Source organism: Candidatus Abyssobacteria bacterium SURF_5 (assembly GCA_003598085.1).
GTDB lineage: Bacteria > Abyssobacteria > SURF-5 > SURF-5 > SURF-5 > SURF-5.
Genome location: QZKU01000128.1, coordinates 115,343 through 173,013, shown reverse-complemented (window position 1 = coordinate 173,013; position 57,671 = coordinate 115,343). Strand labels below are relative to the sequence as shown.

Here is a 57,671-nt window from a genome sequence, read left to right as displayed (position 1 = left end):
AGCATCACCTTTAAATCTTCAGTGAGTACAAGGAGCGGCTCGCGTATCGTCTGAAACAACTCCTCGGCGAATCTGCGCGCATTCTCCCGCTCGGCTTGGTGACGTTTCTGATCCGTCAAGTCTTTAACTAGCCAGAGGATTCGACACATTTGTTTGCCTGCAGGTTCCAGCAGGACTGCGCGAAAGAGACCGGGAAATGAATATTTCTCATCCGCCGCGATCGTCTGTTCCCATTCCAACACTCCCCCTTTCGCGGGCATCTCCTTCAGCCGGTCCAGGAAATAGTTGCGCTCTTCAGCAAGGACCCGGTTCACCAACGGCACACGTATCTGCGGAACATCCTGCAGTCTCAGCGCATCCTTCGCCGCCTCGTTCGCCTCAAGAACGATCCCGGCCTCGTCCGTCACAACATACGGCGACGGAGCAAAGTCGAACAGGTTCTGATATTCCCTGCGCTGGGCCGTTATGATATCCTGCGCTCTGCGGAGTTCCTCGTTTTGCTGGCGCAGTTCCTCCTCGGCCACAGCCAGTTCCTCGAGCGTATGCTTTAGCCTCTCGATCATCTCGGGCAGAACCTCGCGAAGCTGTTGCTCGTCGGAAAAATCAACCTTCGAGAATACTTCGACCTGATCGAGCAGCCGTTCTATCTCGGTTTTCTTTGAGGCCTTGTCCATCTTGCTGAGCACGCCATCTCGGGTCGCCGCCCGCGCGGAACCACTCGAGATGTTCCCTTTGAGCTATCATCCTTTTTTTGGATACTCATCCATCACCAGGATCACACCCGCGGCTTCCCTTTCCCGCCCGATAAGCGGACTGCAATTGACGTGAACAGTGACTTCCTTTCCGCGTCGATTTATCGCCTTGAGCTCGACTTTCTCAGCTTCCTTATTCTCAAGAACAGTCCTGATGCAATCCTTCAGCTTTTCTACCGGCAGACCCATGTCGAGGTTAAGAAAATTATGTGTTTCCGCTTCATCGGCGCGAATACCCCATAATTGCTCAGAGTGCAAGTTCCACATCATTACCTGGAACCGGCGGTCAAGCGCTACGACGCCCATCGGGACGCTGCGGAGGACCGAGTCGCGGAAGGAGGTCATCTGATTCAATTGCTCCGTGCGCTCGCGCAACTCGTCGTTGATTGTCTGCAGTTCTTCGTTCGTCGCCTGCAGCTCTTCGTTCATCGTCTCCATTTCTTCATTGGAGGATTGCAGTTCCTCGTTTGAAGTCTCCAATTCCTCGACCGTCGACTGGAGTTCCTCATTCGTGGTCTCGAGTTCTTCGGAAGACGATTGCACTTCTACCAGCGCCTGCTCAAGTTCGACGTTGATCCGTTCCGCTTCCTTCTGGAGTTGACGATGCGCGGTAACGTCGGTAAAAAAAATACCCACACCCACTATTTTCCGCTGCTGATCAGCCAGCGGATACATGTAGATATCCAGATATTGCACCGCACCCTCAGGCAAGTTGCGCTCCACACCTGTCAAATTGATGACACGGTTTTGATTGAGCACGTCATGAATGAGCGGGCGCAGCTCCGCCGGCCGGTAAGAAACCTCCAACTCAAAAAACGGGCGGCCGACGTCGGATTCCTTGATGTTGAACAGAGAAACGGCCCCGAGGTTGGCCAGGAGCAGCTTTTCATCCGTGTCGACCACCAGTTGCGCGGCCGGCATGAACTGAAACAGGCTCTCATAGAGCTGCTGCCGCGCCGCCGGCTCTTCAACCGGCTCAACCAGATTGCCCGCTGCAATGGCACGGCGATAAGACACCGGCATCGGCAGTTTCCGAAAAATGCGCAGTTTCTGGTTCAGCGGCTCAAAGAAACGGTCGCGCGTAAGCATTGTCTCAGCCATTCCGAGGAAAAGGATCCCATAATCATTGAGCGCAAAGTGGAACCGCCCCAGGATTTTCTCCTGCGTTTCGATGTTGAAATACATCATCGTGTTCCGGCACGCAAGGATGTCGAGCCGTGAGATCGGCGCCGCCTGCACTACATCATGCGCCCCAAAGATGACGTTGCGCCGCAGTTCCTTGTCAAACTGGTATTTTCCGTTCACTAATCTAAAATACTTGTTGTGCAGGCGCTCGGGAACTTCCTCGAGGTCCTGCTTGCTGTATAGCCCGTGGCGCGCGAAAATGATTGCCTCCTGGTCCGCGTCGGTGGCATATATCTTTGCTCTGTGTATAAACCGTTCTTTGCCAAGCACCTCGGCGAGGATCATCGCTAATGTATACGCCTCCTGCCCGGTCGAGCAGCCGACGCTCCATGCGCGCACCTGCGCTTGCTCGCCCTTTTTTTCAAGCAATGCCGGAACTGCCTCATTCGCCAGAAATTCCCAGGCGACGGGATCGCGGAAGAAGCACGTGACATTGATCAGGATCGTGTTGAAAAGCTCGTTGAATTCCTCCGGGTGTACTTCGAGATAATCCTGGTACTCTTCGTAGCTGTATGTTTTCACCGTCGCCATCCGCTTTTGTATCCGCCGCGTGAGGCTGCTCCGCTTGTAGCCGGTGAAGTCAAAATTTCGGCTGAACTTTAAGAAGTTGAGCAACTCCTCAAAGGCATGTTTATCTTCAATAATCGTTTTCTGGGAGGCACTCACAATTCTTCTCCTCGCACCAGAGTCACAAGTGCAGGCCCGATCTCCGACAATGGAAGAATGAAGTCCACTTTGCCGGTTCGAATCGCGCTGGACGGCATGCCGTAAAACTCCGAACTCTGCTCATCCTGGGCAATTGTCGTTCCGCCCATCTTTTTGATTGCCTGAATCCCCATTGCGCCATCGCTGCCCGTACCAGTCAATATTACCGCGATCGCCCTGTCTTTATATGTTGCCGCGACCGATTCAAAGAGTAAATCCGCCGACGGCCGAACGAAATGAACCAGTTCGCTCTGCGATAGCGAAATGGTGCGGTCTCTATTTATCAACAGATGGCGATTCGGAGGCGCAATATATATTTTCCCCGCCTCCAGCGCCTCTCCCTCTTCGGCCTGCTTGACCTGTGCCTTTGTATGGCGGCTGAGGATTTTGGCCATCAGGCTCCGGTGTCGCGGATCAAGATGCTGTACAACAACAACCGGGGCTTCCAGGTTCTCAGGCAGATGTTCGAGAATCTTTTCCAGCGCCCTCAACCCGCCCGCCGACGCTCCAATTGCAATGATATCGTATGCCTGTGTCTTCACTTGCGGCCGGCTTTCCGCGCTCGCATCTCGTCGACCTCGCGTGAGGCGCGCGCATCGAACCTCAGATGCAGATTTGCTTGGGCCGTAATCAGACAGATTTACCACCCTAAAATATTTTATCATTTCTTAAACGGGAGTGGTAGAGCCTCTCTCACTGCCCCCACCGCAGAACAAGGTAACCCTCTTTCCGTCCATGCGCAATAGTATGCGCTGATTCAAGTAAGAGTCAACACCGCTCCTTGCCGCAGGAAAGAGGATGCTTCCTGTCAAAATTGCGAGGCCGGATTCTCCGTACGGGGCAATTTGAGAATTGAACAAGTCGGACCTGTCGGACTCGTCAGACCAGTCGGATGGCAGCCGCCGTCTCGGCTGTCCGTGTTCCGGTAGTGCCGGCTGCGGCACAGGCGTCTCGGCTGTGTTTTTTTAAAAATTGCAATCCTTGGCAGGGGTTGTTCAAGTTCCTCCCCCTTGCTGAATCAGCGCCACTCAGCCCGGTAGCGCCGGGTGCGGCACTGCCGCCCTCTGGCCTGTGTGCTTTTCTTCTTTTGAAAACAAAACCAACTACGAGTGAAGCCGACACCGGCTAGGCAGTGAAAAACCCGCCCAGACAGTCACGGCGCCTAAAAGATAAAAGGGATGGCTTTCCGTATCATACCGCAGACAGCCTTTACGGATCCACTACATCGAAACCTGTCTCAGGGTCACGGCGCCGAACGGCCGAGTTATTCTTGATTTCGAGCAGGATGATTTCCCCCAGCTTCCAAACCTCAATCCCGGGGCGGATGCACCCGGTCCGCGTCTGGCCCTCCCGTCCGAGCGCTGCATGCATGTGCAGACGCGGCCTGCCTTCACCGTCGGGGAATATGGTGCCGACCGCGCATATTTCGTGAACCCCTTCGAGCATGTGAAACAACGGTTCAACGGGCATCCTCTCCCGCTCCCTCGGACCGACCACAATCTTCCCGCCGGTGTCGATTCCGCCCACCATAATGCACAGGCCCCGGCTGACTTTCTCTTCCAGCGCAAATTGCTCAATGGCCGCCGGCATTTTATCGCCGTGCTCGAGCCTCAGCACAAATATCCGCCCAATGGCGCCCTCGCTGTATCGCATTATTCCAGGTCCACTTTCTGATCGGTGGCAGGCACTTGGAGGAGTCCGACCAGTCGGACCTGTCCGACCCGTCTGACCCGTCCGATTCTTTCCGACCATCACTCCCCCGGCGGAAGTACTTCTCTTATAAACTGCTCGAGGTCCTCGAGTGCGGTAGCCAGTTGTTTCCGCATCTGCTTCAGGGTGTCCGAGCCCTCTTTTTCAACCTCGTCAAGTCTTTTTTCAAGTACCTCTTTGCGCTGCTCCAGCTCCTGTATTTGCTCTTCGACTTTCGCTTCTACCTCGGGCTTTTCCTTTTCCGCCCTTCGCTGGAGCTCGTCCAGTTCCCGATTCAACTCATCCAGCCGCACATTCAACGTTTTCTCGTACTCTTCCATCCGCTGGATCATGTACCGCCTTGCAGCCTCATACGCCTCTTGTGTCTTCCGCCTCACCTCTTCGGCCGACACTTCGGGCGGAACGGTTTCTTCTTCTGCATTTTCGGGGGAAACCTCCTCGGCCGATCCGGCCGATGCCGCCGTATCCTGATCCTCAGCGACGACTATACCCGCCGCTCCGGCAATGAAAAGAAATATGAGAATACTCAAAAACAGGTATCGCATCTTCTTCCTCCCACTCAAGGACATGTTTCTCCACTGCTCGCACGAAACCAGTTCTGACAATTCTATTGATGACCCTTAGCTTCCGTCAAGCTATTACTTCGCGCGTGCTTCTCACATGGAAAGAGCGGGAGGCCGCCGGCACAGCCGCCTCCCGCTGCATTGCACCCGAGCTCTACTTATGGAACACCTTCCGCCCGAATTTCTTCAGATCGTCCAAAGTGGCATCCATCCGCGTTTTCACGTTCTTCCAGGTGTCCGCACTGGCGGATCTTACTTCGCTTAATCTCTTATTCGCCTGCTCCCGTTTCACCTTGAGATCATCGAGCAAACGATGCAGTTCCTGCTTCCGTTGCCCCTTCTCGTGCTCGGTCTTCGCCTCGACTTCCTTTATCTCGTGCTCGATGTCCTCGATTTTTTCCTCTAGTTTTTGCTCGTATTCTTTCTTTTCTTCCTTTATTTTCTGTTCTTCATGTTTCTGTTCCATGTATGTCACTCCCTCTCAAAAACCCCAGAAGGACTGTTCACTTTTCCTCTTCTATACTATGCACCCAGGAGCTTACAGTGGCAAAAAAAGAGAATTAAGCCATGGCTTTAGAAGGAGCGAAGCCGGCCGGCTTCGGCATGCACATTCCACAGAGCCAAAGGCATCAAACCATGATCCCTAGAGGAACCTGTAATGTTTCCTCACGTCCTTTGAAATTTTCCAGACGCAGTCCATGCCCTCCGGAAAAGTTACAAAATCGCCCGGCCCGAATTCCGCCGGCTTTCCATCTTTCGGCTCCACCCGCACCCGGCCTTCAAGAATATAGCATTGCTCGGTCTCGTCATAGTGCCAATCGAAGGTCGAGGCTTCTTTCTCCCAAATCGGCCACGTCGACACCCCCATTTTCTCGAGGTCGTCCTTCGAGAGCTTCTTGATTTCAATTTCGTCCATGGCGTGTTCTCCCGTATCGGCGGTCGGACTCGTCCGACTCGTCCGACCTGTCTGACGGGGTCCGACCTGTCCGACAACTTCTAGATTTTAATTCCCAATATCCGCTGCGCGTTCTTCAAAAATATCTTTTCCAGAATCTCATCCTTATAGCCCTCGGCGGCGTATGCATCAAACAGCTTCTGGTGCGGGATCATCGGATAATCCGACCCAAACATCGCTCGGTCCTGCAGGCGGCTGTGCAGTTCCTTCTTGAGCGCCGGCGAAAAATACTTGGGGGACCAGCCGGATAGTTCCATTACCACGTTTGCCTTGTGAATGAGCACCGCAATCATCTCGTCCTGCCACGGCCATGACGGATGACACGCGATGATGAGCAACTCCGGAAAATCGGCCGCCACATCATCAATGTGCGGGATCGGGCGCGTGTACTTGAGATGAATTCCCATGCCGCCGGGCATGCCCGCGCCAAGCCCGGTTGTGCCCGTATGGAACATGACCGGCGCCTTCAGTTCCACGCACTTCTCCCACAACGGATAAAAGCGGCGGTCGTTCGGATAGAAACCCTGCGCCGTCTGCTGGAACTTGACGCCCATCAGCCCGAGCTTCCTGATCGCGCGTTCGGCCTCCTGAATGGCCATCTCGCCTTTCCACGGATCAACGCAGGCGTAGCCGCCGATGAAGGCGTCGGGATAATCGCTTGTGAGCTTTGCAATATAGTCGTTGCTCGTCGCCGGCTGACCGGTATTGGTCTCGGCGTCCCACGCAACGATGATTCCTTTGACGCCTGCATCAATAAAATCCTGCGCCATCTCAGCTTCGGATTTGGAGACCGACAATACCTCCTCGTCCGTCAGCTCACGCTTCTGGTAATACTGGAGAAGAGCCTTCTGGTACTTCAGCATGCTCCTGGCGGCGGCGCGCGTCGATGGATGCGCGTGGACATCTATGGCTTTTATCATGCGGTCCTCCCAAAAAAATGGCCCTTGCTTGCCTTGCCTGCTTCTTTCAGACTGAACAGATCTCTTCCCGCTTACACTCGCGAGAACCCGCCGTCGACGCTGACGATTTGGCCGGTCATCCAGTTGGTCCGGTCGGAGCAAAGGAAGACAATCATGTTTGCGATATCCTCAGTCTCGCCCAGCCGCCGCAGCGGATAGTAGCGCGCCCACTCCTTTGCCATTTCATCAGTCAGGTACGAGGTCATCGGACTGCGAACCACGCCCGGAGCGACGGCGTTGACATTGATCTTGAAGCGCGCCATTTCGACCGCCAGGCATTTCGTGAAGCCGATGACTCCGCCCTTGGCCGCCCCGTAAACGGTCATCCGTTTCTCGCCGACGCGGCCGGCGTCGGAGGCAAGATTGACGATCTTGCCGTATCCGCGCGGGATCATGTGGTCGATTACGGCTCTGCAACAATTCATGGTCCCAATAAGATTGATATTGATTTCGCTCGCCCACTCCTCGGGTTCGGTATCGGCAAACAGTCCGCCGGCGGCCACGCCGGCACTATTAATCAGCATGTCCACCTGCGCGTATGCATTAAGAGTTGCCCTGAGCATCCGGGTGACCTGCCGATACTCGCGGACATCGCAGACCGCAGGCATCGCCTCGCCGCCCTGATCGCGGATCATCTTGACCGTTTCCGCGACCTTCTCCTCGAAGAGGTCCGCACAACAGACTTTCGCTCCTTCCTCAGCCAGAAACAAGGCCGTGTTCCGCCCGATACCCGATCCCGCTCCCGTCACCAGCGCCACCTTATTCTTCAGGTAAAGATCCATGTTATCCTTTCCTTCGTTTGGTTGGCTTTTTTACTGTGTGATTTTTTCAAGTGCGTTTGAGCGAAAACTCGATGCTCACCGCTCTCAGTCGTTCGCCCGGCCCGGGTGTTTTTTGAAAGCTACAGCCACAGGCTGGAAGCCTGTGCTACCGGAGCTTGTTGCTCCGGAGTGCGCGCACGGGAGGATGTGAAAGGTTTGGTCCGGTAAAGTGCGGCCCGAAAACAATTCCCACCAGCATTTCAACCAGCCTCCCACCGGCTTTTCAACGATTCACCGGCATGGCGCGATCCTCTACCACTGTTTCTTCAGCAGGCCACGCTCCATCTCGCGCAGTCGCCGCATCACGTTTATTCCAATCTCGAGATGAGGCTGAGCATATTCCTTGAACACCCGCTTCGAGGATTCCTTCGTCTTGATGCCGCGCCGTGTCCGCGGCAGATCCGAAATAAGCAGTAGTGCGCCGACGTTCAGGTTCCGGCTGAACCCCGCCGAGAACAGTGTCGCGCACTCCATCTCGATCCCGCTGACTTTTTCGCGTTCGAGTGCAGCCCTGAAGTCGTCATCGAATTCCCACATGCGGTAGTTGGTAGTGTGCACCACGCCCGTATGATAAAAACGCTTGGCCGCCTCCACCTCCGTTGTAACCGCCTTCTGTACCGTAAACGATGCAAGGGCGGGTACTCCTGGCGGCATGTAATGATTCGACGTGCCTTCGTCCCTTATCGCGGCCACCGTATTGAAGAAGTCGCCGAGACGGTGTTTCTTCCGCAATCCGCCGCACATGCCGAGCATCAGGATCGCAAGCGGATCGACAAACGCCAGCAGGTCTATCACCAGCGCAGCCATCGGAGACCCCACGCCGAAATTCAAGATCGAGATTTGCTCCTCCGGCCAGTGACAGACCTCCATAAGCGAGCCCCGGCATGTGGCTCTCCCGGACGCCTCATTGAAAAGCGTCATGTAATGGGAAAAATTGGTCAGCAAAATAAACGGCTGAAATTCCGCGACCGGACTGTTCGTGTAACGCTCCAGCGAATCCCGGCCGATTTTCTCCCGCAATGCCTCCGCCGATGAACGTGAATTTTTTCCCATTTCCGCCTGCCTTCCTCTTAAAGCGCTTTCCCCCTATTTGACGGAATAATATCAGCAGCAAAATGCCGCCGTCAACCTGCTGAGGCTCAGAGGAGGATATGAAACGGTTGGTCCAGTAAGGGTGGCCGAAAAAAGTGCCCACCAGCATTTCAGTGAGCCTCCCAGGCCCGGTGGCGCCGGGTGCGGCACTGCCGCCCTCTGGCCTGTGTGTTTTTAAAACCAACTGCCACGGGCTGGAAGCCTGTGCTACCGGGGCTTTGTTGCGCCGGAGTGGGCGCGCGGCAGGATGTGAATAGTTGTCGGACCGGTTGGAGTCCTCCGACTGTCTTACCGGTCGGACTCGTCGGACCTGTCTGACTTGTCCGCCGCCCGACCCGTCCGACTGCCTCACCACTACGCACCCCGTTTGGCTTTTTTCTTTTCATCTGTTAAGATTGCATGCAAAAGGAATCGCGCACCTGCATGAAGGATCCGACCTTTGCCCGGCGCCCAAGAATTGTTCAAGATCAGAAGCCTGAATGAGGACGATCGCGAGTGGCTGATCTCTTTTGTCTCGCAAAGCTGGGGCTCAACCAGAATCATCTCCCGCGGCAGAACTTATGACGTAGTCCTCCTGCCGGGTTACGTGGGGACGATCAATGGTCAGCGGGTCAGCCTCGCAACCTATCATATTAAAAATAAAGAGTGCGAGATGGTGACCCTCGAAAGCGGCGTCGAGGGAATAGGCATAGGATCGGCGTTGATCGAGGCCGTAAAGGGTGCGGCGGTCTCAGCGGGATGCAGGCGCCTCTGGCTCGTTACCTCCAATGATAACACGAACGCCTTGCGCTTCTACCAGAAGCGCGGATTTCATCTGGTCGCGGTCTACCCAAATGCGATTGACCGTGCCCGCAAGCTGAAGCCCGAGATCCCGCTCATCGGCGCGGACGGAATCAGGATCCGCGATGAACTGGAACTGGAAATCGTGTTTCCGGATTCCTGACCAACCTCCAATCAGAAATGAAATCTGTCCCGCAAGATATCTACTCAGTTGTGGCCCGGTTTTACGACCACGTCGAGCTTTATCGCAAGCGCCGCGACATCTCTTTTTTCGTGGAAATGGCTCGCGAATCGGGCGGACCCGTTCTCGAAATCGGCTGCGGCACCGGCCGAATTCTGATTCCCACCGCGCGCGCGGGAATCGAAACAGTCGGGCTTGATATTTCCGCCTCGATGCTCGCGGTCTGCCGCGAGAAACTTGCTCGCGAGTCGAAAGAGGTGCAGGAGCGCGCTTGGCTCGTGCAGGCGGATATGCGATCCTTCGATTTGGGCCAAAGATTCCGCCTGATCACCACGCCGTTCCGCCCGTTTCAGCACCTCCTCAATGTCGCCGACCAGCGTTCCTGTCTCGCAAGTGTTCGCGAGCATCTCGCCGAGGATGGCAAATTGATCCTCGATCTGTTTAATCCTGACGTCAGACGACTGGCTCATCTTATCGACAGTCCTGAGCCGCATCGGGAAGAAGAGCCCGAATTCACCATGCCCGACGGCAGCCGAGTGACGCGCCGCATCACGGTCAGCTCCGGCGGGGCCTTGAATCAAATTCTCGATCTCGAGTTAAACCACGACGTCACCTATCCCGACGGCCGCACCGAAACCCTGAGCCAGCGCTTTTCCACCCGCTACTTCTTCAGGTTTGAAGTCGAGCACCTGCTCGAGCTCTCGGGTTTTCGCATCGAAAATGTTTATGCCGATTATGACAAGAGCCCCCTCGGCTCCACGTATCCCGGCGAACTCATCTTTATAGCGACACGCAAGAAATGAAAGCAGCGCCTCCACCTTCTTTCAAGTGTCCGACTTGTCCGACCGGTCCGACGAGTCCCACCTTCCTCTGGACATGAAATTCTCCGTGGCATATAATGGCGGGGCATTTCTACATCGAGGAGGAACGTCATGATCATTGATGCACATGTCCATTTGAATGATCACCGGTGGAGACCGGCCGCATTCAAGCGAGGCCTCGGACGCATAATCTCCGCAAGCCTCGCGAAATACAGCGGAGAGTTTGCCGACCCCGACGAACTGGTAAAAGGCGCCGACGAACAGTTCACCGATCCGACGGGTGAATTATGCATAGCGGACATGGACGAAGCCGGCGTAAATGTTTCCGTCATCACCACGGTCGATTATGCGATGGGCGACGATGAGCCGTGCTCAGGCGATCCCTATTGCCTGCCAATCTCCGATGTGAATCGCATCTTCGGAGATATCGCCGCAAAACATCCAAAACGCTTCGTCCATCTTGTCGCGGTCGACCCGCGCCGCAAGGATGCCGCGAAAGAGCTCGAGCGCGGGGTGACTGAGCAGGGCGCCCGCGGACTCAAGCTTCATCCCACCACCGGATTCTATCCCGATGACCCCATCTGTCATCCACTCTATGAGAAAGCGCGCGAGCTCGACGTGCCGGTACTCTTTCATACCGGCACCCAGCCGGCGCCCATGAAAGCCAAGTTCGCGCGTCCCGTTTTCGTCGACAGCGCCGCCGCCGACTTCCCGGAAGTCAAAATGGTTATGGCGCACGTCGGCCATTGCTGGTGGGAAGAAGCGCTCGCGCTCGCCGGAACAAAATGGAACCTCTATGTCGACATCTCCGGCTGGCAAAGAGAATTCCTCTACCATCCGGACAGGTTCTATCACATGTTCAGGTGCGCGCTCGATGAGATCGGGCCGTATCGCGTGATGTACGGGACCGATAACCCGTATCTGCAACTCGTCCTAGCCTCAAAGAGATGGCTTGCTGCCGTTCAGGATGCTGTCAATTGCGGGGAGTATTCTTTCAGCAAAGAAGAGATCGAGATAGTCACCGGCGCGGCCGCGCAGAAGCTATACAAGATATAGGCTGTGCCGCCAGGTCATGAGGGGCCCCCGAGGGCGAGTTTTTCCGACATGTCCGACTGGTCCGACTCGTCAGACACGTCGGACTCAGCCACCCGGATTTGGAGCGGCGACTGCAGAACCTGACACAGGGCTCCAGCCTGTGGCTGAAAACATAAATGAGACGGAGGACTTATGATTGTCGATGTGCATGTTCATGTGTATGACGAAGGATGGATACCGCAGGCCTTCATGCGCGGATTGGGAGAGGTCGTTGCGGCCAATGTCGCCAAGAGCACCGGCGAATTCCCCGACCCCGATATCTTGCTGCGCGGCGCGGTCAAACAGTTGAAAGACCCGGAGGGCGATCTGCTGCTCGCTGATATGGATGAGGCTGGTGTCGACGTTTCCGTGATCTTTCCGGTCGACTACGCCCTCGGCGCGCAAGAGCCTTGTTCCGGCGCATCGGAATGCGTTCCGATCGCGACGCAAAACCAGATTTTCAGCCGGATTTCAGCCAAACACGGAAAGCGCCTGGTCCATTTCGTCGGAATCGATCCCAGGCGAAAGGATGCCGCGAAGCAGGTCGAAATCGGAGTCACCGAGCAGGGCGCTCGCGGAGTGAAACTGCATCCAACCGCCGGCTTTTACCCCGACAATCCCATCTGCCACCCGGTGTACCGCAAGGCCCAGGAGCTTGGTGTTCCCGTCCTCTTCCATACCGGGACCCAGCCGGTGCCGATGAAGGCCAAATATGCGCGGCCGGTTTTCATCGATAGTGTCGCCGCTGATTTTCCCGACCTGAAGATCGTCATGGCGCACGTCGGCCTCTGCTGGTGGGAAGAGGCGATTGCGCTCGCGGGAACCAAGTGGAATCTGTACGTCGATTTCTCAGGATGGCAGCGAACATTCACGCTGCATCCGGACAAGTTTTATGGAATGCTGCGCACGGCGCTCGATGAAATAGGGCCGTGGAGAGTAATGTTCGGGACCGACAACCCGTACCTCAAGCTCGTGCTGCCAACCCGGCAATGGATCGATGCCGTCAAGGATGCGCCCAAATCCCATATTTCATTCAGTCAGGAGGAAATCGATATCATTCTGGGGCAGGCGGCGGCAAAATTGCTGAAACTGTAACGCCGTCGCGTCAATGGATGGATTCCGAGGGCGTGTCTTCCTTCTCCGTGCCCGCAGCGGCAAGTGTCGCGCGGATGTCATCGTTCCACATGATGAGCGCATCTTCCTGTTCATCGGTGTAATAGTTCTTTCGTACGGAAATGATTTTGAAGCCGAACCGGGAGTACATCTTCTGTGCGATGACGTTCGACCTGCGCACCTCCAGCGTCGCCTTCGATGCGCCCTTTTGCAGCGCCTCTTCCAGCAGGTGCAGCAGCAACATCTTTCCGAAGCCCTGCCCGCGGTACTCGGGGTGAATCGCGATATTCGAGATGTGCGCCTCGTCGAGAATGTGCCAGAACCCGCCGTATCCTATGATTCGCCCATTCAGCTTCAGCACCTTGAAAACCGACTTCTCGAATTGTATCTCGTGGATAAACGCATATTTTGTCCACGGAGTCCTGAATGAGACCTTTTCGATTTCGAGCACCTCGTCAAGATGCTTGATTGAGAGCGTGTGAAAGCTGAGTTTGCCCACCTTTGCCATCAGGTATTCCTGAGAACGAGCTCGCGATAAGCTCCATGTATTCTCTTATAGATAGCGCCCGGTTTTCCGCCGCCCACTCGCAAGGGGCCTATCCGCGTCACCGCCAGCGCCTCGATCGCGCTGTTGGTGATGAAACATTCCTCGAAGCCGCCAAGTTCGGACGCGGAAATCTTTCTCTGCTCAGCCGGAATCCCCATTTCGGCTGAAAGCTCGAGGACTGCGGCGCGTGTTATCCCTAATAAAATGTCGCTTTCCGGCCCCGGTGTAAAGAGGCGGCCGCCCCCGACAAAAAAGATATTTGCAGTAGTTGCCTCGGTAACGTTCCCGTCTGAGTCAAGCAAAACAGCTTCGTAACAGCCGGCCTCCTCCGCCTCCGAACGAGCAAGGATCGAGTTCAGGAAGTTCATCGATTTGATGCGCGCGTTCAGTGCCGCGGAGGGCATTTTTCGAAACGATGAAATAATGGCGGGTACTCCCTCCGACGCCGCTTCGGTCGAAACCGGCATCGGCGGGCGGATGAAAGCTGCGACAGTCGGGCGTCCCGCATTTGATGTTCCAAGGCCCCCTGAAGCCTTTCCGCGCGTGACACTGATCCTGACGATCGCATCGGCTGTGTTATTTCGTTCGATTAGATCGCTGCAGATTTTGGCGAATTGATCTTGCGAAAGAGGCGGGGTAATTTTTATCAGTTCTGCGGACTCCTCGAGCCGGCGCAGGTGTTGTGCGAGCCTGAAGACGCGGCCACCGTACGCGCGCATCGTCTCGAATACGCCGTCGCCGTACAGGAATCCGCGGTCAAAGACCGAAACCAGCGCCTTGCCTTCAGGCAAGAAGTCTCCGTCAAGATAAACAACCTTCTCCACTTCCGTCTCCGGCATTCAGGATTTCGGCCTCCGCCGTATCTGCTTGCCCGTTCGCAAAGCTTCGATAAGCGCCTGCGCCTTGTTCAGGCTCTCCTGATATTCCCGCTCGGGCTCGGAATCGGCGACTATTCCGCCCCCGACTTGGATGTAGGCGTTGCCGCCCTTGATGACGAATGTGCGAATGATGATGTTCAGGTCCATGTCGCCTGTATAAGAGATCCAACCGAGCGAGCCCGTGTAAGGACCCCGCCTCACCGATTCGAGCTCGTCGATAATCTCCATGCACCGAATTTTTGGGACGCCGGTAATGCTGGCGCCGGGAAAAACGGCGGCCAGAACATCAAAACACGAACGTCCGGGCGCAAGCGTTCCTACGATGTTTGACACGATATGGAACACATGCGAATATCGTTCAATCACCATCAGCTCGTCTGGCCTCACCGTTCCACATGTGCATACGCGCCCGATATCGTTCCGCGCCATGTCTACGATCATGATGTGCTCGGCCCGCTCTTTCGGATGAAGAATAAGCTCCTCGCGCAGGGCTTCGTCTTCGGCCTCGCTTCGCCCGCGCGGCCGCGTTCCCGCGATCGGGCGTGTCTCAACAAAATCTCCGATCACCCGGACGAGCCGTTCCGGCGAACAGCTCACCAACTGGAATTCGCCGAAATCCATGTAAAAAGCAAACGGAGACGGATTGATTCGTGTAAGCCGCCGGTAAAGCTCGATCGTGCCGCCCTCGAACGGGATCTTCAGTCGCTGCGAAAGGTTGGCCTGAAAGATGTCGCCCGCCGCAATATATTCTTTCGCCCGAACGACCATCTCGGAATATTTCTCTATGGTATGTGTCGAGGTCATCTCGCCAAAACCGATCCGAGCGTCTTCCGACGCCGAAGTACTCCCATTGTTAAGCTTTCCCAAAAATTGTGACACCTTCGAGAAAGCCTTCGCTTCCGCCTGCGCGCCGTCACTACAATCGAAAACGGAGGAAATAATCTCCACCGCGCCGGTCATCCGGTCAAACACGACCACCGTGTCCACACATATGAGAAAACAATCAGGCAGATCCAGATCGTCTTCGGCCTCGTCAGGGAGTTCCTCAAAATAATTCTTCATGTCGTATGAGAACAAACCGACCATCCCGCCGAAGAACTGCGGAAGTTGCGGCTGGTGCGGCAAGCGGTAAGGGGCCAGCAGCTCCTTTATAGTGTCAACTGGATTTCCCGGCAGAGTCCTCTCTCCGTTAGCATCACGAATACGGCAGGCGAATCGTTTCGCTCGTATGGTGAAAAGGGGGTCGCACCCGATTATCGAGTAGCGTGCCGTCTTGAATGGCCCCTCAGCACTCTCAAGCAGGAACGGAAATGCGCGGCCGGCCAGGGCTTTAAGCACTTCAAGCGGCTTGAGATAGGGAGCAAGAGGCTGTCGGCAGATACCGACCGGAGAAAGGCCCTCGCGCTCGATAACCGTTGAGTGCGCTTCTCCCTCTTTGCAGATCAAGTTCGCGATTTGCCGATGCATAGGTATATTGCCCAAATTTGGACGGCACAAAAATTGCTGTATCACAAAACATTGGGGTAGAATTAGGAGAATTATACCAGATGCCGCACTATTACTCAAAGAAAATCAAGCGGCAGGAATTTCAGTAGACTTTTTGAATCCGGAAATGGTAAAATTAGCCTAACTACCCACACCACAACCGTCTTCAACACTACCTGAGGGGGCTGGGCGCTTCTCACTATTCTGCATCTGCGGAGGATTTCGACATGATCTTCGATACTATTGCGGGGCTCTTTTCCAATGATATGGGCATTGATCTTGGCACCGCAAATACCCTGGTGTACGTAAAAGGACAGGGCATTGTTCTGCGCGAACCCTCGGTTGTCGCGATTCGACAGGGGGAAAATCGCGCGCTGGCAGTCGGTAGCGAAGCGAAACAGATGATCGGCCGCACACCCGGTGACATCGTTGCTATCAGACCCATGAAGGACGGTGTTATCGCGGATTTTGAAGTCACCGAACAGATGCTTCGCTACTTCATTCAAAAGGTCCATAACCGCAAATCTCTTGTTCGTCCGCGTATGGTCATCGCAGTTCCGTCCGGCATCACCGAGGTCGAGAAAAGGGCCGTCGAGGATTCCGCCGCGCAGGCAGGCGCTCGGAGCGTAGCGCTCATAGAAGAACCGATGGCCGCGGCCATCGGCGCGGGCTTGCCGGTACAGGAGCCCATTGGCAACATGATTGTCGATATCGGCGGCGGCACAACCGAGGTTGCCGTCATTTCGCTGGGAGGAATCGTCTTCAGCAAGACCGCGCGCATAGCCGGCGACGAAATGGATCAGGCAATCATTCAGCACCTGAAGAAAACATACAACCTCATGATCGGCGAGCGAACAGCTGAAGAAATAAAGATTGCGCTCGGCTCCGCTTTCCCGATGGAGGAAGAAAAACATATGACGGTAAAGGGCCGCGACATGGTCGCCGGCCTGCCGAAGCCGATCACCATTACCTCTGAAGAAATTCGGGAAGCTCTTGCAGAACCCATATCCACCATCCTCGAATCCGTAAAGATCACCCTGGAGCGCACACCGCCTGAATTATCAGCGGACATTGTCGACCGGGGAATGGTTCTTGCCGGCGGCGGCTCACTTCTGCGCGGTCTCGATAAACTGATCGCGGAGGAAACGCAATTGCCGGTGAGATTGGCTGACGATCCTTTAACCGCGGTGGCCATGGGTGCGGGAAAATATCTGGACGGTATGTTCAATTTTCCAAAGAGCCGCATCTAGCTCTTATCCACCCAAGAGGTAGCAGTTGTATCTACCCGACTTCTTATGGAAGTATAGACGCCCGCTTCTGTTTTTCGCCCTGCTATCACTCGCGTGCCTTTTCATGATTGACAGCCTCCATAAGAAATGGGTCGCGCGAATCGGCAACGAACTGGTCCTCGATTTCACCTCGCCGGTCCAATCGCTGTCGAAGGGAGCGCATAACGGTGCGCGAAATGTCCTTTCCGTTTTCCCGGATTTTTTTCGGACTCGAGCCCAGAATATCGCCCTGAAGAAACGCGTCGGAGAACTCGAACAGCAGGTGGTCGCCCTGCGGGAGGACCTGCGCCAGGAACGGCGCCTCAGAGACTTGCTCGGGTACGCTGAGAACTTTCAGGAGGAGAAGATATTCGCTCGCGTGGTCGGAAATGACCCGAGCAGTTGGTTTCGCACGATCATAATCGACAAAGGAACCGTCCACGGCGTCCGCCCGTACCTGCCCGTCATCTCCGCATCAGGGCTGGCCGGTCACGTGGTTGAAGTCTTCCGGTTCTCCAGTAAAGTCCTCTTGCTGACAGATCCCAATTCGAAAGTGAGCGTGATTGCGCAGCAAGGACGCGTGCAAGGCGTCGTCCAGGGCGACGGCGCCAGCCAATGCCTTCTCAAATACATCGAGCCCACCGCACACATCAAAACCGGTGACGTCCTCATCACCTCCGGCTACAGCCGCATATATCCCAAAGGACTGTTGGTCGGCAGCGTTACCGATATCAAGAATACGCCGGGAAGCCTTTTTCAGTGGGCCAGATTGATGCCGTATACTGATTTCAAGAAACTCGAGGAAGTGGTGGTCTTGGTGCCGCCGCCCGTTCAGGAGCCGGCGCCCGCGGCGGGTTATCTCCAGCCGCAGGACGCGCCTGTTCCGCGCACCGGCGGCACGTGAGGAAGAGAAAATGATCTTCGGGCTCAAATGGTTTGGAATCGGCATTCTGCTGACGATAGCCGAATCGGTCCTGATGCCGGCAATCGATCTCGCAGGAATCCGCCCCGACCTTCTCATGCTCGCGCTCGTCCTCATCAGCGGCGAAACCAGCTTCTCCAGAACGCTCCTGGTCGCGTTCCTGCTCGGGGTCACCCGCGACATGTTTTCCCTGAGCGCGCCGGGTATGAGCGCTTTTGCTCTCACGCTGACCGCGTTTCTCCTTCTCAAAGCCGAAGAATATGTGCTCGCCGAAACATGGACGGGGCAATGCGCGATAGCGTTCGCGGGAACGCTAATTTATGGGATCATGATCATCCTTCTCAAACCGCTGCTTCATTATGAACTGGGTTCGCCCGTGGCTCTTGTCGCCACCGTGCTCGGCTCTTCCTTGTACACGGCGGCGCTCGCGCCGTGCGTGTATATCGTCGTCAGAAGGCCGCAGGCCCTCCCATATCTGAGGCTCAAACTGAAGCATATAACCGAACATGAAACCATACCTGAGATCAAGACATAGAGAACAAATCCATTTCCACTTGAGGCTTCGTGTTCTCAGTATCATCATTGCGTGCGGATTCTCGCTCCTTTTCCTTCAACTGGTGCACCTGCAGATATTCGCGGGAACAACCTTCAGAAGCTTGTCCGACAGAAACAGAATCCGCCTGCTCCGGCTACAGGCGCCGAGGGGACTCGTATTCGACAGGCACAATAACATTCTTGTCGATAACAGGCCGTCCTTTACTGTTAGCATCATTCCGGGGGAGGCATCCAATCCTGCCGCCACGCTCCAAAAACTGCGCCGATTCCTCGAATTTGACGAGCAAGAAGCTCAGAGAAAACTGGAGGCCGCGAGAAACGCTCCTTTCAGCCAAATCGCCGTTGCCTACGATGTCTCCCTCGAGCAGGCAGCCGCTATCGAGGAATGCTCGCTTGAACTCCCGGGCATCACCATAACCGCGGAACCGTGCAGGCGATTCCCTCTTCTCAAAGGAGCCGCACATGTTCTCGGATATCTTGGTGAAATCGCCCCCCGCGAACACGAGCGGCTCGCGGATAAAGGATATGTCATCGGAGATTACATCGGCAAGGCCGGCTTGGAGTTGGTGGCTGAGGAGTGGCTTCATGGAGAAAGCGGCGGAATGCAGGTGCAGGTGTATGCCGACGGGCATCCGCAGATCGAACTGGACGAAACCGGCAATCCCAGCGTCCGCATCGATTCCGCCGGCCGTGAATTGCTTACCCTGGGCAAAAAAGTGCCGAAGGCCGGCAATGTGGTTCGTCTCACCATCGATGCCGACATCCAACTCGCCGCCGAAGCGGCAATGGGCTCATATGACGGCGCCATAGTCGTCATGGGCGCCGAAACCGGCGCCATCCGAGCCCTCGTCAGCAGACCCTCGTTTGACCCGAATAGCTTCGTCTCGCCGGGAAGAAACGCCGAACGGCTCGAAGTTCTCAATGATCCCCGGCATCCCCTCCTTAATCGCGCCCTGCAGGCGTATTCGCCCGGTTCTACGTTCAAGATAGTCACCGCATATGCCGCCCTGGCCGAAGGAATCGTCTCGCCCGATACAAAAGTCTACTGCAGCGGCTCGTTTACATTGGGAAGGAAATTCCGCTGCTGGAAGGATACCGGCCATGGCTCACTCAATGTCGTCCAGGCGCTGGCGTATTCCTGCGACGTCTTCTTCTACACCATGGCCATGGAACTCGGAATCGAGCGCCTCGAGCACTACGCGCGGCTGTTCGGACTCGGCGCCGCGACCGGAATAGAACTGCCGGGAGAAATGAAAGGGCTCATTCCATCTCCCGAGTGGAAACAGAAAACCTTCAAAAGGCCGGCCGATCAGAAATGGTTTCTGGGGGAAACCGTGATCGCGGGCATCGGCCAGGGTTATACGCTGGCAACACCCTTGCAGCTAACATGCGCGATTGCCACAATAGTGAATGGCGGCAGGCTGGTCACTCCCTATCTTATCGAAAGAGTCGAGACTCCGCAGAGCGATAAGGTCCTTCTCGAACGCGCGCCCGCTCAAAGACACGCACTAAACGATTCCGCGGCGCTCGATCTGATTCAAGAAGGATTGAAGCAGGCCGTGGTCTCGCGTCAACCGTTTTTCGGCACGGCGTGGCGCGCCAAAAACGATACGGTATCGATTCTTGGGAAAACCGGCACCGCTCAGGTCGCAGCCTTTAAGGAAAGAGCCGACACAGCGAAAGAGCTTGAGCAGATCCCCTATGAATTGCGAGATCATGCCTGGTTCGCATCTATCATCGATGGTCCCGATGAACCGTACGCGGTCGTCGTTTTCTGCGAGCACAGCGGCCACGCTTCCGAAAGCGCCGTCCTGGTGACTCTCGAGCTTGCCACCCGCATTGCGGAAGGGGCCGGCACGATTGCTTCCACTGAAACCGCACAAGAAGGACACAGCACGTGAAGAACGGGCACCGAAATTTAACCAAAGGTTTTGATTCTGTTACTCTGGCCTGCACGCTTCTCCTGGTCTGTCTGGGACTGGTGACTGTCTTTTCCTCCTCCTATACGTCAGGTCTCGATGCGGTGAAGCCTTATTTTTCGCGACAACTGGTTTGGGCGCTGCTCGGACTGGTCGCCATGCTCATCGCGGTCCTGATCGATTACCGCTTCGTGGAAGCGTATGCGTATCAATTGTACGGCGTCACTCTCTTTTTGCTGGTCTTCCTCCTTTTCTCAGGGAAAGAAGTTCACGGTTCCCAGCGATGGATTCACTTGATGGGCGTCCAGGTGCAGCCGTCGGAGTTCGTCAAACTCAGCACCCTGTTTGTCCTGGCCAGATTCCTGGACGATATCGGTGATCGCATTCACGAGGTGAAATTCCTCGTAGTCGCCCTCCTTCTCGCCGGCGTCCCGACGGGTCTGATATTGCTTCAGCCGGATCTGGGAACCGCTCTCGTGCTCATTGTGCTTCTCGCAGGAATGCTCTTCGCAGCAGGAATCAAACGGAGTCATTTCGCCTTTCTCGCCGCGGCCGGAATCGCCGGAATCCCGATTTTCTGGCAGTTCCTCAAAGGCTACCAAAAAGCGCGCCTGCTGGCGTTCGTGAATCCCGACCTCGACCCCCTGGGAATAAGCTACCAGGTGATCCAATCTCAAATCGCAGTGGGATCAGGCGGACTCATCGGGAAAGGATGGCTTGCCGGAACTCAAAGCCAGCTCAACTTCTTGCCTGAACAGCATACTGATTTCATTTTTTCGGTTTTTGCGGAACAGTGGGGGTTCCTCGGCGCTTGCCTGCTGATTTTGCTTTACCTCGGACTGTTGTTTCAGGCGATCAAAATTGCCGATACCGCCCGCGACTTTCAGGGCAGTATGCTCGCCGTCGGCATCATCGTAATCATTGTTTTCCAGGTGCTCGTGAATCTCCTCATGACCGTCGGATTATGTCCCGTTACCGGTATCCCGCTGCCCTTCATGAGCTACGGCGGTTCAAATCTGCTGACAATGATGACCTGCATCGGAATCCTCCTGGGAATCCGAATGCGTTCTTTTATCTTCTAATGCTCGAACAACTCGAACAGTTTCTCCCGCTGGTGGTCAAACCCGGCCGCTATGTCGGCGGTGAATTGCATGGCATCCGCAAGGAGTGGAACGCCGCTCGCGTGCGGGTGGCTCTCGCCTTTCCCGAGATCTACGAGATAGGAATGTCGCATCTCGGCCTGAAGATTCTCTACCACATCATCAATTCACGGCCTCAGTACCTCGCCGAGCGTGCCTTCTGCCCATGGCCGGATATGGAACGCCAGATGCGCCGGCACAATGTGCCGTTGTACTCGCTCGAATCCTTCCGGCCATTGAACGAGTTCGACCTCCTCGGATTCTCACTCCAGTACGAGATGACATTTACCAACGTCCTCACCATGCTCGATCTTGCCGCTATTCCGCTGCTGAGCTCCGACAGGCGCAGAGAGGACCCAATCGTAATTGCCGGCGGCCCCTGCGCATTGAATCCGGAGCCGACGGCGGATTTCATCGATGCGTTTCTCATTGGAGAGGCGGAAGAAGGGATCTTGCATCTGTTAAAAGCCTATGAGGAAGCGCGCGGCAGCGATGGGTCAAGGCGAGACGTGCTCCGCCGGCTGTCCGCCGTTGATGGTATATACGTTCCTTCTCTTTATGAGCCCGAGTATCGCAATGGCAAATTCTTTACTCTGCATTGTCGAGAGGGAGCACCTGAATATATCGACAGGCTATGGGTGAAGAATCTTGATGAGGCCCCCTTCCCCACCGCTTCGCCCGTTCCCTTGATTGAGGCCGTCCACGATCGCTACGTCGTCGAGATCATGCGCGGGTGCACGCGCGGCTGCCGGTTTTGCCATGCCGGGATGACGTGCAGGCCGGTACGGGAACGCAGCGTCGACACTATCTGCGCACTTGTCGAACAAGGCCTGGCCAACGGAGGCTATGATGCCGTTACGCTCGCCTCCCTCAGTTCGACCGATTACAGCAAGATCGGCGAATTGGTCAACCGGCTTACGCATCTGCTCTCGGGCCGAAGGATATCTATTTCGCTTCCTTCACTGCGACTCGACAGTTTTTCAATCGAGATCGCCGAAAAAATCCAGGAAGTGAGAAAAAGCGGTTTCACGTTCGCGCCCGAGGCCGCCACCGACCGCCTGCGGAGGGCCATAAACAAACACTATAGGGAAGACGAGATGTTCAGATCGCTCGATAGTGCTCTTCTGGCCGGTTGGGACCTCTTTAAACTGTACTTCATGCTCGGATTGCCAACCGAAACAGATGAGGACGTGGAAGCAATCGCGGCGCTCGTCTTGAACATCAGGAACATGGGCCGCAAAATCAGGGGCAAACGGTTCCGCACCAACGTCAGCCTTTCCGCTTTCATACCCAAGCCGCATACCCCGTTCCAGTGGGAGAACATGGTTCCCGAAGACCTGTTGCGGCGGAAATATTCCACCATCACCGGACGAGTGCCTTATCGCGACGTAAAAATCAGCTGGCGCGAGCCCTCGCTCTGCCTGCTCGAAGCCTTGTTGTCGCGAGGCGATCGCAGAGCAGCAGCAGTGGTGCTTGGCGCCTGGAAGGCGGGAGCAAGATTTGATGCATGGTCTTCCGAATCGAGCATGAAAGCGTGGCGGCAATCAATCAGCCAGGCCGGCCTTGACTTCTCCAGCGTGATCACTTTTCCATATGGACCGGCCGATCCGCTTCCCTGGGACCACATCCGAACCGGAGTGACAAAGGAATACCTGCTTGAGGAAAGAGCCCGCTCCCGCTCGCCTGAATTTACCGCCGATTGCAGGGAACGCTGTCTTGGCTGTGGAGTCTGCGCACATGTGGACTTATCGTCTTAAATACGCCAAACGAGGCCGAATCAGGTTCATCTCTCATCTGGACGTGATGCGCGCCCTGGTGCGGGCGCTATCCCGCACCGGTTTGCCACTTGTATATACCGAGGGATTCAACCCGCGCCCGAAGATAACCATGGGCGCCGCCCTCCCGCTCGGCTATGAGAGCGAGGCAGAGTACGTTGATTTTACTTTTGCGCACGCATTTTCCGTTACAATGGTCAAAGATAGACTCGCTCCGCTCTTGCCGGAAGGGCTCGATTTGCTCGCACTCGCACCCGTTGATCCTTCTTCCCCACGTCTTTCCAGTGCAACTTCTGCACTGTATATGGTACAATTAAAAAGAGAACCAACCGAAGTTGGTAAAGATATCGAAGAATTTTGCGCAAAAGAAACCGCACTGATCGAACGGGTGCGCAAGGATACAAGCGATATTATCGACGTGAAACAGTTCGTGAAGGATCTGAGGACGGAGACCCGGGCGGACGGCCGGTGGCTGCGGATGGAAATTACCCTAGGCGGCCGTGGTTCCTGCAGCGCAGCGGAAGTGGCCCAGGCGGTATTGCATCTTTCCCCGGATGAAGCGAAATGTTTGCATATAGTACGAACGGAAATGAGATTTAGTGGCCGCCCTTTAAGGATGGAGAATGCGAAAGAACAAGAGGAGGAAATTAAGGAAAGCAGGTAAGACGCAAAAGGAATTCCTCCGGGAACTGGTGGCCAGCGTGGATTCGCGCGAGACGAGGATCGCGTTGCTGGAGAATGCCCAGCTGACCGAGCTCTTCATCGAGCGTACCACTGAGCGCCACCTCGTCGGCAACATCTACAAGGGAACAGTCAAAAGCGTCGTTCCCGGCATCGAGGCGGCTTTCGTTGACGTCGGGCAAGGGAAGAACGGTTTTCTCTACGTCTCCGACGTGACCGATGTCCTCGATGACTATGATTTCGATGACGAGGTCGAAGAGGAGGGATATCGCCCCCGCTCCAAACGGAGGCGCAAACTGCGAATCGAAGACATGCTGAAGCGCGGGCAGGAGATCATGGTGCAGGTCGTCAAGGAGCCCATGGGCCAAAAAGGAATGCGCCTGACCAATTACATCTCGCTGCCGGGACGCTACCTCGTACTGATGCCGACAGTCAATCACGTCGGCGTTTCCCGGAAAATCGAGGATGAGAAAGAGCGCGACCGCCTGCGAAAAATAGCGGCCGACGTGCGCCCGCAGAACCTGGGCTTGATTGTCCGAACGCTGGGCGTGGGCAAGGGGAAGGAAGAGATAGCGGCCGACGTCAAATATCTCACCGGGCTGTGGCAGAAGATTGTCCGCCGGATGGAAAGCATGCCGTCCCCTTCTCAACTGCATCAGGATCTCGGACAGGTTGCCCGCGTCGTCCGCGACGTGCTCAATGATGACATCGACCGCTTCATCATCGACTCGAAGCCCGACTACGACACCGTCCTCAACCTTCTCGATAATCTGGCCCCGCAACTCAAGTCGCGCGTCCAGCTCTACAGGGGATCGGTTCCTCTCTTCGAAAAGTACGATCTCGAAGCGCAGATAGAGAAGGCTTTGCGCAAGAAGGTCTGGCTCCCCAGCGGCGGATATATTATTATCGATCAGGCCGAAGCGCTTACCACCATTGACGTGAACACGGGGAAGTTCACCGGGAAACAGAAACTCGAGGACACTGTCTTTAAGACGAACATGGAAGCGGCGCGCGAGATCGCGCGTCAGGTACGCCTCCGCGATATCGGCGGCATCATCGTCGTCGATTTCATCGACATGGAAAAGGCATCCAACCGGCAGAAACTGCTCAAAGAATTGGAAGAGGCCTTTAAATCCGACCGCACGAAAGTATATGTGCTCGGGATTACCGAACTCGGGCTGGTCCAGATGACGCGCAAGCGCGTCAAGCTCAGCCTCACGCCCTCGCTGTGCGAACCATGTCCCTACTGCGGCGGCACTGGATGGGTGAAGTCGGCAACGACCACCCGCATACAGGCGCTCAGGCAACTCGAGCGCCAGTGCAGGGAAAACGGCCGCAGGGCGCTCACCTTGACCGCTCATAAAGACGTCATCGAACAGTTGCGCGAGCGCGAGGGCGATACCCTCGCCAAACTCGAGAAGCAACATGGCAGAAAAATCCAACTGAAGGCTTCGCCTGATTGCCATCTCGAATTTTTCTCGATCATCGAGACCGGCGCCGGCGAGCTGCTTGAATCTTAATAATCCCTTCCTATAGAATGAACCGGCCCTTCCCGCCGACCAGCGCGGGAGGGCCGGCTTTTCATTTTCCTGATAACCCTCCACTCACACAGGATAAGGAGACAGGATGATGAACCCTACTATTCCTCCGGGTCTCGACCATTTCTGCGAGAACTGACGACTTTTCCGAAAAGTTCAGAGCGGAGGCTGATAAGGTATTGCCGAAAAAGAACGTGGCGCAACTCATCGAAATGATCAAGAACCTCGATCAGATCGAGGATGTCTCTGAAATGTGCGCTCTCTTGTAACGCGAGGGCAGCATGAGAAAGAAAACCCACATGCACGATATCACACCGGAGAGCATAGAAAAGAAGATAGTTTTTCACGGAGAAGTTTTCCCCGATAATCCAAATCGAAAATTCGAAAGAGAAGAATTTCCGCCACCGCCCGAACCACAGCGCGATATCGACGTTGTTATCATTGGCGGAGGCGCCGGCGGGCTGACGGCGGCTTACCGGCTGCGCGACTGCAACATGCTGCTGCTCGAAGCGCTCCCGCAGCTCGGCGGCAACTCGATGTACTGCGAGTGGGAAGGGGTTCCCTTCTCTCTCGGCGGGCAATATATCGGAGTGCCCGGCACATGGGCCGATTCCGCGTGGGATTTGTGCCGGGAACTCAACCTTCATCCCGAGAAAGATGACAGCCCCCTCACGGTGGCGTTTCCGGGCGACGTGCAGGTGCAAAACCCCTATAGCGCCCGAGGGTTCCTTCGAATGCCGCTGCCCTGGCGCGTCAAACGCGACATCTTGCGATTCTACTTCTTCGACATGCCGCGCATCGACATCGAAGCGCGAAAGGATGAACTCGACCAGATTTCCTTCTCGGAATTCCTGAAAAAATACTCGCCGGAATTCAGAGACTGGTATGAACTGCTCGCGAAGCCCTACCCGAACACCGAGGATGCTTCGGCTTATTACGCCATCACATCGGCGAGGGAAGGCGATTACGCCGAAGATAAAGGCATCTGCTCATTTCCCGGCGGACTTGCTCTCATCAATAAGACGCTACAGGACAAAGTCGAGGAGGCCGGCCCCGGACGCATGCTGACGGGGGCTTTCGTCTACAGCGTCAGGCACGACGCCAACGGCCGCGTGTTGGCGACGTACTGGCGCGACGGCAAGATATTCACGGTTCGCGCGAGGGCAGCCATTGTCAACGCAGAATCCAATATTGCAATGAAGATCCTGCATGATATCCCGGAAGATCTGAAGGTCGCAATGGGGCGGATGCGCAGATTCAGTTATCCCACTTTCCATTTCTGCTCTCATCAGCCGATCTATCGGCGCGGCTATCGCGTAGGCGTAATGGGATGCACGATTCAGGCGGTCACTGTTCCCGATTGGTTCTGCCGGCATCTGGGGGCAGGGCGGCCCAACATCCTCTCGTGTTTCAACAAGATGTCCTTGAAGGACGTTGACACGGTGAAGAACAAGGAACACATGGTGCGAATGACGGCGCGAGTGCTCACCGAACTCGATATGCGGTTCACTGACATGGCCGCGAAGGTGGAAGCCATTCACGTTTTCCTGCGTACCAGAAACTACTGTATCCCGTATCCCGGCTACATCACTTCCGTGTTCCCCACACTCGGCAGACCCTTTGGAAACGTCTTTTTTGCAAATGCGGAATATTTGAACCCGGTTAGCCATTTCCCCGATGCCGTAACAGCGGGTAATCAGGCTGCCGCCGCTGTGCGGAAATTACTGCAGCAATAAGAGGAGAAAAAGAACCTCGATTATTCGGATACGCTTGGGACTTGGAGCGATGATTGAGGACGGGTCTTATCTTTGGTTAAGCTTCACGAGCTCGGCTCGGGCGAGCTCAAAATCCGGGGCTCGACGCAACGCCTGCTCGAACCATCCTCGAGCGGCCTGTGCGTCGCCGGCCTCGAGATAATAGAGCCCGAGATTGTAAGACGGAAGCGGGTCTACCTTCAGAATTGTTGCGGCCGATTTAGTTTCCTCGATTGCTTCCTGAAGCCGCCCGAGGTCGTGGAGACGGGTTCCAAAACTCAGCTTCGCCTTCCCGAACCGGGGAGCCACCTCAAGAGCTTTCAGACAGCAATCGAGAGCCTTCTCGTCATCTTTTCTTTGGGCGGCGTACAGATTCAGCCGGTACCATGCTTCCGCAAAAAACGGGTCCTTCGTAACAGCCTTCTCATAGGATTCCATGGCCTTTTCGGGAGCGCTTAAACGCATGAAGGAGCGCGCCTGCGCGGCGTAAGGCAAAACCATCTTCTCGTCGTCCATAAGCGCCTTCTGATATGCCATCAGAGCGTCCGCATCTTTGCCCTTCTTCTCGTTGAGCAGGCCGAGTCCATACGTCAGCAATGCCGAAAAATCTTTTGGTCTATGCGAATATATTCTGGCGCGTTCCTCGTCCTGCAGTTCAATCGCCATCTTCTCAAGAAATTGCTCGACCAACTGTTTCTCGAGCTTGTAAAACGCCGTTCTTTTGCCCTCTACCACCGAATTAAAGAGAAGGCGTTCCGCCGAAACGTCGTATGCCAGCAGCTCGACGGATACCGTATCAACCTGCATTTTCAGGAGGCCCACTGTAACGATATCAGCGCCAAGCGCAGATCCTATTCGCTTTATCCCCCTTGTCCCCACAAAAAAGGGTTTCCCCGATACGGCGCTATCCTCCTCGGGAAGAATGCTCAGCTGGCGCACGCAGAAAAGGTCGCGGCGAATCAGAGGGGCGAGTGTGAGACTCAGGCCAATAGCTTCGGGCTCCACCGCGACGCAATCGACTTCGCAAACAAGAACCACCGGGCCTTGCGGTATAGGAGGGGCGACTGCGGCGCTATCGGGTGCTTTCGCGGTCGACCGCGCACACGCGTGCAGGAATATGATAAGTGTCAGCAAAAGCGGGAAAATGAGTAAGGAACGCTTCGTAACAGGCAGCACCGTCTCCCCTTTCCTTCGCGAGGTTGAACGATCAAGCGCAGACGCATCTTCCGGCACAATCCTAAACGCCGCAAGAGGCGCACGTCTCTCTTACTGCGCGTTCGCCTCTTCCTGATCCAGTTGCAGCTTGCCGCCGAAAAGACGATTCCGCGCCAGGTAATTGAGCGGGCCGACCAGCGCATAAGAGAAGAAGATCACAAAGACAAACAGAGTCGGCTTCAATCTGACAAGGCTGAAAATGAGGATCAGGATAAAGGTATACTGCAACGCCCTGTGCCGGTGTACCAGAAATATCTCCTGCTTCGGATAGATGATCCGGCTTACCATGAGGAAGGCAAGCGCGATCATAAGCGCAGCCATGAATGGCGGCAGATATGCCTCGATCAGCGGGGTCTCATACTTCATTTTCATCAGGACAATCGCAGCCACCAGGCACCCTGCGCCCGGAATGGGCAGCCCGGTAAACGATTTCACCACCGACCCGCTCTGAATATTGTAACGCGCCAGCCGAAGAGCGCCCGTAATCGCGTAAACAGTCACAATAAAAGCGCCTATGTGCTGATAATTGTGAAGCACGCTCCTGTAGACAAGCACCGCCGGGGCTACTCCGAACGTCACCACATCCGCCAGCGAATCCAGTTCTTTGCCGAAATTGCTGGCGCTCTTGGTGAGACGGGCGATGTGGCCGTCGCTTCCATCAAACAACAAGGCTACCAGAATCAGCCAACCGGCTATCTCGAACTGACCATTTATCGTGTACACGATTGAGAGCAGGCCCATGTACATGTTCCCGATTGTCAGCAGACTGGGCAAGATATTGACTCTGCTACGCCTTTTTCGCGATCGTCGCATCATACGCCCCCACGAGGCTTATGCCTCCTCTTACCGTCTCGCCTACCGCCACAAGAACTTCACAATCGAGCGGAAGATACAATTCTGTTCGGGAACCGAATCTGATCATGCCGATCCGCTCGCCGGCGGCAATATCCTGAGCAGGGCGGCAGTAGCAAATAATTCTCCGGGCGACCGCGCCCGCTATTTGTTTCACCGCCACCCGCACGTCGCCGCCATCGATCCCGATGAAGTTGTTTTCGTTGCGCGCCGACGCGTCAATAGTATTGGCAAAAGCAAATTTTCCCGGCGTGTACTTGACCATCTCAACCCTGCCGCCGATCGGGGCGCGGTTGATATGGACATTAAAGATGGAAAGGAAGATGCTGATCCGCTTGCAGCGCATGCCCAGAAACTCCCTCTCCTGCACCTCGTCGATGGCCACCACTTTTCCATCGGCCGGAGCAACGATCTGACCGGGCAACACCTGAAGCGACCGCTCGGGGTCCCGGAAGAAGTACAGGCTGAACGACCCAAAAAATGCACCGACGGCAAAAAGAGCCGGATGCACAAAACCACCTGCTATACCCAGCGCCGCACAGGCGAAAAGTATCTTATATCCTTCCTTTGCAACCGGAATTTTTATCTTATTTCACTCCTTTATCCATTACACTCGCAAATCTGTTTCCTGCTATTATAACATGATCAAGCACCTTAATTCCAAGCAAATCGCCCGCAGCAACGAGTCTTCGCGTCAGACTGATATCCTCCGGGCTTGGTTCCGGATCTCCGCTCGGATGATTGTGAACAAGGATCACCGCCGCCGCTTGCGCGGCGATGGCCGGCCGAAAACACTCACGCGGGTGCACCACGCTCGCATTGAGAGACCCCATTGATACCGTATGCACCTGCGTTACATGGTTCTTCGTGTTCAGCAAGAGGACCTTAAAATGTTCCCGGTCCAGCGACTGCATTTCCGGCGTCATCAGTCGAGCCACGTCCTTCGGCGACTTTATGATCGGGTTCTTAATTTCCTCGTTCGCCAGTCTCCGGCCTAACTCGAACGCCGCCTGCACCTCGACCGCCTTCGCAAAGCCTATCCCCTCGCAGCCGCACAATTCATCGATGTTTGCGCGCGCAAGCAATCCGAGCGAGCCATTGAATTTCTGCAGCGTGCTTTCGGCCAGCTCGATGGCATTCATATGCTTCGTGCCCGTCCGAAACAGGATTCCCAATAACTCGGAATTTTTGAGGGAGCTCGCTCCACGCTTCGCGAGCCGCTCGCGTGGACGCTCGCTCGACGGCATTTCCCGTATCATCGGCGTCTTCTGTCGCTCGTTCATGCCTTCCTTCGCCCCACTATCACCCGCTGTTTCCCTGCCAGATCGCGAACAATGTCAACGACCTCGATTCTTTCCTTTTCTGCCAGTAAGGCAGAGGCTTTCTGCATCTGGCCCTCCCCCAGTTCGACCGCCAGCATTCCATCTTTAGCGAGCCAGTCCGGACACTCACCGGCTAACTTTCGAAAGCAGTCAAGGCCGTCCGGCCCACCCCGCAGCGCCTCCGGCGGCTCAAACTCACGCACATTCTTCTGCAGGAGCGGGTACTCGTAATCGGGGATATACGGCGGGTTTGAAACGATTACATCAAACGTTCCCTTCAACTCCTGCGGCAGCCCATCAAACAAGAAGCCTTGGTAAAACTGTATTTTGCGCTCAACCCGGTGGATATCGGCGTTCTTTCGAGCGACCTCGAGCGCGACCGCCGAGACATCGGTCGCATACACCACCGCGTCCGCGAGATAAACGGCAAGCGAAACCGCGATACAACCCGAACCGGTTCCCACGTCCAGCACCTGGCGAATCCCGCTCTCCCTGTGAGCATGCAGGACGTATTCGACAAGAGTTTCGGTCTCGGCGCGGGGAATCAGCACCCGCCCGTCCACCCGGAAGCTGAGACCCATGAATTCTCTCTTCCCGGTTATGTAAGATACCGGTTCGCCTCGCGCACGCCGTTCGACCCGCCGTTGAAACTGTCCGGCGGCGCTTGTATCTATCCAGTCGGAATAGGAAGCAATCAGGCGGGAACGATCTATGCCGAGCACATCAGCCAACATGACTTCGGCATCCAGGCGGGGAGTTTCACTAACAGAGGAAGCCCGAAGAACTGCCTCGGCTTGAAGGAGGATGTCGATGATTATCACGTGCGATGACGGTTTTGGAAAAACCCTCTCAGGACGCACCCTTAGATCGCCTTCATTTTAGCCTCTTGATCGGCCAGTCGCAACTCATCGATAATTTCTTCAAGATCCCCATTCAAAATGGATTCCAGCTTATAGAGGGTAAGCCCGATGCGATGATCGGTGATTCGGTTCTGAGGATAATTGTATGTTCGGATGCGCTCGCTCCGCTCGCCCGTACCGACCTGACTGCGCCGGGTGGCGGAAATCTCCTGCGCCTGCTGTCGCTCCTTCTCGCTGAGGAGTCGCGACCGCAGCACCCGAAGCGCGCGCGCCTTGTTCTTGTGCTGGGACTTCTCATCCTGGCAACTTACAACCAGTCCCGTGGGTAAATGCGTAACCCGCACCGCCGAATCCGTTGTGTTCACGCTTTGCCCGCCCGGACCGGATGAGCGAAAAACATCGATCTTCAGGTCCTTCGGATCAATGAACACTTCCACTTCCTCGGCTTCCGGTAAAACCGCCACTGTGACAGTCGAGGTATGAATTCTGCCGCCCGCCTCGGTTGCCGGAACACGCTGCACCCGATGAACGCCGCTCTCGTATTTCAAGTATCCGTATGCCTCTTTTCCCGTAATGGAAAAGATCACTTCCTTCATGCCGCCGATGCCGGTCGGGTTGCTGTTCAGTACTTCCCAGCGCCAGCGCCTCCCATCTGCGTACCGCGTGTACATCCGGAAAAGGTCTGCCGCAAAAAGAGCCGCCTCTTCGCCGCCTGTCGCCGCACGGATCTCCATAATGACGTCCTTCACATCCTTTTCATCCCGCGGCGCCATGAGCAACTTCAGCTCTCGCTCCAGGACGTCCAGCCGTTCTTCGGTCTGTGCCTTCTCCTCCTCGGCAAAACGCAAAAGCTCTTCATCCTTCTCCTGACGGAGCATATCCTCGGCTGCCTGCAAGTCCTGCAATAGCTTTCGATACAGCTCGGCCTTCTCCACCATGATCGAGAGATCGGCGTGCTGCCCGGCAAGCTTCTGATACGCCGCCGGATCGCCCACAATTTCGGGGTCGCTCATCAGGCGGTTTAACTCCTGATATTTTTCTTCTATCTTGTTCAGCTTATCCAGCAACATTATTACCCTATTACCCTGAAAGCGAAGAGTTAATTTGTCTTCTCACCCGCCGAAAAGGAAGCCGCCCGGCCGCAGCTCATCTCGCCTTCCGGGCAATGCCCGGTGATGCACGGAGGTCCGCATTTCGCGAACAGGACAGGAGCTACCTCCTGCACCAGGCGCAGCATCTCCTCGGCCATATGTCTGATCTCCCATTGCGCTCTCGTGCAGCAGCGTTGGCGGAAAAAAAGCCTCAGCTCCCGTGCGTTCATCGAAACGATGATCTTCGTTTCGGCCGCGTTTGGAAGCAGGTACCGCGCATCCTCGGCCGGCGTGCCTTTCTCCAGAAACTCAGCGTAAAGCGCTTGAAGACCCGCCATCGCCCGTTCGAACTTCGCCCTGAGCTCTGGCTGCTTGCGAATGGTCGGCGGTGTTATGTAATCAAATTGCTTTTTCTTCTTTACGTAGCGTTGGCTCTGCTGAGAGTATGACGCAATGCGGTGCCGCACCAGTTGATGGGTGGTAGCGCGTGAAACGCCTTCGATTCCGAAGGTGAAGCTGGCGTGCTCGAGCGGCGAAAAATGGCCCATGTCGGTGAGCCGCTGAAGAAACTGCACCGTCTCCTCTTGATCAATCCGCTCCGCAAGCTTGTCGATGCCGACCGGCGAGTAACAAAGCTTCGCTGACAGAGCAACCGCTTTCTCGGGCTCCGGCGTGTAGCGAAGCAGCTTCACTTTGAGTGAACTTTCCATCGGCTTCCTCACAGAAAAAAGGCCAAGCAGTCCAGTACTCGAACGGCCCGGCCGGAACAACGGCTAATCTTTCATGTTATATCTGCGACGAAATCTCTGTACGCGTCCTTCAGTGTCCACCAATTTCTGCTTGCCCGTAAAGAAGGGATGACAGTTCGAGCAGATATCGATGGTAATATCCTTCTTTGTCGAACGTGTCTGTATCTTATTCCCGCAGGCGCACGTAACCAGTACGTCGTGATACTCCGGATGGATCTTTTTCTTCACCTGTTTCACCTCCACTCGAGTTATAGCGGCCTGAGGCCGTAATCAACTCATTATACCATGAGGCGGAGCTATTTGCAAAAGATTCAGCCCCGCTCGCCGTCCGGACTCCCGGCACCTTCTCCCGGAAAGAGCAACTGAAAAACTATCGGAAATGTTCCGATTTCAGGTATAATCATTCCACTGATGTTCGCGACGCCGCAAATTTCAAGATCTCCTGCGGCGCTGTCGCCATGCACCACGTTCCTGGGCAATAGATGTGATCCAGACCGACATGAGGAAGGAATCCATGGAAAAAGGAAGGAGAAGAGCAGTGGTCGCAGTTCTTTGCTTGGTGCTTCTTTTCGTTGCGGTGGGCGGTCCGCTCCTGTACTGGAGGTTCCGGCAGCCGTCGGACCTGCAAGTTGCCCCTTCCCTCACAATGGAATCATGGACCGCGGTCCCGCCCGACGCTCATCATTCAAACACCGATCTCTTCAGATACAAGGACTCGTTCCTGCTGGTACATGCCACCTCGCCCTACCATTTTGCCTCAAAAAAATGCAGGCTCGTCATTCGGGCATCGGCCGACGGCAGGCAGTGGAAGAAACAGGCTGAAATCGCCGTGCCGGGAGAAGACGTGCGCGACCCGAAATTCGCCCTGATTGACGGAAAGCTCTTCCTCTATTTCCTGAACAATGCCAAATTCGAACCGAAACCGTATACTACCTCCTACTGCGTTAGTGAAGACGGCATCAACTGGACCGCTCCCCGACAACTGGCAAACAAGGGCTGGCTCTTTTGGCGCCCGCAAACGCCTGACGCAAAAACCTTCTACGTCCCCGCCTACTGGTGGGAGCACGGCAAGGCTACCCTGTTCAAATCCACCGACGGAATCGAATGGACCGAGGTCGGCCCCATCTATTCAGGCGACACCATTGATGAAACCGACGCCGTGTTCCGCCCCGACGGAACCTTGGTAATGACCGGCCGCCTCGAAATGAACCCAAATTATTGGGGCTATGGGCCGCAAGGACACACCTTGATCGGGATATCCTCTCCGCCGTATACCGAGTGGAGCTTGAGCCGCAGTTACGAAACCCGCCTCGATGGCCCATGTCTGTTTCAGATCGGCGAACGCACCTTTGCGGTCGGGCGCCGCCACGTCGGAGGCGCTAAGCATATGGGAAGCTGTTGGGGACGCAAGCGGACATCCCTCTATCTCGTCCGCCCCGAGCGCCTCGTGTTCCTCTCGGACCTCCCGAGCAATGGAGATACCGCCTATGCAGGCGTAGTGGTGAACGAACGAAATGTCCTCATCAGCTACTACTCAAGCCCGCGCAACAGAGACTTTTTCTGGCTGATGGGGATGTTCTCGAATACTGCAATTGAGATGGCCGAGGTCAGGATTGACTCTCTCAATGATCTGGCCGATGCGAGGCTCGCCAAGCTTTAATGGATGGATGCGCCGCCCTCCGTCATGATTCACCCGAGCCGGCTCCGGGATAATCAAGCGCTTTCGGACTGTACAGACTGGATTTCTTGTAGCGGACAAGAACCTCCTGCAGCAGCACGATTAAGGCGGTGGTCAAAGGAACCGCGATCAGGATGCCAAGGAAACCAAGTGTCTTCCCGAAGATCAGAACCGAGAGGATGATGACCACCGGATGCAGCCCCACCTTGCCCGCCATCACCCGCGGCGTGATCACCGCACCCTCCAGCATCTGCCCGATCACGTAGACCGCGGCAGCCAGCAGCGGATGAATAAAATCGCCGTATTTTACAAGGGCGAGCAGAACCGCGGGTATCATGGCCAGAACGATCCCCATGTACGGAATAATCTGGCCATAGCCGCCAACGAGTGCAAGCAGCAGAGCGTACGGAACCCCTACAAGGGTGAGTCCGACGAAGTAAATGACCGCCAGGATTGTTCCCACCACCAGTTGCCCTCGAAAAAAACCTCTCAGCTTGAGATTCACTTTCTCGACGATATCGAGCGTGGTGGTCCTGTAGTGGAGCGGAATAAGATCCTCCATTTTCTCGACTACCAGATGAAAGTCCTTCAACAGATAAACGCTCACCACTGCGAACAAAATCAGATTCACGATGTAGCCGACGATGTTAACGGTATATGCGACGGCGCCGGTAAGAACCCCCTCCATGGCGTTCAGAACCTGGGGCATATTCCGTTGCAGCGCTTCCAATATCCTCCCAAGATACTGATTTACCGTCTCTGTCAGAGGATACCCGCTGTATTCCTCCAACTTGCCCTCCAGCTTCTCCTGGATCATCGGAATATTTTCCTGCACGATCTCTGCCAGTTGGACCGTCTCCTGAACGAACTCGGGAACAAGGACGGCGAGACTGCCTGCAATCGATCCGAGAATTAGCACCAGCAGCAGCGCTATAGTCACCGTGCGCGGAATTCTGTGCGCCTGAAAAAAATCGACGATCGGGTCGAAGATGTATGCGATGATAAATGCGAAGACAAGCGAGATGAGGATTCCCCGAAGATGATAGCTGGCCCAGAACAAGAGACCCAGAATGAGCACTACGATAACGAAGCGGAGCCACACGTTCTCCAAAGGTTTTTGCACGGTTTCCTCCCGTCCCTCTGCTCAGGCGCAAAAGAGCATGCCGACGTACCCGACTCCGAGCCGGAATTCGCGCTCTGGCGCCATGTCATAGCTGGTTGTGTAGGCCACAACCTGCCCGGCCCGACACCCGAAAACTTTCGCCGCGCCCGCCGTCGCGGCCATTGCGCCTGCTCCGCACGCGTTCCGATTCGATTCGGCCTCGGCGACGATTTCGTCATCCCTCAACGCGCTCGCAAGACCGATGATCCTGGCATCATTTCGCTTCATCCACTCGTGAGCCTCATGACCGTAGCCGGCACGCGTGAAGAAGTAGGCGTCCCCATAATGAGTCAGATCTGTTGTCCCTATAATAAGCGCATTGTATGACTCCTCTTTTACCAGTTCCCCCACCCGCCTCCCCACCAGGTGAGCCCGCTCGTCCGGCAATATCGAAATCGGCACGGCCCGGGCTTCCGGAAAGAAGTACTTGAGAAACGGCATCTGCACTTCTATCGAATGTTCGTGTTCGTGCGCGCTTTCATTTCTCTCCGCCAGACCGGAAAGCCTCTGGAGCAGCCGGTCGGCAAGGGCTTCGTCTACTGACATCTTGCCGAAGGGGGTCTCCCATGCGCCCCGACAATAGATGGCATTATCCGGGATGTTCTGATGGACAGTCCCGAAGCAAATGACTGTATCGGGAGTGCGGTAGGCCTTTATCGACTGATATACCTTCGCCGCGACCGCTCCCGAAAACTCCCAGCCTGCATGGGGAACCAGACCGGCCACGGGCGCCTTTTCCAGCTTTGAAACCTCAAAGCCGCGCAACGCCTTTTCGATCCATGCCTGCGAAGCGCCCGAATAAAAATTGGAGGCTTGCTGCTGCCGAATAGGCATAACCGTAACCTCTTTCCTGTTTCCGCGCCCGTGATTCAGAGAAGGCTCGCTCTAAATATTTGCGCGGAGAAGATAAAGAGCCTGGAGTCGGGTTTCTTCCAGTCATCGGTGGCCAGACCGGCCTTCCGGCATGTTTCCCGCAAAAAACGATAGCGATCCCAGCCGAATTCGACCGCTACTTGGGGAAGAAGCAGCCCGGTGGCGAACTCTTTCTTGATGAGCAAGCCGTGTGTGCCGATGAGAATTTTTTGGGGGTTATCGATCTCTTCGAGGGAACTCAATATGGAGATTTCCAGGTCGAGGTTTGCCAACTCGCCTTCCGTGACCGGAGAAAACCGCGGATCTTTCGTCGAGCAGGCAATCGACATATCGATAATCGTCTGAACCAGAGGCTTGATCGGCTCAACATACCCAATGCATCCCCTCAAAGCTCCATTCTTCTCGTGCAGCGTGACGAATGCGCCGCATTTCTCATTGAGCCTCGCATGGTTGCAAATGACCTCCGGCGCCCGTGCGGAAGTCACATATTCAATAATGGTTCTTCGAGCTGTCTCGATCAGGAAATCCTGTTCTTCAAGACTCAACAATTGCGGGGGATTCATGGCAGGCCCCCCCTTTCGTTTCAGGCAATCCGCCCGTCACATCATCTCGTCTATTTTCGCCTTGATCGCGTTCTTTGTTTCCACGCCGACGAGCCGGGCAACTTCTTTCCCTTTCTTGAAAAAGATCATCGTCGGGATCGCATGAATATTGTATTGCCCCGGCGTCTTCTTGTTTTCATCGACATTCATCTTGGCGATAACGGCCTTACTCTCGACCTCGCCCGCCAGTTCAGCAAGCGTTGGCGCCACCATCCTGCACGGTCCGCACCATTCCGCCCAAAAGTCAACGACCACCGGCAAGTTGTTTTTCAGCACCTTCTCCTCAAAATCGGCATCCGAAACCTGAACGATTTTATCGCTGGCCATTGTCATCTCCTTTCACGGTATCATTCATGAAGAGTAATCCGAATGAAGCGCCTCTTTCCGGCCTGCAGCACGTCGCCGTCCTTTATCTCGACATCGCTTTCATCCGAATGTATTTCCTGCTGATTGATTCGAACGCCTCCCTGCTGAATCAGCCGGCGACCTTCGGCATTCGAGCGCGCCAGACCTGCAAGCACCAGAAGTTTCACCACCCAGATTTTGCCGTTTCCGAGTTCTTCGCGTCTCAGAGTCAGATGCGGCATCTCTTCGGGAAGCTCTCTCCTGGCGAATACTCTCTCAAACTGCTCCTCCGCCTCGGCGGCCACCGCCGGACCATAATAAAGAGTAACAATTTCTCGAGCAAGCCGCCTCTTCACCTCTTTCGGATGCAACTGTCCTGTTTCGAGACGGCTCCGTAAATCCTCGATTTCCGGCTTTGGCGCCTCGGTCGCAAGCTCAAAATATTTCCACATCAATTCATCAGCTATCGACATCGTCTTCCCATAAATCTGATCGGGCGGCTCATTGATACCGATGTGATTGCCCAAACTCTTACTCATCTTCTGGATGCCATCGATCCCCTCGAGCAGCGGCATCGTGAGGATGACCTGCGGCTCTTGACCGTATTCCCGCTGGAGGACTCGCCCGACCAAAAGATTGAACGTCTGGTCGGTGCCTCCCAATTCGACGTCCGCACGCAGCGCGACTGAATCATATCCTTGAACCAGAGGATAGAGCAACTCCAGAACGCTGATGGGTTGGTTTGCCGCCATCCTTTTGGCAAAATCATCTCGCTCCAGTATTCGAGCGACAGTGTAACGCGAAGCCAGCCCGATGACGTCCTCAAAGCTCATTTTTGCGCACCACTCGCTGTTGAACGCGATACGTGTCTTCTCTGGATCGAGAATCTTGTATATCTGCCGTTGATACGTTCGAGCGTTTTCCTCAACCTCTTCGCGCGACAATTGCTTTCTGGTTTCGCTTCTGCCGGACGGATCTCCAATCATCCCGGTGAAGTCCCCAATCAGAAAGATAACCTCGTGACCGAGTTCCTGGAAATGCCGCATTTTCCGAATGACTACGGCGCTGCCGATGTGCAGATCCGGCGCCGTGGGATCAAATCCTGCCTTTATTCTCAGCGGCTTTCCCGTCTCCTGTGAACGCCTCAACTTCCTGAGTAATTCTTCTTCGGTAATGATTTCCGCCGTTCCCCGGCGAAGATACTCCAGTTGTTCTTCCGGCTTCAAATCGTTTCCTCTTTCCCTGTTTTCTCAATGTGCTAACAAGATTTTTCATTATATCACCCCCCCGAAAATCATTCAAGAAAAGTTGAATGCCATCAATGATATGTGACGCGCTCGCAAATGAAAAATCCGCCGGGAACTTACCGGCGGATTCTCAAGCGTCAATATGTTTTTGGGGACCAGTGGCCTCCCTGATGGCCCTTTATTCCGCTTCCACCTCCATCTCCCCTTCGCCCATCATGCCGCCTTCGTTCATCATGCCGCCCTCTTCCATCATGCCGCCTTTGTTCATCATGCCCCCCTCCTCCATCATCCCGCCTTCACCCTGCATTCCCCTCTTGTGTTCCATCATGCGCTCGTGCATTGCGGCGTGCATTTTCTGCATCATCTTCTTCCGCAGACCGGGATCGGCGACAATCTTGTCCATAAGAATCTCTGTGGTCGCTTCATCTTTCAAGGCGGCTTCGGCAACGCACTCCTTGTCCTGGTCATTCTGCAGCATCGTGCGCATATGCTCAGGACTGCACAACAGGTCTGTTTGGGCCCGTGCAAGCTGTTCTTCACCCTGGTCGGGCGCGACCGCTTGCTCATCCTCATTCTGTGCATGCGCGAAAGCAAGCGGACAGAGAAGGATGATGCCCACAGCAATGGCGACAAAAATCTTTTTCCATTCCATTTCCTTTTCTCCTCCTTTGGCTGATTGGATTTGGAAGCAGCGTGAAGCAAATATAACATCGCCCGGCGTAACGAGCAATTGTTCTCTTGAGATTTCACGTGACTGTCTGTAGAATAAGTTTTCGAGAACCCATGTGGCCTTTCAGGTAAAAAGAGGCGGCTTTATGAGGGCGATGGTCCTGAAAAATCAGATGCCGGCATCACAGGGCCCGCTGATCGAACAGGACGTACCGCAGCCGGTGCCGGCCGCTTCGGAAGTGCGGATTCGAGTCGATGTGTGCGGAGTATGCCATACAGACCTGCACATTGTTGAAGGCGATTTGTCCGTACCCTCTCTGCCAATCATCCCCGGCCATCAGGTGATTGGCCGGGTGGATGAATGGGGACCGGGCGTGAACGGGTTTCAAAAGGGAATCAGAGCCGGCGTACCCTGGCTGCATTCAACCTGCGGCCATTGCCACTATTGCGAGAGCGGCCGCGAGAATCTGTGCGATTCCGCCCAGTTCACCGGCTTGCAGGTGAATGGAGGGTTCGCCGAATATATGATCGCTCCCGCGGATTTCTGCTATCCTCTGCCTGAGGCAATCCCCGACGTGCAGGCCGCGCCCCTTCTGTGTGCCGGCATCATCGGATACCGTTCCCTAAGACTGAGCGAAATACAGGCAGGACAAGTGCTTGGTCTTTACGGATTCGGGGCATCGGCTCACGTCACGATTCAGGTGGCCCGCTACTGGAAGTGTGAAGTATATGTCTTCTCTCGAAGCCCCCAACATCGAAAACATGCGGAAGAATTGGGAGCCGTTTGGACCGGTCGGGCTGGCGACGAGCCCCCAAAGCCTGTTGATTCAGCCATCATTTTTGCCCCCGCCGGCGAACTCGTCCCACAGGCGCTAAAAGCCCTGCGGAAAGGAGGCACACTCGCGCTTGCGGGAATCCATATGAGCGCAATTCCCTCCTTTGAATACTCGCTTCTTTACGGCGAGCGAACCGTCAGGAGTGTCGCCAACAGCACGCGGCAGGATGCCGTAGAATTGCTCGAATTGGCGTCAAGGATACCCATACAGACCGACGTGGAAGTCTATCCGCTGTCTGAAGCAAACTCGGTGCTCGAACGGCTGAAGCGGGCAGAAATCCGCGGAGCGGCCGTTCTCAAGATAGGTTGATCTCTCCACGAAGCACTTGAATTTGATGATTGTTCCCGAGTCTTCTCCGATTTCTCCGACCCGTCAGACCCGTCCGACGCGTCCGACACCGCCGAAAATCACGCGTCAACTCCTCAGCTTTTTCGTTATCTCCGCCACCCGCCGCCCCAGCGCCCGCGCCAACTCCAAATCCTCCGCCGCCGGCTCGCGCTTGTTGTCCGAACCTGCTATTGTCGTCGGCCCGTAAGGAGTTCCGCCTCGACCTTCCGTATGCAGCATTCCCGGAGTCGAATACGGTACTCCTACAATCACCATTCCCAAATGCAAAATCGGGATCATCATTGAGATAAGGGTCGTCTCCTGCCCTCCATGCGTAGTCGCCGTAGAGGTGAAAACACCCGCCGTTTTTCCTTCCAGTTCTCCCTTCAGCCACAGTGGCGCCGTCGAATCGAAAAGCTGCTTCATTTGGGCTGTCATGTTCCCATATCGCGTCGGGCTGCCAAAGATAATGCCGTCAGCCTGTCGCAGATCGTCAAGCGCGCAAACGGGAATATCTTTCTGGCGATCGCGAACAGCGCGCGCGGCCTCATTCCCATCTATGATTTTATTCACCTTCTCAAATTCCTCGACGCGCCGGATAATACATTCTACCCCCTCCACCTGGCGCACGCCTTCCGCTACGGCCTGCGCCATCTTTAGAATGTGCCCGTAAAAGCTGTAGTAAGCGATAAGGATCCTCATATCGCGACGCCTCCTCTGGTTTATTGGACCTCATCCCAATTATGCTGAAAAAATAGCATCCGTTTCCAATTCCGGCAAGCGCGCAACGACGGAAACCTTGACGGGCGCCGTAATCGTAGATTACAGTTAACAGATAAAAGGCTTTTGACCGGGCGAAGGAAGAACGGAAAATGCTCCTCTCGATCATTACATATCTTGTTCTAAGTTTCTTTATGCTGGTGGGGCTTGTCCTGACGCCGCTCGGGCTTCCCGGCAATTGGCTCATTCTCGCCTGCGGCGCGGCCTATGGTCTCCTCACCGGCTGGAGCAAATTCGGTTGGGGCTTCATCGCCGTGCTGGCCGCCGCCGCTCTTACCGGCGAAATAATCGAATTCCTCGCAGCCGCAATCGGCGCCAGACGGTACGGAAGTTCGAGGGGCGGCGAGTTGGCAGCTCTTGCAGGATCAATAGTCGGCGCCATTATAGGGGCGGGCTTCGGCTTTATTGTTGGTTCGATCCTCGGCGCGTTTGCGGGTGCATTTTTGGCGGTGTTTTTTTATGAGTACTGGCGGCTTAATGACCTCCGCTTGTCCGCCAGAGCCGGAATCGGCGCTCTTATGGGCAAAACGGCCGCAGTCGTGCTGAAGGAGATTATCGGGGTGATAATGGCCGGTTCAGTTGTCTACTTTTTTATCGCGTAGGAATTCGGCTCGGCAATGATGATGATCTTTCACACTGACGAAGGTGGCCTCAGGAGGACAAAGGAAGCGAAAGCCGGTCCATTTGCCGGTGCCAAGACCGTTGTTTATGTGAAAGGCCGTCCCATCGTATTCAAAGGCCCCCCACGCGTATTTGCGGGGTAGACTCGAGCGTGTGATGACTGCCCCGAACAATGGTATTCTCACCTGCCCCCCGTGCGAGTGACCCGCAAAGACGGCGTCAAATCCAAATGCCGCCAGATCGGCAGGATTCTCCACCGTGTGCGACAGCAGGATTTTCGGCGCACCGGCCGGCACGCCATCAAGCGCCTTTTCGAAATCCGCCAAACCCGCAAACACATCATCCACGCCGACCAACCACACGTCCTCCCGATAATCAGGTGACAACCCGAGGCGACTCGATTCGTTTTCCAGGCAAACCACCCCAGCTCCCCTTAGTTCCCGCTTCAACCGCTCAAAATCGTTCGGCTCGCCCCGCCGGTAGCCTCCCAGCGATAGGTCAAGAATAACGTTCTTGAGGCGCGTGTCCCAATGATCATGTGCCCCGAATATTGCGAATGTCCCGAGGTGCGGCTTGAACCCCCCCAAAACCTCAACCAGCGGAGCTATCCCTTCGTCATCATCGATCATGTCGCCGGTAACAAGAACAAGGTCGGCCGGCTCCCGCTGGAGCATGCGCAAGAAACGAAGCTTGGCCTTGTTCCCCTTCGTGAAATGCAGGTCTGAAAGATGCAGCACTCTGAGATCGCGCCCAATTGCATGCCGCATCGGCAATTGAGCCGAGGAAATCCGAAAAAGGCGCGTTTCGATGAAAAGTGCGTACGCCAAAACCAGCAGAAGCGCCAGGAACAAGAAACCTACGGTTATTGATATCCCCACTGTAGCAGCTCCTTTCAGCCAGCTATGATCAATCTTAATGCGTAACCATGCTGCCGGTCAAACCATCCCGTCTTTCACGGCAAACCATGGAATTCGAAGCGCCCTCTCTGCTAAACTATAGAAGAAATCCTTCGCACCCGACAGAAAAGGATTCCCATGGCCGTCGAACAATGCGAAGCAATCGTGCTTCATACCTATAACTTGACCGATTCAAGCAAGATAGTGGTCTTGCTGACGCCGGCGCGGGGAAAGGTGCGCGCCGTTGCGAAGGGGGTTCGTCGCACCAAAAGCAAATTCGGCAGTTCACTGGAGCCGATAACGCGCATTGAAGTCCAGGTCTATTTTAAAGAAGGACGCGACCTGCAGAATCTGTCGCAGGCGGAAACCCGGGATTCATACCCCTCCGTTCGTTCCGATCTGAAGCGGCTCGGGCTGGGCTCGGTAATGTGTGAACTTATCGAACAGTTCGTGCAGGAGAATGAGGAAGCCTCGGAATATTTCTCGCTCCTCTCCACCTCTTTGAAGCTGCTCTCAGAGATGCCGAAAAATCATGAGAGCCTCCTGATCTTTTTCTACCTGAAATTGCTCGATATCTCTGGATTGTTGCCCGATTTCAGCCGGTGCGCCCGCTGTAAGAATCCGGTGCAAGGAGTGGCGTATCTGGATGCGGGAGCGGGCGGAGTCCTGTGCGGCGCGTGCACAGCAGGCTCGGGCGAAAAGCTCTCAGCAGGTTCCGCCCGAATCATGGAACAATTGATGCGCACGGATCGGGAAATGTTCGAGCGAATTCGAATTCCCGCCTCTTCAGTAGAAGAAATGCTGAATGCTCTGAACGCATATGTTGTCCACCATACGGGACGACAATTAAAATCTGCACAGTACCTGAACCGCGTTGCCCTGCCACAGCGTCCGAAGTAGCGAAAACGATTGCGGAATCGCCTGTTTTATGCTAAAATTCATCATCCGCTGGTTCTTCGATACCTGTCAGTCACCCTCAAGCTGTTTTGCGTGGTGTCCCCCTCCCTGTTTAAGGAGATATATTTGTGGCTGAGATTGATGTAATTTTACGAGAGGCCATGAGAATAGGGGCGTCCGATATCCACCTGTGCTCCAATACAAGGCCGCTCGTCCGGCAATACGGAGAGGTTCAACCGCTGCCAGGCCATCAGGTAGTTTCCGCAGAGGAAAACAAGCGACGCCTGTTTGAAATCCTCTCCAACCGCCAAATCGACGACCTCGAGCGTAACCTGGAGATCGATATTTCTTATGTCGTGCAGGACGTCGGACGCTTTCGCGTGAACATCCATTACGAGGACCGCGGCATCTCAGCCGCGTTCCGGGTCGTCCCATCGCAGATTCGCAGTGTTGAAGAATTGAATTTGCCGGAAGCCGCGCGGACGCTGACCCGCCTGAACCAGGGGCTCGTGCTCGTCACCGGCCCATCCGGCTGCGGAAAGTCTACTACACTGGCTGCTTTAATCGACCTGATCAACCGGGAATCGCGCCGCCACATCATCTGCGTCGAGGACCCCGTCGAGTTCGTCCACAAAAGCCGGCTCTCCCACATTGACCAGCGCGAGGTCGGCGTCCACACGCGAAGTTTCGCAACCGCCCTGCGCGCCGCCCTGCGCGAGGATCCCGACGTGATCCTCGTCGGCGAGATGCGCGACCTCGAAACCATTGCAATGGCAATCACCGCCTCCGAGACGGGACACCTGGTCTTCAGCACGCTGCACACGCGCAATGCCGCAAAAACGATCGAGCGAATCATGAACGTGTTCCCGCCCGACCAGATCGCGCAAATTCGCACCATGCTCTCTGAGTCGCTCGCCGGAGTTATCTCACAACAGTTGATCAGGAACGTGGCCGGCACCGGGCGCGTGCTCGCCATGGAGATTCTGCTTCGCACAACCGCCCTGGCAAATCTCATCCGTGAGGGGAACACGTACCGGATTCCTTCTCTTATGCAGACCGGCAGAAAATTCGGCATGATGCTGATGGACGACCACATCGTATCGCTTTATCAGCAGGGGCTCGTCGATCCGAAGCATGCCTTGGAAAAAGTCATCGATCGCGAACATTTTCTCAGCCTCCTGGGAGGCAGAGTCAAATCGGCAGGTTAAGAAGAGGGAATCATTTGGCCGCCGAAATAGATAAATTCCTGCATTTCCTCGTGAATCACGAGGGGTCCGACCTCATGCTCGCATCGGGATCAAAACCGATGTTGCGCGTCCACGGCGATCTGTTCGCCCTCGATTACGGAAACGGCGAATCTATCCTTTCAACCGAACAGACGCGCAACCTCATTTACGAGATACTCAGCGATGAACAGATACGCCGTTTCGAACGGTCGGGCGATCTGGATTTCGCCTATGAAGTGCCCGACTGCGCCCGATTCAGATGCAATATCTACCGCCAGACAAAGGGGGTCGGAATCGTCCTGCGCACGATTCCCACAAAGATCAAGACCATCGAGGAATTGGGATTGCCCGCAGGCGTCAAGCAGCTTGCGCGATCGACGCGCGGCTTCATTCTCGTGACCGGCCCGACCGGCAGCGGAAAAACGACAACATTGGCGGCAATGATCGACTTGATCAACCACGAGCGCCACTCACATATCGTCACCATTGAGGAGCCGATCGAATATGTTCACAAGAACATCCGCTCCCTGATAACCCAGCGCGAGGTCGGATTGCATACCCATAGCTTCAAGGCTGCACTGCGCAGCGCCGTGCGCCAGGATCCCGACATCATTCTGGTCGGCGAGATGCGCGACCTCGATACCATCTCCATGGCGCTCACTACGGCTGAAATGGGAGCGCTCGTCTTTGGAACCCTTCACACCACCAGCGCGGCAAAAACCGTCAACCGGATCATCGACGTGTTCCCCTTCGAGGAGCGCAACAGGATTCGCGCACTCCTCGCAGAAGCACTCACGGGTGTCGTCGCTCAACAGCTCTTGAAAAGATCGGATAATAAGGGGCGTGTGGCCGTCGCGGAAATAATGATCGGCACTTCAGCCATTTCCAATACAATTCGGGAAGGAAAAATCGAGCAGATGGTGTCGATCATGGAAACGGGGAAAAAACACGGAATGCAGATGCTCGATGAACATCTCACCCAATTGGTGCAGGAATGCACAATCACGCCTAAAGCTGCCCGGCGGCTGGCTTCGAACAAGGCCCTTTTTACTTAGCTGGTTTTGAAAAACGGATATCCGTGACTTCGTCCGGCTTTTGTTTGTTCCGATTTCCCTGTCCAACGTTCAACTCCATCGAGACATCTTCAAAATCAAAATCCTTCGGCAGCGTATCTATCGCCTCTACATGCTCCTTCGGAACCGAAATCACCCGCGGCTCAACAATATAGCTGTCCTCATCCTCGGAATAGTTCTTGACCGTACCGAAGATGAGCATTTCCATAAGCGGCTTGGTCCCGTCGCCTCCGATCCTCAGCCGCATTCTCACGAGATCGCCTTTTGATATCATGGTATCCTCCAATCGGTGCTTCAGTCCTCTTCAAAAAGTATACTTTCGCGCTCGTGCCGTGTCAATCACCATGAAAGATAGCCTTGAAATCGGTATGCTTGTTTTGCTACAATATGGCTGACGATTATCAGTGCTCAACCGCTGTGTAACACATTATATTGTATTGTCCGTCTGTCGGGAACAAACAACATCTATGCCACAGAAGAATCTGAAAACCGCTGAGACTGCGGAAACCCTGGCAAAAAGGCAGCGTGATATCTCTGTTTCAGAATTTTTTGCCAAGAACAGACACCTGCTGGGATTCGATAACCCGAAAAAGGCATTGCTGACAGCGGTGAAAGAGGCTGTCGATAACTCGCTGGACGCCTGTGAAGAGGCCGGGATTCTGCCGGAAGTCGAGGTTCTGATCCGCAATACAGGAACCGACCGGTTTCTGGTATCGGTTAAGGACAACGGCCCCGGAATCGTCAAATCCCAGGTCCCCAATATCTTCGGTAAATTGTTGTACGGCTCTAAGTTCCACACACTCAGAATGGCGCGCGGCCAGCAGGGGATCGGCATCTCGGCCGCCGGAATGTACGGGCTGCTTACAACCGGCAAATCAATGAAAATAATTTCCCGGACGTCGCCCCGCAAGCCCGCCCATTATTATGAGGTTCAGATCGATACACAGAAGAACCGGCCCGAAATTATCAAGGATTCCGAAATCGAGGCCGATTTCCCGCAAGGAACACAGGTGGATATCGAACTGGAAGCCCGTTATCAGCGGGGGCGACAGTCGGTGGACGGTTATCTGGCACAAACGGCCATTGCAAATCCTCACGTCACACTCAAGTACATCAATCCGGAGGGGGAGGTTTTCGAGTACAATCGGGCAACTGATATAATGCCCGACCGGCCGAAACTGATCAAACCCCACCCATATGGAGTCGAACTCGGCGTCCTCATCAAGATGCTCAAGGAGTCGAAAAGCCGTACGCTCTCAGCATTTCTGGCTGCCGAATTCTCCCGGGTGACTCCTCGCGTCGCGGCCGAGATTTGCACGACGGCAGGCTTGAGCGAGAGGGCAAATTCGAGCCGAATTGCACGTGAGGAAGCCGATAAGCTTTATGCGGCAATAAACGCCACGAAAATCATGAGCCCGCCGTCAGATTGCGTGATCCCCATCGGCGAAGAACTTGTAAAGAAAGGATTGGCACAGGTTTTTGAGGCCGAATTCTATGAGGCGTGCACCCGCCCTCCGGCCGTCTACCGCGGGAATCCATTCCGGATCGAATGCGGCATCGCCTACGGTGGCGCCGGAGACGCCGACGAACTGGCGACCGTTCTCCGCTTCGCGAACCGGGTTCCTCTCCTCTATCAGCAATCGGCATGCGCAATTCATAAGGCGATAGTTGCCACTAACTGGCGCTCTTATGGGCTGCAGCAGTCCAAGGGCGCATTGCCGCATGGACCGCTCACGATCATGGTTCACGTTGCGTCCGTTTGGGTTCCGTTTACATCAGAAAGCAAAGAGGCGATAGCGCATTACCCGGAGATTCTCAAGGAAATCCGGCTCGCCTTGCAGGAATGCGGCAGAAAAATGGGACAATACTTGCGGCGCCAGCGTCGCGAGGCCGATGCTCACACCAAACGGGTGTACATCGAGCGATATATTCCGCATATCAGCGAATCGCTGGGCGAGATTCTTTCTTTGAAAAAGAAAGAGACCGATAACCTTACCGAAGTCTTGAAAGACATCCTGCGGAACTCCAGGAAATTTTAGGAGGCTTGAACGTGACGACCGCCTTGCAGTCGATAAAAAGAAACGCAAAAACGATCCAGGAAAAAATCCTCAAGCGCCAGAAGCCTTCGATGCGCATGCCGATTCGCGCGTTGAACAATGTCCGCTACAAACCCAAGGAGGGCTTCCTCGAGATCTCCAACCGCAAGAAGGAGCGCACGCTGACTGTCGGGACGGTCAAAGCCTTCGCGCAAACGCTCAAAATGATGGCGCTTTCCAAAAACCTCATCGAGACGGATGACATCGCCTCGAAACGAGAGGCATATTACATCTCCAAGAACTGGAAAGAGGCCGCGTTCCACGAGCAGCCGGAATCGGACACGGTGATGGATGACATCGAAGCGATGCTCGGGGTGAACCGCGAGCAACTGGGGTTCATCCCCGAAGAGAAGGGAGGCGAAGTCGCGGGCCAATTGATCGTAATTGACAAAGAGAGCGATACGGGAAAAACGCTGAAGATAGACTGCACTCGGTTCGGTTCGGGTGCATACTCAATTCCCATCGCAGTCGAGCACCTGGGATTTCAGTCAAAGGCGCGTTTCATTCTCGCCATTGAGACGGCCGGCATGTTTCAGCGACTGGTAAAACACAATTACTGGAAGCGCGCCAACTGCATCCTTATCTCTATGGGCGGCGTACCCACGCGCGCCTGCCGCCGCTTCATCAGAAGGCTCTCCGACGACTTGAATATTCCCGTTTACGCCTTCGTCGACGGCGACCCATACGGTATCTGCAATATTTACCGAACATTGAAAGTCGGCTCCGGTAATGCCGCGCATCTAAATAGATTCTTCTGCGTTCCGAGGGCCCAGTTCCTCGGTGTCACACCGCAGGATATCCTCGACTACGACCTGCCAACGCATAAGCTGAAACCGGTGGACATCAAACGGGCCGAAGACGCTTTGAAGAACGACCCCTTCATCAAGCATCACAAGTCTTGGCAGGACGCCATCGCCCAGATGTTGAAGCTCGGCCAACGCGTCGAGCAACAGGCATTCGCGAAGCACGGCCTCAATTACGTCATGGATGTCTACCTGCCGGCCAAATTGAGCAACACAAAAAAATTCCTGCCGTAGCAGGAAAAAGCGCCTGTTCGATTCGTCGGACCTGTCGGACGTGTCCGACTTGTCCGATAACAGCAAACCCCCGGTTCTGCTGCGCGCCTGTGCCCTATCTGCTGGGGCGAAGCGGAAGATTGGTAAGCACTTCCCACAACTGTTCGCCTACCTTTGCCGGAGAATACGTCGATGCGACGACTTCTCGATTCGAATTGATCAGGGGACAGGCACGATCGGCATCGAGCAACGACATCATGGCGTGGATGCTGTGCTCGTTCGCCTCGATAACCTTCCGTACGAAGGACAAATCGCTAAGATGTAGAATTGTCTTCAGCCGTCTTCCAAGCCCGATACTCGTCCGGTCTTGATACCCGATCGAATGATAATCCTGTCCGTCAACTCGCAGAACGTTATACAAATGATCCAGATTGACGCCCGCCCGCTGGAAGTCTTGTGTGATGTTCGCAATGTTTCTGCCGATAACCACCTTGCCGAGATACCAGGGCTCAATGAACGCAAACCCGAAGCCTTCGAGATAACTCGTTGTGATGATGATATCCGCCATATTGTAGGCGTCGCCGATAGAGTATTGCACGTACCCGTTCCCGGTGCCGTCCGCCTTCCGCTCGAATGAAACAAGGTCCTGAATCCCAATTGTACAGGGCAAATCGTTTACCCGGCAGAATTGCTCGATCTGTTCTGCATAAGCGAGGTCATCGCCGTTCTCCGGCCTTATGCCAACAAGCAGATGAAACTTTCCGCTGAGGCGAGTCCTCCTGATTTCAAGGTTTCGCTCTGAAATCACATTGAGCAGGCGCGTGTGGAAGATAGCCTCTTCCACATTCTTTCTCTCTACGCAGCGAACCGGATACAAAATAAAACGCACGTCGGGCGCTGCCCCAACCCGCTCAATCATCCGCGTGCGCAAATTCTTATGCTCATCGTCGTCGACAAGCAGGCCTTCATCAATGCAGTTCGGCACATACGCCACCCGCTCGCGATCTATTCCGTGCTCGATCAAACGCGAGATGTCGGACTTGTTGATAGTGATATAGCCCAGGTTCGGATAGTTTGGGTAAATCACTTCGTGCCAGTTCGGAATGAGAGGAATCTCGGCATCATGAAACTTCTTCAAATTCTCGAAATTCTTCGCCCGCTGCTGAAGAAAATCATGCGCGCGGTAAAAAATCCGCTTTCTCGGATGATGCTGCTGACAATACCTGAGATAAAGATAAAACGCATACGTTACCGCCGGATGTATGCCGATGCCCAGGTTTTCCGCAAGCACTACGTCGATCGGCTTGAGCTTCTCTATGAGGATCTCCAGAATGTTGGTCCCCTGCCAGATGTAATCCTGAATTTTCTGCTCAGATACCGATTTGTGATCCAGACCGGGTATTCGATAATCCGGATCAAATTCGTCAATATTCAAGTACGTGATATTGTTCGGAATCGAAGTCGCGAATTCCTCCCAGTTCCCGCCGAGCCTTCCGAACAAACTGATCTTGATTTCAGGGTGGAGTTTCAGCAAGCTTTCCACGTTCCGCATGATGACGACATTTACGCCGTCTCGTTTCCCAATCCAGAAATGACCGATTCCCACCGTGAGAGGTTTCTTGTTGTTGTTCTTTTTCTGAAACAGCATGTTCATGTGCGACTCCAGAGTGATGCCAATTTCGGTTTCTCCAACTCGAATAACTCTGCCACGCCCTCGATTACTTCCTCTGCCTGCTTCGAGTCCATGGACTCGGTCTCCCGTACAAAGCTTGCGGTGCGGCCGAAATATAAAGGCGTAAGCGAATCAACGATTTGATCCGGAATCAGTCCGGATTTATTATATGCGACAGCGAACTCGTAAACACAATCCACCCACACCCGCGCCGGGAAAGAAAATGAGCTCGCATCGGATGTCTTCAACCTCCGGATTTCCTCCATCAGTCCTTTAGAAAGAAACCGGCTCCAATAGGCCTCCTGCTCCTCGGCTCCTTCCCGAAACCGCTTCAGGAGGGCATCGAGGGATACAGGGACCGGTTCAGGTTCCTGTTCCTTTAAGGCCCCGACCGCCGCAACCGGCTCGCTCCGATCCTCACGAGCCATCCATCTGCTCTCATACCTGCGCATGAGCGAGAACAGCGTGCCAACCACCTGCCTGAACATGGGCCCCAGATGCAGGGCCGGGTCTTTCGCATCATGTATTTTTGCTCCCAGATTCGCCTGCCTGATGCGGAACCCCTCATTTATGGCGGTCGTCGTCATGAAAATGTCGATGCCGAATCGCGCCACGGCCGTCTGCCAGACATCCTGCTGGAGATATCGCGCCGCCAGTTCGCCTGAAAAACCAAAGTCGCCCCCGATGGGCTGGCGCACGCGTTTTCCATAGAGGGTGCGGGTGAGAGGGTAAACGATGCTATTGGTGATCGTGCCGTCGTATTTGTGCCGGAGATAGAGAGGCGCCACGTATCCGGCAGTGCCTTCCACAATCGGCTCGGCCAGCAGGCCTATCCACTCCGGCGTTATGCTGCGCAGGTCGGAATCGACAACGACGCAAGCCTGTGCTTCCGTCAAAACAGCGGCCTCAAAAATTGCTTTTAACGCCGTGCCTTTTCCCGCCATACCCCGGTACCGGGTCGAAATCCTCCCCATATTGTCCGGAACCGGCGGAGCAAAAAAAGCTTCTTTCGTCTGATCGGTCGAACCGCCGTCCGAATTGAGCAGCAGCGCCGGCCGGCCACCAAAGTACTTCTCCAATCCCTCGACGCAGATGCGGGCCACATGCCCGATTGTCGTCCCATTATTGAAACTCGGGATGCCGACCAGAATCGCGACGCGCCCCAGTTCTCTCAGGCGCGCTTGCGCCTCCGCGTCAAGTGCCGAAATCTCTCTATTCATTATCCGCTTCTATTGCTTCGAGCAGCATCGCCAAAAAATCGGGGATTGCGGAAGTCACGCGGCTCCAGTTCGGAATCTGCGGAAGGCCCAGCGGGTCCTTCAGAAAAGCGTCACCGGCCATTTCCATTCCGCGCGTGAAGGCGTCTACCGCCGCCAGTTCCTGATGGAGATCGAATTTCAATCCGTTCACCATCGCGTCGTCCTGGTACCGCTTGATCGTTTCCTGCGCAATTCGCAGATAACTCGATGTCAATGTCCGGAAAAAAGACTCCGAAAAAATGACCCCCTCACTGGCCAGTGTCCGGAAAATCACCTTCCCGATATCGATGCTCATTTTCAGCAGGCCCTTGCCCGGATCATCCGGCGAGAGCGGCTGGTGTTTGTGCTCATAATTCTCCGTGAGATCACACTGGCAGATCCGCTTCAGCGAACAGTTCCGATATACCTCCGCAAGCGTCCCAACTTCAAGCCCCCAGTCACCCGGCACGCGATTCACGCGGGCGATATCCGTAACCATCGAGAATTCGCCCGCCAGCGGATATCTGAAACTGTTCAGATATTCAAGAAACGGAAGATACCCCACGATCATGATCAGCGAGCGGACGATCGGTACGACGTACAGTCGAGTCACCCTGCCGTGCATCCGGTCAGAAATACGGCTGTAAAACCCCTTGCAGAACTCGTAATCCAGGTTCGGATTGGTGCAGGGATAACAAAGCCGCGCCAGCAGCTCGCGATTGTAGTTAACGATATCGCAGTCATGCAGCGCTATTACCCAGCACGCTCCTTTGGCAATGACATATCCGTAAGCAGTCCAGGCCGAACGCCCCTTGCCGTCGCCCCCCACCCTCAGGTCGTAGCGCTCGAGCAATTTGTAGAGCTTGCGCATCCTCGGACCATTGCACCATATGAGCACCCGGTTATCCGGTAATTGGCGAACAAGTTTTCTCGCTTCATCAAACTGTTCCCTCGTATTCGTCATCCCCAGGGTCACTACGAATTCCCTCACATACCGTATTTTTCGCAATTCCCGAAAAATGTTCTGACACGCCGGGGCATGCAGGTCCGAATAGGTAACAGGCAGCACGAGCGCGACGGGGCGTTCTCGCGAGTAATGCTCCAGTTCCGATTCAAGCGTCTCGATCTTCCGATGACCGAGCCGGTGAATCAGCGAAACGACGCCGCCCTGATAGAAATCGCTCATGCTGTTCTCCTTTCGCCCTTCTTACTGTCCCGAACCGAGTAATAAGCGAATTCGATGGGGCTTCCGATACTTCTCCAGGACAGCCGCATAATTCTCCTTTGCTGGAACCGATGACTGAAGCTCTTCTCGAAAAAGCGAATCCCCTATCGCAAACAAATGTTCCAGCCGTCGAGCCGTCGCTTCCAATGAATACCTCGAGCGTACAACGGATGCATTCTTTTCTATCAGTTCGCGTGCCGGATCCGTGAGCAGCTTCACTGTCGCACCCACCGCCGGATTCCGATCGATAAGTTTGTCCGCGACGGAAACATCGCTGGCGCATCGCGCAATGAGGTCGCGCTGCATCTCCGCGTCCAGATCGGCAAAATCAATACATCGTTCGTCGTTAACCATGAAAGTTTTTGCATCTATTATGTCTTTTCCTGATAAAACCGTCAAATCATGCGCATGTGGCATTTCCTTCCCGTACCGCCTCACGAAACGCTGGTAAGCATCTGAAAGCCTCGTTTCGAGATCCGGCAGATCTGATACTGAGACCGCGAGCCGTTCATAAAAATGCCCCGTGTCCATTCCGTTAGCTTCAAAATCAGCCACTATCTCCGGAATTTTCCTTCCGCAAACCATTTTCCGGGACAGCCATCCCTCGTGGTATACGAATCCAAAGCCTTCGATAAACGACGTGGTAAGGACCGCACGGCTGAGAGCAATGACGTCGCTCAACGTGAACTGGTTCAATTGACCATCTCGCACCACCCGCTCTCTGCCGTTCGATACGAGATGGTGCCCAAATCCCACCAGCACCGGGATGCCGCATGCGACCGCGCATTCCTTCAAATATTGCTCATAGATCTTATCCGCCGCTGAATTGGCATTCAATGAGATTAGCAGTTGGTAATTCCGCCCCATTCGCCCAAACAGCAGCACAAGAAGCAGTGCCTCCAGGTTGTTTTTCCGCCGCATGACCTTCATCGGGGAAAGCAATATCGGCAAGGAACGGTCAAACGGCTGGTAAGTGGCGGCGGCAAAATCCGAAAGCATTCGCAGCATCACTTCCTTGTAGTCGGCGTTCGAAAGACCGTTCCGCTTCCACTCCGCTTCGTCCCACAGAGGATTCCGTTCAAACCGCTCCACCTCAATCGAGTCCGGGAGCAGATAAATCCTGTTGTCGGGAATCCCGAATGCCCGCAGGTTCTCGATGTCGGCGCTGTTTATTGTTACATAAATAATGTTCGGTTCGGCCGGATACATGATGCTGCGGGCCAGAATCTCATCGCGCCGGCCGGTACAGTTATACAGAGCCTCCAATCGATCGGACCGATTATTTTCGGCAAAATCGTGCACCTGATTGATCAGCCACAGTGGGAGAGACCGTTTCCGCGCCAGATGTGAGATCCAGCGGAAAGCCATCGTTGCAGTCGGGTTCTTTCCGAGTGATATATTGTGTGCATGTAAAATATACGGGTATTCGGCGCTGTTTTTCTCCAATTGAAGAGCCGCGAGGATTTCAAAAGCGAGATCGTACGATGCCTTCAAAAAGGATTCCGGATCCGGATAGGGAACGTCATGATAGGCAAGGCCGGATACGGGAATCACATTGCACCCTCCCCCGCCGTCCGCCGCCGAACCAAAAGCGACGTGCAGGTCTCCGGCGGATTCAAGCGACGCCAGCACCTCGATCTCGCACGCAGAGTAGCTGCCGTAGCGCCTGAGGGCCTCAATGATATCGCGCATTACGGAAACCACTCCCCCCGTCTTCAGGTGATAGTGCAGTATCCCTAAGCGGAGGGATTTTCTCTTCAGCTCCAAAGGCTCAGGCGAAAGGAGGTGACTCACTTTCATCGGGACAACTCCATCGGATTATGTTATGCCAGTATCTCGATAAGTTGCGGCAGAGATTTGATGACCGCGTCGGGCTCGAACCCACTCGCTTCGGGATCGTCCTTCCTGAGCGTAACGCTTCTCCTGTCGCCGGCAAAGAAAACCGCCTTGAATCCGACCTTTCGAGCCAAGACCGCGTCGTACAACATGTCGTTTCCCACATGAATCACACGGGATGGCTCGATCCCCATCTCAATCAGCCGGTCTCTCGCCTTCTCATACAAGGACGGATTTGGCTTGCCCACGCCAAGCGCATACGAGAACACAACAAGATCGTGGTCGAATAACTCGTCCATCGCCTCAACAGCAACACTCACCGAATTGCGAAGGAGAATGTTGAGTGTTATCGGCGTGTAAAATTGGGCATTCGAAACGATCCCCTGGCGGAGTCCCTTCTTCCTGATCATTTCCAGCGTGCGCCGGGCGCCGGGGTAAAGGACCTTGAACTGCTGGGCATCGTCGAAGTAATAGGCCACCTTGAGTGCCAGTTCCATATCCACCGGTCCTTCCCCGGAGATGTAACCCTTACCTTCAAGCTGCCTCAGTATTCGTAACCATACCTCTTCGATCTTCACCTCGGGCGAGAAGACCCCCTGCGCCCGCTTGCGCCGGTGAATCTTCTCGATCTCGTCGTCGTACAGCTTTCTTAAAACAGTCGCGGGATCACCCCCGAGAAACTTCTCAAGCCCATACTCTGCTGCAGTCTTGATAAACGCGCGTTTGGTGCTCTTCTCCATCAATGAATGTTCGACCACGTCCCCCATCGGATGGCCGAGCAGTGTCCCATAGACGTCCCAGAGGACGGCGCCAATGCCCACTAGCTTCGGCAGTTTCTGCGGAATATTGGCAGGAATAATCGGATATTTTCTTACCCGGGTCCTTCCCCTGCTCCTTTGTTCCGCATATTCTATGACCGATCTATTCATTCCTTACCATCAGCTTCGATTCCTCAGAAGATCCAGCTCCAGCCGCTGAATGTTCCTCCGGATGATCCAACAGGTGAATACATTTTAAACACACTCGCAGTGCATTCTGCAAATGATCCTCATCAATATTCTCAGGCGTATCCGTCAAGAGATGCCAGTTTGGCGGCACCCCGTCCTCACCAAAAGCGGCGATAGTCGCCGCCTGTATTCCCATTCGGCTGAACGATGAGGCATCGGTTTCCCCAAAGATTCCCACAAAAGTCGACATTTCGATACCGCACGCCTTTGCCGCATCGACAATAAGTGAGACCACCACCGGCGAATGACGCGCTCCCGCCATTCTCTCACCCGCCACCACCATCAACGTGCCGGCCCCCACCATTTCCAGATTGATCACCATCGACTTCTCAAGCTCGTGCCAATGTTTCCTCGTAAACCGTTTCGAGCCGCGAAGACCTACCTCCTCGGCGCCGAACGAAACAAACCAACACTCGATGTGGCCCGGTCGATTCGCTGCGCAATAGCGGGCGGCGGCCACCAGTACCCCGACGGAGGCGAGATTATCATTGGCGCCCAGAACAGCGACGTTCTTGAACAAGAACAAGCGAAATATGAAAAAAAGAATTCCTGCAACAACAGCTATGCCGTATAAATAACCGGATAGAGAACCAAAAACCGGAAACGGTGATGCCACCATTCGCACGCCAGCCGCAATAAAGAGAATCCCGTGCGCAAGTAAAATGAAAAAGAATACCGGCAAGAATATCTTCCTCGATCTCTTCTCCAAAAACGGCATGTAATATGCCGAATCATGATGAGCGGAAAGAATCAGGACCTGTCGAGGTTGCCCACGGGATTTGATTTTTCCGACTACGTTCTGCGTCTTCTCCTGCGGGAAAAACTGTTCCAGAATCTCATACCCCTTCAATCGCGACAGAAAAAATATGGAAATCGAAAGCAGCACTAGCGCCAACGACATCGGTGGAACGATCACGTATGCTACGAGCGCCACAAGATATATCATCAAGTGAAATGTGGCTCCCCAATCAAACGAACGCGGACTGAATCTGTGCTCATCGATTACTACTTCGTCACAGTATTCCCGTAAAGCTTGCGCCAAAAATCGCGCTGTCTTTGCTTCTGCCGCCGTCCCCGGCAGCCTCGGA

The 57,671-nt window shown here is 55.0% G+C and carries 57 protein-coding genes (2 of these 57 running past the window's edge); 21 read left to right on the top strand and 36 right to left on the bottom strand.

Features of this window, described 5'->3' with window-relative positions; translation table 11 throughout:
• The 10 genes from C4520_19365 to C4520_19320 all read right to left on the bottom strand — a co-directional run.
• On the bottom strand, positions 1 to 674 hold the start of the coding sequence (locus tag C4520_19365) for a PAS domain-containing protein (protein ID RJP16168.1). Its footprint begins 1,003 nt before the window's first position; 674 of the gene's 1,677 nt are visible here — the first part of the coding sequence; it begins with the start codon at positions 672 to 674; the stop codon falls past the left edge of the window.
• 66 nt (positions 675 to 740) lie between these two features.
• Entirely contained in the window at positions 741 to 2,582 is a 1,842-nt protein-coding gene (locus C4520_19360) for a PAS domain S-box protein (GenBank protein RJP16216.1), read from the bottom strand.
• A 17-nt stretch (positions 2,583 to 2,599) separates the two neighbouring features.
• The gene (locus C4520_19355; GenBank protein ID RJP16167.1) at positions 2,600 to 3,307 is read right to left on the bottom strand and encodes a chemotaxis protein CheB; all 708 of its coding nucleotides are present in this window, start codon (positions 3,305 to 3,307) and stop codon (positions 2,600 to 2,602) included.
• A gap of 544 nt (positions 3,308 to 3,851) precedes the next feature.
• Entirely contained in the window at positions 3,852 to 4,295 is a 444-nt protein-coding gene (locus tag C4520_19350; protein ID RJP16166.1) for a DNA-binding protein, read from the bottom strand.
• Between the two features lie 98 nt (positions 4,296 to 4,393).
• On the bottom strand, positions 4,394 to 4,897 hold the full coding sequence (locus tag C4520_19345) for a hypothetical protein (protein ID RJP16165.1): 504 nt from the start codon (positions 4,895 to 4,897) through the stop codon (positions 4,394 to 4,396).
• 172 nt (positions 4,898 to 5,069) lie between these two features.
• Entirely contained in the window at positions 5,070 to 5,381 is a 312-nt protein-coding gene (locus C4520_19340; protein RJP16164.1) for a hypothetical protein, read from the bottom strand.
• A 177-nt stretch (positions 5,382 to 5,558) separates the two neighbouring features.
• Positions 5,559 to 5,831, bottom strand: coding sequence for a DUF861 domain-containing protein (locus C4520_19335; GenBank protein RJP16163.1), 273 nt, complete (start codon positions 5,829 to 5,831; stop codon positions 5,559 to 5,561).
• 80 nt (positions 5,832 to 5,911) lie between these two features.
• The gene (locus tag C4520_19330; protein ID RJP16162.1) at positions 5,912 to 6,790 is read right to left on the bottom strand and encodes an amidohydrolase; all 879 of its coding nucleotides are present in this window, start codon (positions 6,788 to 6,790) and stop codon (positions 5,912 to 5,914) included.
• A gap of 71 nt (positions 6,791 to 6,861) precedes the next feature.
• Positions 6,862 to 7,611, bottom strand: a complete 750-nt coding sequence (locus tag C4520_19325) for an SDR family oxidoreductase (GenBank protein RJP16161.1) — start codon at positions 7,609 to 7,611, stop codon at positions 6,862 to 6,864.
• 291 nt (positions 7,612 to 7,902) lie between these two features.
• Positions 7,903 to 8,703 carry an AMP nucleosidase gene (locus C4520_19320; GenBank protein RJP16160.1) on the bottom strand — a complete coding sequence of 267 codons (801 nt, stop codon included), beginning with the start codon at positions 8,701 to 8,703 and terminating at the stop codon, positions 7,903 to 7,905.
• 496 nt (positions 8,704 to 9,199) lie between these two features.
• Between C4520_19320 and C4520_19315 the strand changes: the two genes are divergently transcribed.
• The 4 genes from C4520_19315 to C4520_19300 all read left to right on the top strand — a co-directional run bounded on the left by C4520_19315 (position 9,200) and on the right by C4520_19300 (position 12,693).
• Positions 9,200 to 9,685, top strand: a complete 486-nt coding sequence (locus C4520_19315) for a GNAT family N-acetyltransferase (protein RJP16215.1) — start codon at positions 9,200 to 9,202, stop codon at positions 9,683 to 9,685.
• Positions 9,686 to 9,702: 17 nt separating this feature from the next.
• On the top strand, positions 9,703 to 10,506 hold the full coding sequence (locus tag C4520_19310; GenBank protein RJP16159.1) for a class I SAM-dependent methyltransferase: 804 nt from the start codon (positions 9,703 to 9,705) through the stop codon (positions 10,504 to 10,506).
• A 129-nt stretch (positions 10,507 to 10,635) separates the two neighbouring features.
• On the top strand, positions 10,636 to 11,580 hold the full coding sequence (locus tag C4520_19305; protein RJP16158.1) for an amidohydrolase: 945 nt from the start codon (positions 10,636 to 10,638) through the stop codon (positions 11,578 to 11,580).
• Between the two features lie 171 nt (positions 11,581 to 11,751).
• The gene (locus tag C4520_19300; protein RJP16157.1) at positions 11,752 to 12,693 is read left to right on the top strand and encodes an amidohydrolase; all 942 of its coding nucleotides are present in this window, start codon (positions 11,752 to 11,754) and stop codon (positions 12,691 to 12,693) included.
• 10 nt (positions 12,694 to 12,703) lie between these two features.
• Here the strand turns inward: C4520_19300 and rimI are convergent, their stop codons facing one another.
• The 3 genes from rimI to C4520_19285 are packed head-to-tail and all read right to left on the bottom strand — an operon-like array spanning position 12,704 to position 15,603.
• Entirely contained in the window at positions 12,704 to 13,219 is a 516-nt protein-coding gene (gene rimI, locus C4520_19295) for a ribosomal-protein-alanine N-acetyltransferase (GenBank protein ID RJP16156.1), read from the bottom strand.
• A complete protein-coding gene (locus C4520_19290; GenBank protein RJP16155.1) occupies positions 13,219 to 14,097 on the bottom strand; it encodes a branched-chain amino acid aminotransferase in 879 nt (292 codons plus the stop codon). Before C4520_19290 ends, rimI begins: the two co-directional genes overlap by 1 nt.
• Entirely contained in the window at positions 14,098 to 15,603 is a 1,506-nt protein-coding gene (locus C4520_19285; protein RJP16154.1) for an anthranilate synthase component I family protein, read from the bottom strand.
• 245 nt (positions 15,604 to 15,848) lie between these two features.
• Between C4520_19285 and C4520_19280 the strand changes: the two genes are divergently transcribed.
• From C4520_19280 to C4520_19240, 9 genes are all read left to right on the top strand, one after another.
• Entirely contained in the window at positions 15,849 to 16,871 is a 1,023-nt protein-coding gene (locus C4520_19280; GenBank protein RJP16153.1) for a rod shape-determining protein, read from the top strand.
• A 25-nt stretch (positions 16,872 to 16,896) separates the two neighbouring features.
• Positions 16,897 to 17,793 carry a rod shape-determining protein MreC gene (gene mreC / locus C4520_19275; GenBank protein ID RJP16152.1) on the top strand — a complete coding sequence of 299 codons (897 nt, stop codon included), beginning with the start codon at positions 16,897 to 16,899 and terminating at the stop codon, positions 17,791 to 17,793.
• A gap of 10 nt (positions 17,794 to 17,803) precedes the next feature.
• On the top strand, positions 17,804 to 18,346 hold the full coding sequence (gene mreD / locus C4520_19270; GenBank protein ID RJP16151.1) for a rod shape-determining protein MreD: 543 nt from the start codon (positions 17,804 to 17,806) through the stop codon (positions 18,344 to 18,346).
• Positions 18,318 to 20,267, top strand: a complete 1,950-nt coding sequence (gene mrdA, locus C4520_19265) for a penicillin-binding protein 2 (GenBank protein ID RJP16150.1) — start codon at positions 18,318 to 18,320, stop codon at positions 20,265 to 20,267. The genes mreD and mrdA overlap by 29 nt, the downstream gene beginning before the upstream one ends.
• Positions 20,264 to 21,367: a rod shape-determining protein RodA gene (gene rodA / locus C4520_19260; GenBank protein RJP16149.1), complete on the top strand. Its 1,104-nt coding sequence runs from the start codon at positions 20,264 to 20,266 to the stop codon at positions 21,365 to 21,367. Before mrdA ends, rodA begins: the two co-directional genes overlap by 4 nt.
• Complete coding sequence (locus C4520_19255; GenBank protein RJP16148.1) at positions 21,250 to 23,181, top strand: TIGR03960 family B12-binding radical SAM protein; 1,932 nt, start codon at positions 21,250 to 21,252, stop codon at positions 23,179 to 23,181. Before rodA ends, C4520_19255 begins: the two co-directional genes overlap by 118 nt.
• Entirely contained in the window at positions 23,162 to 23,863 is a 702-nt protein-coding gene (locus C4520_19250; GenBank protein RJP16147.1) for a DUF2344 domain-containing protein, read from the top strand. The genes C4520_19255 and C4520_19250 overlap by 20 nt, the downstream gene beginning before the upstream one ends.
• A complete protein-coding gene (locus C4520_19245) occupies positions 23,823 to 25,400 on the top strand; it encodes an Rne/Rng family ribonuclease (protein ID RJP16146.1) in 1,578 nt (525 codons plus the stop codon). Before C4520_19250 ends, C4520_19245 begins: the two co-directional genes overlap by 41 nt.
• A 299-nt stretch (positions 25,401 to 25,699) precedes the next feature.
• Positions 25,700 to 27,154 carry an FAD-binding protein gene (locus tag C4520_19240; GenBank protein ID RJP16145.1) on the top strand — a complete coding sequence of 485 codons (1,455 nt, stop codon included), beginning with the start codon at positions 25,700 to 25,702 and terminating at the stop codon, positions 27,152 to 27,154.
• 66 nt (positions 27,155 to 27,220) lie between these two features.
• Here the strand turns inward: C4520_19240 and C4520_19235 are convergent, their stop codons facing one another.
• The 8 genes from C4520_19235 to C4520_19200 form a co-directional block, all read right to left on the bottom strand.
• Complete coding sequence (locus C4520_19235; protein ID RJP16144.1) at positions 27,221 to 28,348, bottom strand: hypothetical protein; 1,128 nt, start codon at positions 28,346 to 28,348, stop codon at positions 27,221 to 27,223.
• A 90-nt stretch (positions 28,349 to 28,438) separates the two neighbouring features.
• Positions 28,439 to 29,203, bottom strand: coding sequence for a CDP-diacylglycerol--serine O-phosphatidyltransferase (gene pssA, locus C4520_19230; GenBank protein ID RJP16143.1), 765 nt, complete (start codon positions 29,201 to 29,203; stop codon positions 28,439 to 28,441).
• On the bottom strand, positions 29,175 to 29,825 hold the full coding sequence (locus tag C4520_19225; protein ID RJP16142.1) for a phosphatidylserine decarboxylase family protein: 651 nt from the start codon (positions 29,823 to 29,825) through the stop codon (positions 29,175 to 29,177). Before C4520_19225 ends, pssA begins: the two co-directional genes overlap by 29 nt.
• Before the next feature lies 1 nt (position 29,826).
• Complete coding sequence (locus C4520_19220; protein RJP16214.1) at positions 29,827 to 30,498, bottom strand: JAB domain-containing protein; 672 nt, start codon at positions 30,496 to 30,498, stop codon at positions 29,827 to 29,829.
• 20 nt (positions 30,499 to 30,518) lie between these two features.
• Positions 30,519 to 31,421 carry a peptide chain release factor N(5)-glutamine methyltransferase gene (prmC, locus tag C4520_19215; GenBank protein RJP16141.1) on the bottom strand — a complete coding sequence of 301 codons (903 nt, stop codon included), beginning with the start codon at positions 31,419 to 31,421 and terminating at the stop codon, positions 30,519 to 30,521.
• A 2-nt stretch (positions 31,422 to 31,423) separates the two neighbouring features.
• On the bottom strand, positions 31,424 to 32,488 hold the full coding sequence (prfA, locus tag C4520_19210; GenBank protein RJP16213.1) for a peptide chain release factor 1: 1,065 nt from the start codon (positions 32,486 to 32,488) through the stop codon (positions 31,424 to 31,426).
• Positions 32,489 to 32,520: 32 nt separating this feature from the next.
• A complete protein-coding gene (locus C4520_19205) occupies positions 32,521 to 33,222 on the bottom strand; it encodes an FAD-dependent thymidylate synthase (protein ID RJP16140.1) in 702 nt (233 codons plus the stop codon).
• Positions 33,223 to 33,285: 63 nt separating this feature from the next.
• Entirely contained in the window at positions 33,286 to 33,489 is a 204-nt protein-coding gene (locus tag C4520_19200) for a 50S ribosomal protein L31 (GenBank protein ID RJP16212.1), read from the bottom strand.
• A 286-nt stretch (positions 33,490 to 33,775) separates the two neighbouring features.
• Here C4520_19200 and C4520_19195 point away from each other — a divergent pair, with 286 nt between their 5' ends.
• Positions 33,776 to 34,921, top strand: coding sequence for an exo-alpha-sialidase (locus C4520_19195; protein RJP16139.1), 1,146 nt, complete (start codon positions 33,776 to 33,778; stop codon positions 34,919 to 34,921).
• 22 nt (positions 34,922 to 34,943) lie between these two features.
• Here the strand turns inward: C4520_19195 and C4520_19190 are convergent, their stop codons facing one another.
• From C4520_19190 to C4520_19165, 6 genes are all read right to left on the bottom strand, one after another.
• A complete protein-coding gene (locus C4520_19190) occupies positions 34,944 to 36,062 on the bottom strand; it encodes an AI-2E family transporter (GenBank protein ID RJP16138.1) in 1,119 nt (372 codons plus the stop codon).
• A gap of 21 nt (positions 36,063 to 36,083) precedes the next feature.
• The gene (gene amrB / locus C4520_19185; protein ID RJP16137.1) at positions 36,084 to 36,935 is read right to left on the bottom strand and encodes an AmmeMemoRadiSam system protein B; all 852 of its coding nucleotides are present in this window, start codon (positions 36,933 to 36,935) and stop codon (positions 36,084 to 36,086) included.
• 35 nt (positions 36,936 to 36,970) lie between these two features.
• Positions 36,971 to 37,522, bottom strand: a complete 552-nt coding sequence (amrA, locus tag C4520_19180; protein RJP16211.1) for an AmmeMemoRadiSam system protein A — start codon at positions 37,520 to 37,522, stop codon at positions 36,971 to 36,973.
• Positions 37,523 to 37,573: 51 nt separating this feature from the next.
• Positions 37,574 to 37,903 carry a thioredoxin gene (trxA, locus tag C4520_19175; GenBank protein RJP16136.1) on the bottom strand — a complete coding sequence of 110 codons (330 nt, stop codon included), beginning with the start codon at positions 37,901 to 37,903 and terminating at the stop codon, positions 37,574 to 37,576.
• Between the two features lie 20 nt (positions 37,904 to 37,923).
• A complete protein-coding gene (locus C4520_19170; GenBank protein ID RJP16135.1) occupies positions 37,924 to 39,147 on the bottom strand; it encodes a tyrosine--tRNA ligase in 1,224 nt (407 codons plus the stop codon).
• Positions 39,148 to 39,346: 199 nt separating this feature from the next.
• Positions 39,347 to 39,820, bottom strand: a complete 474-nt coding sequence (locus C4520_19165) for a hypothetical protein (GenBank protein ID RJP16134.1) — start codon at positions 39,818 to 39,820, stop codon at positions 39,347 to 39,349.
• 163 nt (positions 39,821 to 39,983) lie between these two features.
• Here C4520_19165 and C4520_19160 point away from each other — a divergent pair, with 163 nt between their 5' ends.
• A complete protein-coding gene (locus tag C4520_19160) occupies positions 39,984 to 40,982 on the top strand; it encodes a zinc-binding alcohol dehydrogenase family protein (protein RJP16133.1) in 999 nt (332 codons plus the stop codon).
• Between the two features lie 105 nt (positions 40,983 to 41,087).
• On the opposite strand, the gene C4520_19155 is transcribed toward C4520_19160, so the two are convergent.
• Positions 41,088 to 41,702: an NAD(P)H:quinone oxidoreductase gene (locus tag C4520_19155; protein ID RJP16132.1), complete on the bottom strand. Its 615-nt coding sequence runs from the start codon at positions 41,700 to 41,702 to the stop codon at positions 41,088 to 41,090.
• 170 nt (positions 41,703 to 41,872) lie between these two features.
• On the opposite strand from C4520_19155, the gene C4520_19150 reads away from it, so the two are divergent.
• Positions 41,873 to 42,382 carry a DUF456 domain-containing protein gene (locus tag C4520_19150; protein ID RJP16131.1) on the top strand — a complete coding sequence of 170 codons (510 nt, stop codon included), beginning with the start codon at positions 41,873 to 41,875 and terminating at the stop codon, positions 42,380 to 42,382.
• On the opposite strand, the gene C4520_19145 is transcribed toward C4520_19150, so the two are convergent.
• On the bottom strand, positions 42,356 to 43,279 hold the full coding sequence (locus C4520_19145; protein RJP16130.1) for a hypothetical protein: 924 nt from the start codon (positions 43,277 to 43,279) through the stop codon (positions 42,356 to 42,358). The genes C4520_19150 and C4520_19145 overlap by 27 nt on opposite strands.
• Positions 43,280 to 43,435: 156 nt before the next feature.
• Between C4520_19145 and recO the strand changes: the two genes are divergently transcribed.
• The 3 genes from recO (at position 43,436) to C4520_19130 (ending at position 46,475) form a co-directional block, all read left to right on the top strand.
• Positions 43,436 to 44,197 (top strand): DNA repair protein RecO, encoded by a 762-nt coding sequence (gene recO, locus C4520_19140; GenBank protein ID RJP16129.1) that lies wholly within the window; start codon positions 43,436 to 43,438, stop codon positions 44,195 to 44,197.
• A 125-nt stretch (positions 44,198 to 44,322) separates the two neighbouring features.
• Complete coding sequence (locus tag C4520_19135; GenBank protein RJP16128.1) at positions 44,323 to 45,402, top strand: type IV pilus twitching motility protein PilT; 1,080 nt, start codon at positions 44,323 to 44,325, stop codon at positions 45,400 to 45,402.
• A 26-nt stretch (positions 45,403 to 45,428) separates the two neighbouring features.
• Positions 45,429 to 46,475 (top strand): type IV pilus twitching motility protein PilT, encoded by a 1,047-nt coding sequence (locus C4520_19130; protein ID RJP16210.1) that lies wholly within the window; start codon positions 45,429 to 45,431, stop codon positions 46,473 to 46,475.
• Here C4520_19130 and C4520_19125 read toward each other — a convergent pair.
• The gene (locus C4520_19125) at positions 46,468 to 46,767 is read right to left on the bottom strand and encodes a hypothetical protein (GenBank protein RJP16127.1); all 300 of its coding nucleotides are present in this window, start codon (positions 46,765 to 46,767) and stop codon (positions 46,468 to 46,470) included. The genes C4520_19130 and C4520_19125 overlap by 8 nt on opposite strands.
• Positions 46,768 to 46,960: 193 nt before the next feature.
• Between C4520_19125 and C4520_19120 the strand changes: the two genes are divergently transcribed.
• The gene (locus C4520_19120; GenBank protein ID RJP16126.1) at positions 46,961 to 48,532 is read left to right on the top strand and encodes a DNA topoisomerase VI subunit B; all 1,572 of its coding nucleotides are present in this window, start codon (positions 46,961 to 46,963) and stop codon (positions 48,530 to 48,532) included.
• 89 nt (positions 48,533 to 48,621) lie between these two features.
• Positions 48,622 to 49,626, top strand: a complete 1,005-nt coding sequence (locus C4520_19115) for a DNA topoisomerase VI (GenBank protein RJP16209.1) — start codon at positions 48,622 to 48,624, stop codon at positions 49,624 to 49,626.
• Positions 49,627 to 49,720: 94 nt separating this feature from the next.
• On the opposite strand, the gene C4520_19110 is transcribed toward C4520_19115, so the two are convergent.
• The 6 genes in view from C4520_19110 to C4520_19085 are tightly spaced (at most 46 nt apart) and all read right to left on the bottom strand, a layout consistent with a single transcriptional unit that may run on beyond the window.
• Complete coding sequence (locus C4520_19110; GenBank protein RJP16125.1) at positions 49,721 to 51,259, bottom strand: hypothetical protein; 1,539 nt, start codon at positions 51,257 to 51,259, stop codon at positions 49,721 to 49,723.
• Positions 51,256 to 52,443: a glycosyltransferase gene (locus C4520_19105; protein ID RJP16208.1), complete on the bottom strand. Its 1,188-nt coding sequence runs from the start codon at positions 52,441 to 52,443 to the stop codon at positions 51,256 to 51,258. The genes C4520_19110 and C4520_19105 overlap by 4 nt, the downstream gene beginning before the upstream one ends.
• Before the next feature lie 46 nt (positions 52,444 to 52,489).
• Positions 52,490 to 53,701 carry a glycosyl transferase gene (locus C4520_19100; GenBank protein RJP16124.1) on the bottom strand — a complete coding sequence of 404 codons (1,212 nt, stop codon included), beginning with the start codon at positions 53,699 to 53,701 and terminating at the stop codon, positions 52,490 to 52,492.
• Positions 53,702 to 53,722: 21 nt separating this feature from the next.
• Positions 53,723 to 55,540 (bottom strand): hypothetical protein, encoded by a 1,818-nt coding sequence (locus C4520_19095; GenBank protein ID RJP16123.1) that lies wholly within the window; start codon positions 55,538 to 55,540, stop codon positions 53,723 to 53,725.
• A gap of 23 nt (positions 55,541 to 55,563) precedes the next feature.
• On the bottom strand, positions 55,564 to 56,505 hold the full coding sequence (locus C4520_19090; GenBank protein ID RJP16122.1) for an HAD family hydrolase: 942 nt from the start codon (positions 56,503 to 56,505) through the stop codon (positions 55,564 to 55,566).
• Positions 56,498 to 57,671, bottom strand: partial view of a M28 family peptidase gene (locus C4520_19085; protein RJP16121.1) — the 3' portion only. The gene runs 92 nt beyond the window's last position; only the last 1,174 of its 1,266 coding nucleotides appear in the window; its start codon lies beyond the right edge, outside the window; it ends in the stop codon at positions 56,498 to 56,500. The genes C4520_19090 and C4520_19085 overlap by 8 nt, the downstream gene beginning before the upstream one ends.

Coding starts and splice junctions, on each gene's coding strand:
- C4520_19220 (RJP16214.1), bottom strand. CDS start 30,498: ATGATACGGGAAATGCCGTCGAGCGAGCGTCCACGCGAGCGGCTCGCG.
- C4520_19150 (RJP16131.1), top strand. CDS start 41,873: ATGCTCCTCTCGATCATTACATATCTTGTTCTAAGTTTCTTTATGCTG.
- rimI (RJP16156.1), bottom strand. CDS start 13,219: ATGGCAAAGGTGGGCAAACTCAGCTTTCACACGCTCTCAATCAAGCAT.
- C4520_19285 (RJP16154.1), bottom strand. CDS start 15,603: ATGCATCGGCAAATCGCGAACTTGATCTGCAAAGAGGGAGAAGCGCAC.
- C4520_19345 (RJP16165.1), bottom strand. CDS start 4,897: ATGCGATACCTGTTTTTGAGTATTCTCATATTTCTTTTCATTGCCGGA.
- mreD (RJP16151.1), top strand. CDS start 17,804: ATGATCTTCGGGCTCAAATGGTTTGGAATCGGCATTCTGCTGACGATA.
- C4520_19330 (RJP16162.1), bottom strand. CDS start 6,790: ATGATAAAAGCCATAGATGTCCACGCGCATCCATCGACGCGCGCCGCC.
- C4520_19165 (RJP16134.1), bottom strand. CDS start 39,820: ATGGAATGGAAAAAGATTTTTGTCGCCATTGCTGTGGGCATCATCCTT.
- C4520_19195 (RJP16139.1), top strand. CDS start 33,776: ATGGAAAAAGGAAGGAGAAGAGCAGTGGTCGCAGTTCTTTGCTTGGTG.
- C4520_19160 (RJP16133.1), top strand. CDS start 39,984: ATGAGGGCGATGGTCCTGAAAAATCAGATGCCGGCATCACAGGGCCCG.
- C4520_19250 (RJP16147.1), top strand. CDS start 23,162: ATGTGGACTTATCGTCTTAAATACGCCAAACGAGGCCGAATCAGGTTC.
- C4520_19320 (RJP16160.1), bottom strand. CDS start 8,703: ATGGGAAAAAATTCACGTTCATCGGCGGAGGCATTGCGGGAGAAAATC.
- C4520_19245 (RJP16146.1), top strand. CDS start 23,823: ATGCGAAAGAACAAGAGGAGGAAATTAAGGAAAGCAGGTAAGACGCAA.
- C4520_19240 (RJP16145.1), top strand. CDS start 25,700: ATGAGAAAGAAAACCCACATGCACGATATCACACCGGAGAGCATAGAA.
- C4520_19335 (RJP16163.1), bottom strand. CDS start 5,831: ATGGACGAAATTGAAATCAAGAAGCTCTCGAAGGACGACCTCGAGAAA.
- C4520_19310 (RJP16159.1), top strand. CDS start 9,703: ATGAAATCTGTCCCGCAAGATATCTACTCAGTTGTGGCCCGGTTTTAC.
- C4520_19290 (RJP16155.1), bottom strand. CDS start 14,097: ATGCCGGAGACGGAAGTGGAGAAGGTTGTTTATCTTGACGGAGACTTC.
- amrB (RJP16137.1), bottom strand. CDS start 36,935: ATGCCTATTCGGCAGCAGCAAGCCTCCAATTTTTATTCGGGCGCTTCG.
- C4520_19350 (RJP16166.1), bottom strand. CDS start 4,295: ATGCGATACAGCGAGGGCGCCATTGGGCGGATATTTGTGCTGAGGCTC.
- C4520_19155 (RJP16132.1), bottom strand. CDS start 41,702: ATGAGGATCCTTATCGCTTACTACAGCTTTTACGGGCACATTCTAAAG.
- mrdA (RJP16150.1), top strand. CDS start 18,318: ATGAAACCATACCTGAGATCAAGACATAGAGAACAAATCCATTTCCAC.
- C4520_19095 (RJP16123.1), bottom strand. CDS start 55,540: ATGAAAGTGAGTCACCTCCTTTCGCCTGAGCCTTTGGAGCTGAAGAGA.
- trxA (RJP16136.1), bottom strand. CDS start 37,903: ATGGCCAGCGATAAAATCGTTCAGGTTTCGGATGCCGATTTTGAGGAG.
- C4520_19120 (RJP16126.1), top strand. CDS start 46,961: ATGCCACAGAAGAATCTGAAAACCGCTGAGACTGCGGAAACCCTGGCA.
- C4520_19110 (RJP16125.1), bottom strand. CDS start 51,259: ATGAACATGCTGTTTCAGAAAAAGAACAACAACAAGAAACCTCTCACG.
- C4520_19205 (RJP16140.1), bottom strand. CDS start 33,222: ATGGAAAGTTCACTCAAAGTGAAGCTGCTTCGCTACACGCCGGAGCCC.
- C4520_19125 (RJP16127.1), bottom strand. CDS start 46,767: ATGATATCAAAAGGCGATCTCGTGAGAATGCGGCTGAGGATCGGAGGC.
- C4520_19280 (RJP16153.1), top strand. CDS start 15,849: ATGATCTTCGATACTATTGCGGGGCTCTTTTCCAATGATATGGGCATT.
- recO (RJP16129.1), top strand. CDS start 43,436: ATGGCCGTCGAACAATGCGAAGCAATCGTGCTTCATACCTATAACTTG.
- C4520_19090 (RJP16122.1), bottom strand. CDS start 56,505: ATGAATAGATCGGTCATAGAATATGCGGAACAAAGGAGCAGGGGAAGG.
- C4520_19305 (RJP16158.1), top strand. CDS start 10,636: ATGATCATTGATGCACATGTCCATTTGAATGATCACCGGTGGAGACCG.
- C4520_19325 (RJP16161.1), bottom strand. CDS start 7,611: ATGGATCTTTACCTGAAGAATAAGGTGGCGCTGGTGACGGGAGCGGGA.
- C4520_19255 (RJP16148.1), top strand. CDS start 21,250: ATGTCCCGTTACCGGTATCCCGCTGCCCTTCATGAGCTACGGCGGTTC.
- C4520_19300 (RJP16157.1), top strand. CDS start 11,752: ATGATTGTCGATGTGCATGTTCATGTGTATGACGAAGGATGGATACCG.
- C4520_19115 (RJP16209.1), top strand. CDS start 48,622: ATGCGCATGCCGATTCGCGCGTTGAACAATGTCCGCTACAAACCCAAG.
- C4520_19355 (RJP16167.1), bottom strand. CDS start 3,307: ATGATAAAATATTTTAGGGTGGTAAATCTGTCTGATTACGGCCCAAGC.
- C4520_19100 (RJP16124.1), bottom strand. CDS start 53,701: ATGAGCGATTTCTATCAGGGCGGCGTCGTTTCGCTGATTCACCGGCTC.
- pssA (RJP16143.1), bottom strand. CDS start 29,203: ATGATGCGACGATCGCGAAAAAGGCGTAGCAGAGTCAATATCTTGCCC.
- C4520_19340 (RJP16164.1), bottom strand. CDS start 5,381: ATGGAACAGAAACATGAAGAACAGAAAATAAAGGAAGAAAAGAAAGAA.